Source organism: Nitrosomonas sp. (assembly GCF_019752415.1).
GTDB lineage: Bacteria > Pseudomonadota > Gammaproteobacteria > Burkholderiales > Nitrosomonadaceae > Nitrosomonas.
Window position 1 is genome coordinate 1 of sequence record NZ_JAIEME010000033.1, and the last position, 50,016, is coordinate 50,016.

Sequence of the window (50,016 nt, forward strand, 5' to 3'; positions counted from 1 at the left end):
GAAAAGGTTGCCCAGATTGTATGTTAGTAGGCAGGTACAATCGCAGTCATAGGACAAATGCGCCTTCTGAGCCGATAATGATCAATGAAAGTGATTGTTCGCGTGATTTCAGCATGGAAATGACTAAAAAATATCGCAATACTCACAAAAAAATCAGAAATTGTAACGAGTTTGATAATTCGTTGAATTTTGCAAAGGTCTCCCGCAATGTTTGCGGGTAGGTGAATATCGCAAGTTCTAGGTTGAAACTGTCCCTGAAAACAAATCCGGTAAAATAAATTTTCTCCACGTGCCCTGCACCTATACCTGTGGCAAGACCACGGGGAATCGCAAGTTCAATGCGTAGCCATTGTGCCACCAGACCGCCGGTCCACGACATAAACTCCATGAGTTGTGCGAACAGCGTTTTTCCAAAATTTATAGACCACCTCCAGAAGGCTCAACTTCTGGAGATTACTCGAACCTGAATTTGCGAAATATGATTTCAAATCGGCACCAAAAAGATTTCTCTGCAATCCTTGTCAATATTGAGATCTATCGTTTCAACAGCTAATTTAACCGAGCACTACTGAAAATTGAGTAAAGATTAAATCAATATATTTCTAAAATTTTCTTAATTAACCCTCTAACTCTCCGTAACACAGGCAACCCCATTAGCAGTAAAAAATATTAACCTAATCGTAAAGCTACATGCTTCATATTATTAAAATATTCTTAAGATTAAATCTAAACTTTCATGATCGACTGCCGTAAAAACAACGGCAAGATGAAAACTACACGAGCAATTTGCTTAATAAATCATAAATCAAAGCAATCCTAGTAATAGAAAAAATACAGTTTAAACGGAGAAAAGAATGGCTGACAAAAATATGAAATTCTTGGTAGTGGATGATTTCTCTACTATGCGTAGAATCGTACGCAATCTTCTAAAAGAACTTGGTTTTGTCAATGTTGATGAAGCTGAAGATGGCGCAGTTGCTCTTCGTAAGCTACAGGACGGTGATTTTGACTTTATTGTGTCGGATTGGAATATGCCCAACATGGACGGATTGACCATGCTTAAGAATGTACGCGCCAACGAGGCATTGAAAAAAATTCCCGTGCTCATGGTAACTGCCGAAGCAAAGAAAGAAAATATCGTAGCTGCAGCTCAAGCTGGAGCAAGCGGCTATATCGTAAAGCCTTTCACCGCAGCGACACTTGAAGAGAAATTAAATAAAATTTTCCAGAATATGGAAAGTAAAGCAGCTGTTTAAATGTACATTATCTCTTTTCATAACAAACTACCGAGTCCAAAATGAATACAAAACGTCTTATGAAAACAAAAGCTGATGATGCTTCTCCAGAAACAACCAATTCAAAATCTAAAAAATCTATTCAATTAGCTGATACGTCACCCACACCCGCTATGAAGGCGATTGATGAAAATGAATTAATAACAACTGATAAGAAAGTTATTGATCAGATTGGGCAGATGACCCGAAACTTACACGACAGTTTACGTGAACTCGGGTATGACAAACGCCTGGAATCGTTTGCAGCTGAAGCACCCGAAGCACAGGATAAGCTAGCCTATATTGCCACCAAAACTGAACAAGCGGCTGAGCGCACACTAAATGCTACCGAGATTGCAATGCCGATTCAAGAAAAACTCTCTGCAGGTGCAATTAATTTATCTGAACAATGGAAACAAGCTCTTGAGATGCATCAATCTAATCCGGATACAGAAAAATTCAAAACATTATTAATCGATACACTTCAGTACCTCGATAAGGTTCCTGAGCAAACTAATGCAACGAATACACAATTGCTAGAAATCATGATGGCACAAGACTTTCAAGATCTGACAGGTCAGGTAATCAAAAAGGTTACGCACATGGTACAGAGTCTGGAGAAGGACCTCCTTGATTTATTACTTGCAAACGTGCCCACCAAGAAAAACATTGCTGTAGATGAAGGACTTCTCAATGGACCAGTCACTAACCCAGAGAAAAGAACTGATGTTGTATGCGATCAAGACCAAGTTGATGACTTGCTTGCGAGCCTTGGATTTTAAGCCGTGCGCCACTTCAGATTAATTTCATTTAAAAGGCCGCTGGAAAACTCGATACATTATTGTCTTGACCGAGGAGTCCACTATAAATATACTGCAAATAACCAGAAGAAAAAGAATAAGGCTGATCAATAACTGTCAGAAAATTGCAGATTCGGCTCAGCTACCAAAGGGTCTATCAGGGAATATTCTGTTCAGATAGACTCTATTTGCCAAGATACTGAATTTGACTTGCAACTCGGTTATTCTGGAAGGAACACCAGTCCTGCCAGACATTACGGGCTTCTTCTATGTCACTGAATGTCCAGAGTACTACACCATCTTCGGTCATCAAAGTTGCCATTTTATTAGGCCATTCTTTAATTAAGCAATACATCACTTTCTCCTGTGTATTAATAGTATCAACAAGCTTAATCTATTAATGTAAATATTTGATGACTGAAGTATGAAGAATATATGACAATGTGTATTTTATGCAGTACTCAGCGTTCATTGATAGCATCTTGACATTTACTTGAAATACATTTCATCTATATTTAACATTTATTATCCCCTATTTTCTTTGCATGGAGCAATTACAATGAGAAAAATTATTAATAATCAGATAATTGCATTAATATGGCTCATATTAATCATGGGCTGTGCAGCCACCAGCGGTCCAAATAACCCCTTGAGTACTGTAGACCGCGGCTTGTCAACGATAGAAAGTACAGCGCAAAGTGGCAAGCAAGTTCTTGATGCAGGTACGGCAGCTACCAGTACAACGGGTATTAACCAAATTAGCCTAGTTGATATTCTGGTTCACCGGTTAAACATATCACCCCAACAAGCATTAGGGGGAGCTGGAGCGATTTTCCAGATGGCTCAGGGGAGTATGAATCCACAAGCGTTCGCTACATTATCTAAATCCGTTCCTGGAATGGATAGCATGCTGAATGCAGCTCCTGCTATGTCAAATTTATCAGGTGGCTTATCTTCTCTAATGGGAGAGAATAATAATTCGTTGGGCAACGTAACTGCACTCGCTGCATCATTCCAACAATTGAATCTTTCTCCTGACATGGTAAACCAATTTATTCCCATCATAACCAACTACGTTAGTAAAACAAGCGGGCAAGCAACGGCCAATCTGTTGCAATCCGCTTTAATTAATAGCAGGTAAACCCCCGGCTTTGCCGGGGGACTCCCAAAGGTTTGACCGTTACGGCAGTTGTCGTAACGTTCTCGTTTCAACCACGAGACGAGGAGTCAAAGATGAAGGAGTACCAAAGTTTTAGCCATACGCGCTGGGATTGTAAATATCATGTGGCATTTATTCCGAAGCGGCGAAAGAAACTGATATTTGGCAAGCTCAGGAAGCATATAGGGGAAGTGTTGCACGATCTGGCAAATCAGAAGGAAAGCGCGATTGTGGAAGGCCATTTGATGCTGGATCACATTCACCTGTATATAAGTCTTCCACCCAAGTACTCGGTGTCGCATGTAGTAGGTTTTATCAAAGGTAAAAGTGCGATAGCAATAGCGCGCCAATTGGGTAGAGGAAAGAATTTCACGGGAGAAAGTTTCTGGGCTCGTGGGTATTTTGTATCCACGGTTGGGCTGGACGAGGAGATGGTCAGAGCGTATATCCGAGATCAGGAAAAGGAAGATGAACGTTATGATCAGTTGAAATTGGGTATGTAGGTGCCGCTTTAGCGGCTCGCAAACAGCCCCTTTGAGTGTCTCCAGCGATAAGCCTCCGGCTCTGCCGGAGGTAATTTAACTGGATACCGAGCACAACCCTCAATTCTCTACAGCTTTCGATCTGAAGTACCGATCAGTTCTTTTCTTTCATAAACATCTCCAAAAAAAGTTTTGTCGGATTATTAAAAAACGGAAGTAGTTTCCACTAACTCAACAGAAGATCCTCAAGAAACAAAACGGGACTTAAACTTACTACGTCTATGACTGATTAATTGTTGGTTAAATAAGCGGGTATTCCTGATAGTGTAAGAATTTGACAGCACTTCCCAAAAACATAAATTTAAAACATGCATAAATATTGAATTTCAGCATGTTATGCGGTTGACCCTCCCGAATTGATTGTATCAAGACATAGCAAGCATCTTTTGACATATCATCAAATGCTTACTGATGTCGCAGCCCGTAATGCCCAATTTTCTGACAAACCGTATAAAAATAAGTGACAATGGTGGACTGTATTTGCTGGTAAGCAAAAGACTTTTGTTTTTTTGCGCTTCGGTGAACCACGCCATGCCGAATGGGCAGAAATTGACTTTGACAAGCCAGAATGGCATATACCTGGCCAAAAAATGAAAATGAAAATGAAAGAGCCTCATATCATCAAGCTCTCAGTCCATCCATTAACTGGCGATGGTCAATATATTTTCCCAGCATACGCCCGACGCGCCCGGCCAGTCTGAGAATACCATCAGTGCAGCCTTGCGGTGCATGGGATATGAAAAAGATGAAATAGCCGGACACGGTTTCCGCAGCATGGCTAGCACACTATTTCATGAACATGACTGGTCGCGTGGAAGCGATTAGCGGTAATTAGCCAACGCGAACGCAATAAGGTAGGTAGTGCACGTTAACTACATTGAATACTTACCCAAACGCAAAAAAATGATGCGCTGGTGGGCGGATTATCTGGATGAATTGGCGGCCGGTGCCAAAGTAGTCAGTTTTCAAAAGACTTGATTGAGTTTAACTGCGCCTAGTCCGACGAAGCGAACACCGGAAGCCTTGCTCGGGCTGGAGTGTTTTTCTTTTTTATGGAATTGTGCAACAGGGATACGATGACTAAAGAAATTGAATTAAGGAAACACTGATTAACTGCTTGCACGAGCGAATCGCTTCCTCGCCTATCTGATTGATATGTCTCGATTGCTGTGTTCCGTGCGCCTCGCACTTCATCACGTTCGTCGAATTAATCAGCATTTCCTTAAGACTGCAAGAACAATAAAACGAATTAATTAGTAAAGATTTGATATGTCATCCAGTGAAATTATCTTCATTAGCTAAGGTTTCAGAGTTAAGAAAATCCATAAAATAAACTTAATTCTTTGGTTAGAACAAGAAAGGGGATCTTACAAAGAGAATAATAATGGTTGTTTTGCAAACAACCAAAACAACTCATGAGACCGTGATGAATCATGGCACAAAAACGATAGAATTTCCAGAATCTCTGATTATTAACACAAATTTTCCATTTTCAGAAATGAGTTTTTAGGAAGGGTTATTTGATTCTTCATGTTGTTTGTGAGCGCCTACTATTGTCATGATATCCGCTGGTTGTAAGTGCAGGAGTTTGGCAATTCCTTCATAATCATCAGGTAAAGCTGCATCGTCCCATCCATTTGCGGAATGTCTAGCCAAATTGACAGCGAGGGTTACATTTCTTACGCGCTGTAGGTTTGAGCAATTATCATCCATTAAGGTAATTAGTAGTTTAGGTAACCTCCACTTAACCGCAAGCTCCAGTTGTAACTGATTAAGGGAGAAGCCAAAAATACTTTCTTGTGCTGTCACGCTACGAATTGTTTTGTCTGATTTTTGCAAGTGTTTGATCTTTAACATGTCATTTGGTGAAAAACACCACATGAGCATTTCAGCAATATCATGCAATAAAGCTGCGATACGGATTTCTTCAAAATGTAAATCATGTAAACGAACTGCCCAGTCAAAGGCATATGAAGAAGCAATATTTGCGCGATGAGCAGTTTTGAGTAAGTAAACGAGCGCGCTCATGTTGTCGCGTCCCAGAATTTCTTCAGCCAATGGTTTTGCTGATACCTTATTTAGCGTAGTTTCGAGGCCAAGTATCATGATCATTTGTTCTACTTCCACGACATCATGTTCTTGGCTACGATGTTTGTGCTGTTGTAGATAGCGTAGTAGCTTTACTGTCATTAACGGATCATACTTCACAACGTGAGCAATGCTGCGGGCACACATGTGTTGTTCATCTTGCTCCAGGGCTTGAAGATTACGAGCGGTTTGTTTTAGAACAGGAATTTCCGTTGTCGTGAGAAAATTTACCCACTCAGATAAACTTCTCTGTTTTGGTTGTGGCATATTGAACCCCAGGTTTGGAATAGTGTAGGTTTTTTTACGACAATTCCGGATAAATATTTAGGAAACAATAGGCTATCTGTATATAACTTATATGTTGATAATATTTTTTTGATTTAGGGAAGTTTTATTATAGAAAAATTAAATGTGAGATCAGAAGAACAATCGTTCTAATTCAATGCCTGGATCTTCAGCGCGCATGAAAGCTTCACCTACAAGAAATGCATTAACGCTATGACTGCGCATCAGTGCGACATCGGCAGAATTATGTATGCCGCTTTCTGTAACGATTATTTTGTTAGATGGAATTCGATTCAATAATTCCAGAGTGGTATTTAGAGATGTTTCAAAGGTTCGCAAGTTGCGATTATTGATCCCGATTAACGGTGTATTGAGCTGGAGTGCCATTTCTAGCTCATTTGCATCATGCACCTCAACCAGAACGGCCATTCCAAGCGAATTGGCGAGTTCTTCAAGCTTCAGCATTCGCACTATAGGTTCAATGTTTTCTAACAGAAAAACACTGACTATTAGCAAAATACAATCCGCATTCATAGCACGCGCTTCCACAACCTGATAATCCTCAAGAATGAAATCTTTGCGTAAAACTGGAAGCGGGCAGGCTGCTCGCGCCTCTTGCAAATATTCGGAGCTACCCATAAAGAATTGCTTATCAGTCAATACGGACAGACAGGCTGCACCGTGTTGCGCATAAGTATTGGCTATCTCAGCGGGCAGAAATTCAAACGATTGTGCACTAATGTCAGAGGAACGTCCGCGTAATATCCCTTTGCTGGGACTGGCTTGTTTGATTTCAGCAATAACAGCGGATTGTCCTGCAGTAATTTTGTTACGAATTGCTGCAACAAAATCACGCGGTGGGGATACGGATTGGGCCTCTAGGAGTAATAATGGGAAGGGCTTTAATGCCGTGGCAGCAATAATTTCTTGTTTTTTTACTGTAAGGATTTTCTTTAAAATATCGGACATTTTGCGATTAAACAGAATTTTTGTTCGTAAATTCCACTAGTTCATGAAGTTTTTTGAGTGCCGCGCCACTTTCTATTGCCCAATGCGCTGTTTTTATGCCCTGTTCGAGGGAATCCGCAATACCGGAAACATATATTGCAGCGCCAGCATTCATCAGAACAATATCACGTGCAGGACCGGCAACGTTCTCCAGAACTGAAAGCAACATTGTTTTTGCATGTTCACTATTCGTAACCCGGATAGTCTCGATGGCGTATGTTTTTAGACTAAAATCCTCTGGTCTGACGGCATATGCCGCTACTTTGCCATTTTTCAATTCGCCGACATTGGTTTCGCCCGTTATCGTAATTTCATCTAATCCATCTTTGCCGTGCACGATCAGCACATGCTCACTGCCCAGTAGCTGCAGCACATGCGCCAAGGTTGTAACCAGGTCTTCATTGAATACACCCAATACTTGTCTTTTGGCATTGGCAGGATTTGTCAGCGGTCCAAGAATGTTGAACAATGTTTTGATGCCTAATTCGCGCCGTACCGGAGCAGCATGTTTCATGGCGGCGTGGTAATTTGGAGCAAACATGAAGCCAACGCCAATGTCGCGGATGCTTTGAGAGACCTGTTGCGGCGTTTGATTTAAATTAACACCGAACCCTTCAAGTACATCAGCACTTCCCGACTTACTCGAAACCGATCTGCCGCCGTGCTTGGCGACGCGGGCTCCCGCAGCTGCCGCGACAAATGCTGATGCGGTTGAAATATTAAATGTATGTGCAGAATCTCCACCTGTGCCACAAGTATCTACCAAATGCGTGTTATCGGGGATATCAACTTTAGTTGCGAATTCACGCATCACTTGAGCTGCCGCAGCTATCTCTCCGATTGTTTCTTTTTTTACCCGGAGACCGGTAATAATCGCAGCGATTAGAACAGGTGAGATTTCTCCTTGCATGATTTGCCGCATCAATGAAACCATTTCATCATGTGCTATTTCTTGATGAGCAATAATGCGGTGTAACGCTTCTTGTGGGGTCATTAAATTACCTTTTTTCAACCTGGGCTAATTAGCGATTCAGAAAATTCTCGAGCATTTTATGTCCATGTTCGCTCAAAATAGACTCAGGATGAAATTGAATTCCTTCGATTGCGAGTGTTTTATGACGGATACCCATAATTTCATCATCTTCCGTCCACGCTGTGATTTCCAGGCAATCAGGAAGTGAGGAGCGCTCAACAACCAGGGAGTGGTAGCGTGTTGCAATAAACGGATTGGGCAAATCCCGGAAAACACCGATATTATGATGAAAAATGGGCGATGTTTTACCGTGCATGAGCTGTTTTGCATGAATAATGCGGCCGCCGAATGCTTGCCCGATGCTTTGATGCCCAAGACAAACCCCTAAAACTGGAATATTCTGACTGAACTGATTAATCACTGACAGCGATACACCTGCTTCATTAGGAGTGCAGGGTCCTGGGGAAATCACTATTCGTTCGGGGCTCAGTTGTGAGATTTTATCCAGAGCGATTTCATCATTCCGGTATACAACAACCTTTTCACCCAATTCGGAGAAATATTGCACCAAGTTATAGGTAAAAGAATCGTAGTTATCAATCATTAGCAACATATATTTTTACGCTTTGTTTGTGGGCGCTATTGTTTAAATACTTCTGTGAAAATTTTATCAAATGACAGGTTATTGAACAGAGCAAGCAAATTTTACCAGTTCAATGGACATGAGTGTTACTTCATCTTTTATTGTGAATTGGTTATTTTACGTGAGACATTGATCCGAAGCGTTGAAGCATCTGAATTTATCACTGCCAACTAATATCAATTAATTGAACATTATTTGATATTGCCTTATTAATTCAGTAAAATTAAATGTTTTTCAACCTTGTCTCACTATCCTAATTGATAGGAGGCTTTATCCATAAGGAATCTATGCGACATTACGAAATAGTTTTTATTGTTCATCCTGATCAGAGTGAGCAAGTACCTGCAATGATCGAACGTTATCGCGGCATTGTAACCGCAAAAAATGGCACAATTCATCGCGTGGAAGATTGGGGGCGCCGCCAGCTTGCCTATCTGATTCAGAAAGTTCATAAAGCGCATTATGTATTAATGAATATTGAGTGCGATCAAGAAACTCTGAATGACTTAGATCACGCGTTTAAATTCAGTGATGCTATCCTGCGGCACTTAACCATCAAGACCAAGGGACCGGTCACAGAGCAGTCACCAATGATGCGCCAAGAAGAAAGATCCGGTTCTGCGAGCTTGCATGTCCCAGATGCAGTTGCTGATGAAGTAGAGCCTGATGAGGTGGCTGAAGAATCGAGCACCCCCGCATAAACTTAGTAGCAATTGGATTGTAATCAAACAATTATTTGTGGAAGGATAGCTAAGCTAGGGGTTTTGCGCTACACACCTGCTGGTGTTGCTGTGATTGAGTTTACAATCAATCATGTATCGCGACAAAAGGAAGCGGGCGTAGCTCGACAAATAATATTTGATATTCTTGCAGTAGCATTGGGACAACTGGCTTTGACTGTTGCCGAGTTTAAGATTAACAATACGGTTAAACTCACCGGATTTATCAATAGAAGAAGCCATTTGAATCATCAATTAGTATTGCATACCGATCATATAGAACTTATTTAATCAGTTAATAGGAATTAAAATGGCACGTTTTACAAGACGTAAAGACAGTAAAGATAAAGAAAGAGAAAAAAAAGTTAATCGTCCTTTATTTAAGCGCAAAAAGTTTTGCCGTTTTACTGCGGAAGGCATAAAGAATGTTGATTATAAAGACATTGATATATTAAAAGACTTTGTGAATGAAAACGGGAAGATAATCCCGGCACGTATTACCGGTACGACATCTTTTTATCAGCGCCAACTGGGTACAGCGATAGAGCGAGCTCGTTTTTTAGCATTATTACCTTACACTGATCGTCATTAAGGAGTAATGATATGCAGATCATTCTGATGGAAAAGGTTGCCAATTTAGGTCAATTGGGTGACATTGTTAATGTTAAAAGCGGATTTGCGCGTAATTATCTGATCCCGCAAGGAAAGGCAAAACGTGCCACTGAACAGGCTATTGCGGAGTTTCAATCCAAACGTGCCGAACTTGAAAAAGTACAAGCAGCAGCTTTAGCGGCTGCTCAGGCAATGGCTGCGAAATTAGATGGATTATTAGTGCAAATTAGCCAGAAAGCCGGCAGCGATGGTAAATTGTTCGGTTCCGTGACTAATGCAAATATCGCTGAGGCACTCAGCGGGCAGGGTTTTGCAATTGAAAGAGCCATGATCCGTATGCCGAATGGTCAATTAAAACAAGTTGGCGATTATCCTTTGACAATTTCTCTGCACAGCGATGTTTCAGCCCATATTACTGTTTCGGTATTAGGCGAGGCAATGCTCTGATAGTGCAATTGTAAGCGCACTCGTTTTTAAAAAGGACTATTCCGGTAGTCCTTTTTCATTTGTTCTTCAGCAAGTGATAGAATCAAATATCACTGTTGTGCTTCTATACGGATACCCATGGCGTCAACTCTCAGCATCAATCAGGATCAGCCCATAGATTCCTATAAAACGCCCCCTCACTCTATTGAAAGTGAGCAGTCTGTTTTGGGTGGATTGATGCTGGATAATCATGCCTGGGAGAAAGTCGCTGATGTCATTACGGATAGCGATTTTTATCGGCAGGATCATCGTCTGATCTATCATCATATTTGTAAATTGATAGAACACAACAAACCCGCTGATGTCATCACGGTGGCAGAATCCCTGGAAATATCGGCTGAGCTTCAGAAAATCGGCGGACTTGCCTATATTGGCGCCATTGTACAAAACACCCCTTCTGCGGCAAATATAAAACGCTATGCGGAAATTGTCCGTGAACGTTCAATTATGCGTAATCTGGCACAGATCGGTGTCCAGATCACGGATTCTGCATATAGTCCGGCCGGACGCTCTGCAGCGGATTTGCTCGATGAAGCTGAAAAGAAAGTCTTTGAAATTGCCGAAGAAGGCGCTCGCGGTAAAGAAGGTTTTATGGATATTCAACCGCTTCTGAAACAAGTGGTTGAAAGGATAGAGTTACTCTACAGTCAGGATAATCCAAGCAATGTTACCGGCATTGCTTCGGGCTTTCACGACCTTGATCAAAAGACATCCGGATTTCAACCTGGAGATCTGATCATAGTGGCGGGTCGGCCATCCATGGGTAAAACGGCCTTCTCACTGAATATTGCCGAGCATGTTGCGCTGGAATTGCACAAACCGGTCGCCGTGTTCAGTATGGAAATGGGAGGGGCCCAACTTGCCATGCGTATGCTGGGATCGGTCGGAAAGCTGGATCAGCATAAGGTACGTACCGGCCGCCTGGAAGATGCGGATTGGCCCAAGTTGACGCATGCGTTAGGCAAACTGAACGAAGCGCCGATTTTCATTGATGAATCTGCGGCACTGAATGCTTTGGAACTCAGGGCACGCGCCAGGCGGCTCTACCGCCAGCATGGGGAACTGGGTCTGATTGTGGTGGACTATTTGCAGCTCATGTCTTCCAGCAGCCAAGGGGAGAATCGCGCCACGGAAATTTCAGAAATATCGCGCGCATTAAAAGGATTGGCCAAAGAATTGAAAGTGCCGGTCATCGCGTTATCTCAGCTTAATCGCAGTCTTGAGCAACGCCCCAACAAGCGTCCGGTTATGTCGGATTTGCGCGAATCTGGTGCGATCGAACAAGACGCCGATGTCATTCTTTTTATTTACCGGGATGAAGTGTATAACCCGGATTCTCCAGACAAAGGTATTGCAGAAATTATCATTGGTAAACAGCGTAATGGCCCGATCGGAAAAGTCGATTTAACTTTCCTGGGTGAATATACCCGTTTTGAAAGCCATGCCCGCCCAGAATATTATTAACTGGATCTTTTCGCGGTATTTGCTGCGATTGTTACCGTGCGTCTTGATCCTGGGTGTCCTTACCGGTTGTGTCTCACCGATGGCGCTGAATCGCGCCGTAATCGCTTATGATGATGCCGTCACTGACGCCATATCGCAACAGTTACTGATCAATATCGTGCGTGCGCATCACCGCCATCCGGTTCATTTCACCGGCGTTTCAAATATTGCAGCCACTTTCACCTTCCATGCGAATGCCGGTGCGACACCCGCATTGGGAGGGCTAGCCGGAGCGACCATGTTACCGATTTTTGGCGGTGGTGTTTCAGAAAGTCCCACCATCAGTATCGTTCCGATAGAAGGAGAAGATTTCACCAAGCGGTTGCTTACGCCGTTTCCACAAAGCAAATTGACGTTGCTGCTGCGTCAGCGCTTTGATGTCGACCTGTTATTACGGATGATGGCGCAGGAAGTGCGTTTGCTAAATGTTGCCGAGCAGCATAGCAGTTACCGCAATAGCCCGTCAGATAAAACCGGTTACGAGATGTTTCGTCGCGTGGTACTGCATCTTTCTGCGATTCAAGATAAAAATGAATTATATGTAGAACCCTTGCCGCTCATACAAACCTGGACCATCCCGGCTAACTCAATTGCAGCCGAAGGCTTCCAGGCGCTGCAAAAAGAATTTGTTGTACGCTACAACACGGAAGACAATACCTATACGCTGCGTAAACAAGTACCGGGGCCGACTTTAATCACCAACCACGATCCCAGCACGCTAACTGATGCAGAACGTGAGGCGTTGCATGATCTGGCGGGAGACTGGAATGTCAGCGATATTGCTTTTGATATCCGGCCCGACCACTACGGCGGGGAATGGCCTATCAGCGGTGTTTTCCGGCTAAGGAGTTTTCACTCAATTCTCGGTTTTCTCGGCAAAGCACTCGGTGAAGAGCCGGGATATCACGTCGAAAAAGATCCAAGAACACCGCCGATACTCTGGAACGAGAATCCTGACCGGACTATGGAGTTTGTGGTTTCAAACGCAACGCCTGCAGATGTCGATTTCTCAATCCGTTGGAATGATGGCCAGTATTATGCGGTGAATACCAAAGGCCCTTACGCCCGCTGGAACCGCGATGCCTTCCAGTTATTGTTCCTGTTGTTCCAAATGACCGTCACCGACATTCCGCGTGTCGGTGTGCCGAGTATTACGATCGCCAAGTAGTTTTTAGGGAAACCCTGAGTAATCTGTATTTGTCATTCCGAACGCAGTGAGGAATCTTCGGTAATCAACCCGATAGATTTCTCGCTATGCTCGAAATGGGGTTCTGTCGCATTAAGCGCAAAAACGCATATTTCGGATGAGCTGACATACCATCCCTTTAAACTAGGCGGATTTATTCTGCCAGCGCATAAAATTGCTCAGCAAAAGACATCTTGTCAGCTCCCTCCATCATCATCTGACCTTTGCGAATCATGTGCATTAGTTCGATACCAGCCAAGATGTTTTTAGCTGATTGAAAAGATTTGAATCCGAGCATTGGCTTCGTTATTCGCTTCACTGCTCGATGATCTTGTTCCACAATATTATTGAGATATTTGACCTGACGAACCACCATGGGCTTCTCTCTGTTGGCATTGATCTCATCAATCGCCGCTTTATTGGCGCCACTTTTATCCATCGTGACCTTTTCAGGAACGCCATTGGCTTGCATGGCTTTGTCAAAGAAGTGTTTAGCAGCGGCCTTATCGCGCTTGGTCGTTAATAGAAAGTCGATCGTTTTGCCATCCCTGTCTACAGCGCGATAGAGCTATTTCCAAACGCCTTTCACTTTAAGGAAACTCTGATTAAGTCCTTCGGCAGGCTTAGGACGAACGGTAATATATTGATTACGTTCGTGGTGAGCTTGTCGAACCATGAATGTAATCAACTTAATCAGAGATTCCTTAATGTAAGTCTCGTCCATCCGCCAGCTTCCACCAACCGGGCGCTTATACTTTCTGAAAATCTTTTCCAGTAATGATAGAAACCGGATCGCCCAACGGCTCACTGTAGAATGGTCAACCGTAACACCACGCTCCTCCATCATTTCTTCTAGGTGTCGGGAACTTAACGGATACGCCGCGTACCAACGGATGCAGACCAGAATCACCTCAATCGGAAATCGCATTCCATTTACAACCGGCATGTAACCTCACCATTTTTCGACGTCAACAGTCTACACGAATGTATCGATGACCTCGCTTAATGCGACAGAACCCTTGCTGGTAGGCGCGATCCAAATTCTTGCTGCGCGATCTCTGATTTCATTCCAAGCCAGTGCCATGCGTTCCTCAATGTTGTCTGTGACGATTTTGCCAGGCCCGATTCTACGTGATCCACCGGGAACGTTAAAGCATCGCTTGTGGTATGATTTTCGATCATCACTGGAGTATTGAAATGCGCGCTGTTTTTCTGGATTTTGGTTCCGTAACCCGCGGCGATATGGATTGCGCGGCATTGGAGCGGGCGATATCGCCATGGCAGTACTATCACGATTCTTCCGAGCAAGAAGTGTTGGAACGAATCCGCATGGCGGAGGTGATTGTCAGCAACAAGGTGTTTGTCAGCCGCACAACGATCGCTGCGGCGAAGCATCTGAAACTCATTTGCGTGGCGGCGACCGGGTACAACAATGTTGACCTCGTGGCCGCCGCCGAGCGCAACATTCCGGTATGCAACGTGCGCGGTTACGCCACGCCTTCGGTGGTGCAGCATGTGTTCATGCTGATGCTGAATCTGGCGCGCCATTTCGTCGACTATCAGGAACTGGTGCAACGCGGTGGCTGGCAAGAGAGCCGGTTTTTCTGTCCGCTGGATTTCGGCATTCAGGAGTTATCCGGAAAAACACTGGGGATCATCGGCTACGGCGAATTGGGTCATGCCGTGGCGCAAATCGCGCAAGCATTCGGCATGCAGGTGCTGATTGCGGAACACAAAGGTAAACCGCCGCGCTCCGGCAGAATGGCATTTGACGATGTGTTCCAGCAGGCGGATTTTATTACGCTGCATTGTCCTTTTTCGTCAGAAACCCATCATCTGATCAGCCGCCGGGAATTGGAGTTGATGAAACCTTCCGCGTATCTGATCAACACCGCGCGCGGCAAGCTGGTGCATGAAGCGGATTTGCTGCATTGCTTGTCCACAGGCCGGATTGCAGGTGCGGCCATCGATGTGATACAGGAAGAACCGCCGGGCAAGGATAACCCGATACTACAGCAACAACCGGAAAACCTGATTATCACGCCGCATGTCGCCTGGGCCAGCCGCGAATCCAGACAACGGCTATTAGATCAATTGGCAGGTAACATTAAAAACTTTTTTCAGCAGAAACCTTTTAATCAAATTACCGATGCGTTGGGTCAGTGACCTGTTACCGCAAAACACTGGAGTTATTACAATGCAGCACTGGATTTTTCTTTCTATCGCGATTGTCAGCGAAGTGATTGCGACTTCATGCCTGAAAGCGGCCGAGGGATTTACCCGCTTCTGGCCGTCGCTGGTGGTTGTGGTTGGCTATTTGCTGGCTTTTTATTTACTTTCCTTGACGCTTAAAACCATTCCGATCGGCGTAGCGTATGCGATCTGGTCCGGCATCGGAATAGTATTGATCGCGCTGAGCGGCTGGCTTTTTCTCGGACAATCGCTGGATACCCCCGCCGTGATCGGCCTAACCCTGATCGTTGCGGGGGTGATTGTTATTAATGTGTTTTCCCGTACCGTTGCGCACTGATTCAGCGGAAAAGCTAAGTGCAAGGTTTCTTCACATTATCGCAGAATATGCGCCTAATATGACAAGTTGTCTTGAATAGGTGGCTGAAGACCGCTATCTTAACGCCCTGTGTGTTTCTAATGAAGACCTATCAGTATGAGTAAAGCATTTACCAAGGAAAGCGAGGACGACGACGAGCTTGACGGAACGCCGAAATTACCGCAAGGCCTGAAGAACTATATTACCCCGGCTGGACATCAGCGATTGAAAGACGAGTTCGATCAGTTATGGAAAGTGGAACGCCCCGAGTTAGTTAAAACCATTACTTGGGCGGCTTCCAATGGTGATCGTTCGGAAAATGGCGATTATATTTATGGTAAAAGGCGCTTGCGTGAAATTGATCGCCGTCTGCGTTTCTTATCCAAACGTCTGGAAAATGCTGAAGTGGTCGACCCTGGCCAGCGCGGTGAATGCGATCAGGTGTTCTTCGGCGCCACCGTGACCGTCTGCAATGCGCAAGGGGATGAACATACCTACAGTATCGTCGGCCTGGACGAGGTAGATCCCGGTCGCGGCCGTATCAGTTGGATTTCCCCATTGGCTAAGGCGCTGCTCAAAGCGCGTGAGGGGGATACGGTGAGGCTGCACACACCGGGCGGCGTGGCAGAACTGGAAGTGGTGGAAATTTGTTACAAAGCGTTATGAGAATTAATTGTCACCACCATTGCGATTGACTCCTATTACTGACCTGACTGTTCAGTATTCATAAATCTCTGGGGATCTGGATTGATAAGATTCATCGCCTTTACATTCCTGTTGCTGCTGATCGCGGCCCCATTTGTGCTTGCCGGAATCCTTCATCTGGCGATGGCCGAGCAGCCCACGGTCAACCGTGCCGCAGAATTCACGCCGGTGCATATCGAGCGCGCCAAGCACATCATTAAAACGAATGATCCGCGCACGATGAAACCAGGTGTGCTGCGTACATTTACACTTTCGCAGGAAGAGGTTGACCTGACCATCAATTATCTTGCTAGCCACTATGCACGAGGCAGTTCTCGTATTATGCTACAGCCGGGCAAGGTGGAGTTCTACGCGAGCTTCGAACTTCCGCCCAATCCCTTTGGACGATTTCTGAACATCTCGGCAGTGCTGCATGAAACCGATGGGCTTCCAGTCTTTGATCAACTGCAGATCGGACAGTTATCGGTTCCGGGGTGGCTTGCAGATACGTTGCTCGAATACGCGCTAAAACTACTCAGCGTGCGTGAAGAGTACCAAATCGTGAGTGACACCATTAAGAAAATCAGTGTTGCGGATGGTCGATTCACCGTAACCTATGACTGGCAGGCAGACCTGCCGGATCGAATCAGAAGTATCCTGCTGCCGCACGAAGAACAGGCGCGATTGAAGGCTTATCAGGAGAGACTTGCCGAGAACGTCCGCAGCGGCTCCTCAGGTACGGCCGAGATGACGCTTGCAGATGTGATGGCGCCACTGTTCAGATTCGCCGCCGAACGCTCTGCAAATGGCGATGCCGTGGCGGAAAACCGTGCTGCAATCGTGGTGCTGGCGTTCTTTGTGAATGGTAAGGGGCTTAGGGTCATCGTGCCTGCTGCGCGAGACTGGCCACAACCACAATCACGCAGGGTGTTGTTGGACGGACGTGAGGATTTTTCTCAGCACTTTACGATATCCGCAGCGATCGCCGCCAATGCCGCCGCGCCGCTCTCGGATGCCATTGGGCTTTACAAAGAAATCGACGATTCACGCAGTGGCAGCGGGTTCAGCTTTAACGACGTTGCTGCCGACCGTGCTGGCACGCGCTTTGGCGAACTTGCAGTGAGCAACAAAGAATCTGCGCTGAAATTGCAGCGTCAGGTTGACGCAGGTATCCGCGATTCAGATATCCTGCCGAGAGTCGCGGATCTGCCGGAATTCATGCCGGAGACCGAGTTTAAGAAACGCTTTGGCGGCATCGACTCGCCCGCTTATAAACACATGATGGATGATATCGAAAGACGCATTGCCGCTTTGCCATTGTATTTCTGATTGGGAATGTATCCAGATAGAATGCGAGCATATCGCGTTGTTTCTTTCTATCTTGCAAAAATCATTATCGATATAAAACCACAGTCCATCTTTTCTTACAGAACGGCTGATTTGCCAATCCGAATGCGGCGCGGAAGAGTGCTGCGATGCCAAATTGCTAGCGGATAGTCTCCATGACTCAGTGTTTAGGCAGTGTAGCGAGAGTAAATTAAGTTTTTTGCCGTGGCGGCGGATCTCCCCTGATCCAGTTGGTGGTCGCAGCAGCAGCCGGTGTATTGATTGGCACTGCCGCAAGGGCGCCGCAGCGTTTTCAAATTTCAGCTTTAGTATCCATATACGATGTAGCTTATTCGAAACTCTCATCTACACGGCGATCACGCTTGTGTTCTTCAGCAATCTTTTTGGTTAATAAATCAGTCTGCCTTTTTGCCCATGCAACCACCAAAGAGTCATCGTGTATTTGTAGTTTTTCTACCAGAGCGAGATAAGGCGAAAGATTATCTGCAAGTGAGCCAGATTGAACGCCACTTGGGTGGAGCCGAGATGCATATATATCCAAAATTGCCGAGCGATCAGGCGCTAACTCAAGAATCTCCAGTGCCAACGGTGACCAAAGAAGGATGTCATGCTCGCCATTCTTGACGAACAAATGAATCTCTGCGGCTAACTTGGGTAAATGGACTTCAAGATTTTCCTTTGCCCATGACATGAGTATTTCCGGTAATGCTGCATTGACGGGACTCTCACGATCAAATCTAAAAAAATATGACAGTGGCTTATGTTGCTGGTTGTTCGTTTTTCCTACCAAATCTTCATTCAGGAAAACTGCAATAGCTGCCACTGGCTGAAGTCGAAATAAAATTCGAGCCAATTCACCGTATTGTCTAGCGCTTGATGAGTGGTAATCGAAGAGTGCATGAACCAGTTTCTTGCAGACCGTTACGGCATCCTGAAACGCAGCATCTCCAACCATACAGGTAGCGGCAATCTCATTGATGTGATAGGCGTGATTCGGGCTAGCATCTTGAAACTCATTCAGTTTCAACAATTCTCTTCCTATCGCGGAGATGTCACTATTGACTGACACTCTGCCGCTTTGCAAGAAAAATAGCCGCATCCCAAAAATATCAACTGCAACCTGATAACCATTGGGTAAGGATGCGACTCCAAGGAGTATTTCCCGGAAAAGTGGTAGCGGGATTGAATTGCATGCATTTCCATACTTTAGGTACAAGTACGTCTGCGATGGTGCATGACCACGGGAAATCGATAAAATCAGCCGTTTGGCTCCGGCCTCGTCAATGGAGTATGAAGATTGAAGTATTGGAAAAAGTGAGGAAAGCAGTGGATCGGTTAAGGCTTCATCCATAAGCTGATTGACCATAGCGGGATCATGAGTGTTGGCTACTTCGATAAAACTGCGTAATAAAGAAATATTGCGCTTACTTTCCGGTAATGTCGTCAGGGTAGTGAGAAATTGACGCCAATCCTGCTCTATATTCAATGCGCCTTTTGCAAGCCCACGACCGAATTGCCCTATCATGTTGCTATCGCTACTTAATAATTCCGGTAGCAAAGAGGCGAGAATATCCGGAATTAAAGCAACTTCTTCACCCAAATCCTCCACAATTTTGTTTGCACGATCCCAAGCCTGTGCATACGCGGTGTCACTATCACCATTCAGCTCAATATCAGTGATATCAAAATGTCTTTGCTTGTTTAACACATAGGCTCGTATCTTTTGTTCCAAATCGATTGGACGAAGCATAACTTCAAGTTCGCGTGTGCGTTCGGCAAATTCTGGAGTCATTTTCTGTAGATCAAAATGAATGGTTTGGCGAATTGCAAGCCATCCCTCCGGCCATCCGCCCTGCGCGGCTAAGGCTCTCGCTGTTTCTTCAAGCTCGGCGCAAATTCCGGCATTTACCCATAATCCACAAAAGTTTTGTGCAAGTAATAGTTTGATATCAAACTTATGTGGTGAATTCGAATTTACTTGAGTCATGGCAAATGCTATCACTGCTCTGAACCAAGCCGAAACATCAGCATTGGTTCTGGGTTCCCAACCAAAATCGCGATGCCTGCCTCCGAAGGTGAAGTCGTGGCTAGCATTAAAATGCAAATTTTCCAGCATCGCAGCTAAAGCTGCTAATCCACATGTGTTAGTAGCTTTATCTATGCTTCCAAGCAACCGTTGAACAACATCCAATCTTGCCTCTACCAAGGCATGCGTACCGGACAGATACAAATGGAATAATTCTTTGAACGAATCCTGAGCAGAATTGTGATTATGCGATTCGGTTTCTTCAGCAACAAACCTTGCAAGCAGTAGTGCGGCTCGATTGAAATATTGCGGCTCGTATGCAATCGAATGCAGCAAACTGTACCACCGCCAACGCTCACGATTGTCTGACGATAAAAAAAGTTTTTTCTCATCGCACGATGCAGCCGCCTCGATAGCTTTAAGTGCCGTACCCGGTGTGAGCGGTGCGACGTTTATAAACATATCGATGCCAAGTTCATTCAGGCAGGCTGGGTTTCCTAATTGTCCAGATGATCCTAGCCAATCTTCTGCCATCTGTTTGGCTTGTTCCGAGTCATGCAGGTAGCCAAGCCGTCGGCTGAATGATTTCAGTAGTCGTTCTTTTCCTGATTGGAAAAAGGTACTGGTGAGTGTGCTTGGATGTAATTTTTCTAATGCTTGATGTGCTAATCGATTAGCTATTGCATGCGGTAATACGGCACGCCATTTGCTTCTTCGCTGTACGAGATCACGAGAACGCAATTCCCCAATATGGCGATACAACTCATTGGGAGGAATTCCGGCTAAGCTCGCCAAAGTAGGTAACTCAGCCGTTACATCCTCAATAGTTTCCCCATCGAATGAATAAACAAGCGAGCATACTTCTGCGGCTCTCATCAAGGCTTCGCTATCACCTTGGCGCTGGTGAAAAAGCCGCTTGAATAGTTCGGCATCATTCAGTGTAGCCAGGCTGTCGCTTTGTTTGACAGTGCGTGCCAATACCAAAGCAATGCGTGCATTCCCGCCAGAGAATTCAGCGATGCGCGTACGATTTATTTGCGATACATTGGGTTTTAAACGTTGAAGAATTTCTTCTATGATTTTGTCAGAGGCCGGTTCAAGTCGGAAAACCTGTGTCTCTTCCGGTTCATCATCGGAAACATCATATTCAACGGTAATCAAACTGACTAGATTGCTTGATGTGCTAATTGTCTGAGCCAAGTCTCTGTGCAGCACCTGCTTGCAATTATCCACAACAACTATGGTGCGTAGCCCATCTACCGCGCACCGATGAATCATGTCTCGGGCTGAAGGTGTCGGGGGCTGATCACTTCCTTGGTCGACATAGATGACAGTGGAATGATCCAATGCGTCATTTCCAATCTTGGCATCAAATAACGCTTGAACCAAACGAGTCTTTCCTGTCCCGGATAGTCCAACCAATCGAACAATTCCGTGTGGATTCCTTAATACTGAGCGTATAGCCTGGATTCCCTGTTCGACAGTGAGTGGCGCATTGCCGCTTGCTTGCTGTGGAGCGATTATTCTGCATTTGTCGTCAAGTAAATATTCTGAATCAACTGAGTCACCGTATGCCCATTTGCCATACGGAAGCCAGCCGGCCAGTGGTTCGCCTATTCGTTCGCGTAACCATAGCGCAACCCCTGGATAACTTCTGATCCATCTAGCCAAACGATCTCGATCATAAAAATCAAGCGTCAGTGATGTGCCTGGTGGCAGATCCGAAACAGCATCTTACATCGCATTCTTGCGATTTTTAAGTGCACTATCTGCTGTTGACCCTAATCCACTGACAATTACATATGCACCACTTTTTGAACCTAATTCACAAATTGAGGGGCGGATTTTTCCATTAGGGCGCATTTCAGAATCAATTGCTTTGCGCGGCATATCCTGCTGTTTGACTTGAAAGCCGGTGTTGCTTTTTGGAATGAAATCCAAATCAGGAGATTCATTTGGTAACTCCACACGAACATCAAGACCCCCATCCGCCGCATTTTGATGTCCGCCTGCTGTAACCGCAGATAAGGGAAGATTTAAATGACGAAGCTCTGCTTCACATAGCCTTGCAACTAAAGTGCGAAGATCTTCGTCGCTAAGTTTATTGATGTGATCACCAGTGATATCTAGCATTTCAAAATTTTGGAATTGGGAAAACGGTACTGTACCATCCTAAGCAAAATAAAAGGAAATCAGGGGCATACCACAATTTTTATTTTCAAGCAGTTTTATGCATTGCCAGAAATTTATAACATGACATATTTTCTCTGCCAGTTCTTAGTTACTATTTTTCTCGTAACCTCATGGAATATCACCATCGACATAAAACCATGATTCGTCCTCGCGCACGAATCGGCTGATTTCATGCAATCGATGAGCACGCCCATTGATTTTGTAGCGTGCGACAAATTCAACAATCGCCAGATTCGGAGCGGATTGTTCGTGGTGTTTCACTGTAAGACCCAGCCATTGGTTACGCGGCTGATTTTCCAGTCCGAGTGCTGCGGGGCGCGTGCTGTGATGCCAGGTTGCCAGCAGATAGTCTTCACGATTTAGTGTATAGGCAGTGTAGCGCGAGCGCATTAAGTGTTCTGCAGTGGCGGCGGATTCACCCTGATCCAAGTAGCGGCCGCAGCAGCCGGTATATTGTTTGCGGCTGCCGCACGGGCAGTGCGGTGTTTTTAAATTGGCAGCTTTGGTCTTCATATACAATGCGGGGTGATTGATGGCGTAATTTATCACAGTCCGCAGGAATAACGTTTTGACCAATACAATAAATACTCCGCAACGTCGTATCGCGCATCTGGATATGGATGCTTTTTATGCCTCTGTGGAGTTGCTGCGCTATCCCGAGTTACGCGGTCTGCCGGTTGTGATTGGCGGTCGGGATGAGCATCAGCCGTTGATCCAGGCGGATGGCAGCAAGCATTTTTTTCGCTTGCGCGACTATGCCGGACGTGGCGTCATAACGACCGCCACTTATGAAGCGCGTGCAATGGGTGTTCATTCCGCCATGGGTGTCATGAAAGCAGCACAGCTTGCGCCGGAAGCGATACTTCTGCCGGTTGATTTTGCTATGTACCGTCATTATTCGCGTTTGTTTAAAGCTGCAGTTGCCGGCATCGCGTCGCGGATTGAGGATTCCGGCATTGATGAGATCTACATGGATCTTACTGATCTGCCGGATGATACTCTGGCGCTTGCGCAGCGTATTAAGCAAGCGGTGAAGGAGGCTACCGGACTTTCCTGTTCCATCGGCATCACGCCGAACAAGTTACTGTCAAAAATTTGTTCGGATCTGGAGAAACCGGATGGACTGACTATTCTTGGGGTGTCCGACATTCCTAATCGAATTTGGCCGCTGCCGGTAAATAAAATCAATGGTATCGGCCCGAAGGCTGCCAAGAAGCTTGCGTCACTGGGTATTATCACCATTGCCGAACTGGCGCAGGCTGAATTGAGTTTTCTCCGGATTCACTTTGGACGTAGCTATTCGATCTGGTTATATGAGGTGTCTCACGGAATCGATCAACGCCCGGTGATTACCGATGCTGAGCCGAAATCCATCAGCCGGGAAACCACTTTTGAAAGGGATCTGCACCCGCGTCAGGATCGCCATGATTTATCCGAAGCATTCACCGCATTGTGCCTGCAGGTGGCCGATGACCTGAAACACAAAGGTTATGTTGGGCGTACTATCAGCATCAAACTGCGTTTCGAGGATTTTCATACACTCACACGAGATTGCTCGCTGGCTACGCACACTGCCGATCCAGCTCTGATTCGCCGCGCAGCAGGAGAATGTTTACGACGGGTGCCGTTGCAGAAAAAAATTAGATTACTCGGCGTAAAAGTCAGTACACTTTCTCCGCTTGAATCCAAGCGGAGAAACGGAGCTCTTTGCCAGAGAGAGTTGCCGCTAGGAGTCTGTCGGACTTAAGGTATCGGAAGTGCCCATTGGCAAGTAATTTGCCCAAGGCCGGTTTGCAATTTTTTCATTATTTCTTCAATTTACGAACTTTTTAGCGCTTGCCGGAGCGCTATGAATAAGCGTAGTGTTCATTATGACAATAAACCATAATCAGAAGAAAAATTCAGAAGGGGTTTGTTATGTTTGATCGTGCTAATTTGTATCGTATTGCGCCTTTCGGCGCGTATGTCTTTTTTATGCTGCTGGAAGATATGCTGTTGAAGTTTGGCTGGGAGGCGAATGATTTGCGCCTGCTGTATGCGGTGAAAATTACGGTCGTGGCCGGTTTGCTGTGGACGATGAGAAGTGCTTATAGTGAATTGCGCTGGCCAGTTGGCACAAGCTTCCGTACCTGGGCTGTTGCGATAGTTGCCGGTATCGTTGTTTTCGTGGCGTGGATTAACTTGACAGCAGACTGGATGGTGATGGGAGAATCCGTTGGTTTTGATCCGCGTGATCAGGATGAAATTGACTGGTTTCTTGTGGTGGTGCGGTTGGTGGGTGCGGCGCTGGTAGTTCCGGTGATGGAGGAACTTTTCTGGCGCTCATTTCTGATGCGTTGGATTGATCACCCAAACTTTCTTTCTGTTAATCCGGCGCACATCGGATTGAAAGCATTCTGCATCACGGCGGTGCTTTTTGCTGTTGCGCACAGTTTATGGTTAGCCGGCTTATTTGCCGGTATCGTCTATAATTTGTTATATATGCGGAGTGGAACGCTATGGTCACCGATTCTTGCCCATGCAATCACCAACGCGATATTGGGTATCTGGATCGTATCGACAGGTAGTTGGGGTTTCTGGTAAGCGGATTTGCCGGTGAGATTTTGTAATTAAACTACATTCTCAGGATTCTCGACGATTTCTTGATAAATCAGGTGATGTATTGTACGCATATGTTCTGATTTTATGTCGATAAATTCAACGCCAGTGGCGATTGTTTTGTGTCCGTTCTTATTGATTGGTTTGGCAGATCTGATAGCACTTTTAACGGTTACAGGTATTTCGTTGTCAAGAATTGTGATGGTAAAAGATAAGGTAACTATTGTACCTAGCGGTCCCAAAGGGATGCTTGAACTAATCCCTGCACCGCATACACTGAGATCTATCAGGGATAGCGGGATATGTTTTTCAATGACAGATCCTGGAAGACTGCAACGGATCCTTCGTGATTTTCGAATGCTTTGACCTTGAATTTCCTTGGGGAAGGATAAGTGCAAATACTTAAATGGTACTTTAATAACCTTGTCGACAAAGACTGTAAAATTAAATACTGAATTTCCGCTGAATAAACTTACCTGAACTTGATCCCCTTCAACGAAGGGCTCTCCAATTAACTGATCAGTCGCGGGCATGGCGGTGATGACCGTGTTGTCTTGTACGTAACCAATCAAGGATGTTACGTAGGAGGTATATTTTATCTCGACTGGGCCTTTTGATCGTGAGGATAGTTTAAGCTGTAGCTTATGTCCCACTTTGAGATGCATATCATCAAATCTAAACTTATCGCCGCTTGACTCAATCTGCTCCGGTTCGGGCTTTTGCATGCGGAATATCGATGATCCTTTTAATTGCTTTAATTCATCCTCTGTTTTAAAGACATAACCGCGTTTTTGTATCGGCTGATGCGCTTGATCGAATAAATCCCATGGCAATGGCTGGCCTATTGTCAGTTCGGTAGTTTGTATCGGTATCAAATTCATAATCAATTATTTTTATAGTGAACAATGAATATCTAGTTAACGAATCGGTCAGTAGCGCTGATAGGATGCAAGCCAATATTTGGCAATTAGCACCGGACTGTCTTTTTAACGGTTTGAGCGATTTAAAACTTTAGTCGTGTAAGTGAAAGCATTCAGGGATGAATACACCGATAGGAGGTGGGTTAGCATCGCTTTTTTAGCTGGTATTGACAATTTCTATCGCAGATATTTGTTTGTACCGTTTACTCGCATAATTTAATCAAGTTACGGCGGTGTGATTGCAAATCAAGAACTTGCTTATCCTGGCAAGAAGTACTGTCGTGTGTTTAACCAGAATTTCTTGGACAGAGACCGGATATGAAGATTATTGAATAACATATTTACGCTATTGTTCGAGAACGAAATGGACGTAGTGGCAATAAAACCACTATTTGTGTTGTATTTTTTAATGATGAGTCGATTAACTCGCTTGTTCGCGTTGACCCCTTAAGCGATTCAGTGTTAGAGTTCTTTCCACGTAGTAGCTAGGGTCTTTTTTGGTTTTTGTATCTTTTCCATTGTGTTATTTATATCTAGAGAGGGGAGAGTAATGGAATATCAATCGCGATACAAGAAACAGATGTTTCACGCTGTGGCCGGTGGGTTGTTGTTGTTCGGCATGAGTTCGTCGAGTGTTTATGCACAAGCTGTCACGAATAACAAAGATAGTGGCGGCAACAGTTTTATGAATTTGCTTAAAAACAGCGGCATTAAGTTTGGCGGCTGGGTGAATGGTGGCGCGACTTTCAATCCGAGTCAGACTGATGGTTTTAACGGCCCGGTTACTTTTGCTGATCAAGCGAATAGAGTTCAAATGAATCAATTGAACATATTTATGGAGCGCGCTGTGAAGACGGAAGGCAAAGGCTGGGATGTCGGTTTTCGTGCTGATTTTATGTTCGGTACTGATGCTATCTTTACCCAAGCCTATGGCAACCCGGCGTTTGATCCCAATACTGGCAGGGCTTTGCCTGACCGGGGTAACTGGGATCTTGGGATATGCTGTAATTCTCTTCGCACATACGGCATCGCTATTCCACAAGCTTTTGCAGAAGTTTATGTGCCGGTTGGCAATGGGCTCAATGTGAAAGCGGGTCATTTTTATACGCCGATTGGCTATGAAACGGTTCCTGCGCCTAATAATTTCTTCTATACCCATGCTTACACGATGCAATACGGTGAGCCTTTTACCCATACCGGTGTATTGAGTAATTATACGGTGAATAGGAATTTCACCGCGATGGCTGGTGCAATCGGTGGTAGTGGAACCGGTGGCTGGGATGGTAATTTTGATAGGCAAATGGGAAATTGGGGCGGGATTGGCGGTGTTACCTGGACCAGTGATGATAAACAAAGCTCACTGAATATTGCAGGTACCGGTAGTACAGCTTCCACACGCAGCAATAATTTCTGGGGTATGTATAGCATCGTGGCGAAACATAAGTTTACAGAAAAGACCCATTTTATCTTGCAACATGACCATGGCTTCGCTGATGGTGTGTTGACAGCTAACGGGGTGACGAATGCTACGTGGTATGGTATTAACTCACATACATATTATGATCTGACACCGGATCTGTCGGTCGGTGTCCGCGCTGAGTGGTTTCGCGATACCGATGGCTTCCGTGTTTTCTCGCCAGGGCGGGTAAGCGCGGCAACGAATCATCTTGGAAACAGCTATGCGCTGGGTGGTGCAAGCTCACTGGCCACTAGTACTCCTGCAGATTATTATGCAGTAACCTTAGGTGCAAATTGGAAGGCAGCTAGAACATTAAAACTTGGCTGGCAGGGGTTAAGAAATTTGAATATTCGCCCCAATATTCGCTATGACAGAGCCGATGCACTTCATGCCGCTGCATATCGGCCATTTGGCGGTAATAAGGATCAAATTTTATTCTCACTGGATGCGATACTGCCTTTCTAAGTTTTTTACCAGTCTATGAGTTTGCTTGTGAAACATGAAAAAATGCGCCTGCGGGCGCATTTTTTTATTCCGTAATCTCTGATCTGCTGTGTTGCTGCAATAGCTGCAACAAATTATTCAGGTCTTCTGGCGCATCGGCTTCCCATTCGAGGATTTGTTCCGTTTGCGGGTGAGCCAATGCCAGTTTTTGAGCATGTAGGGCTTGCCTGGGAAAGCTAATCAATAACTGTCCGATTATTTGCCCTGTTTTTCCGGGTTTTCCGCCATAAACAGGATCACCGGCCAATGAATGTCCAATAGAACTCAAATGCACCCGAATTTGATGTGTACGCCCTGTTTCAAGGCTACATTGCAGTAATGTGCAGCCCGTAAAGTTTTCAATAACCTGATAGTGCGTGCGTGCTGACTTGCCGTGTGTTGTAACGGCCATTTTCGTGCGGTGTATTGGATGACGGCCTATTGGCGCATCGACACTGCCAGCTTTTGTAACCTCTCCCAGAACCAACGCCAGATAGTCGCGTTTTACAGTATGTTGCTGTAATTGGCGTACAAGGTTCGTTTGTGCTTCTAGTGTTTTTGCAACGACCAGTAAACCGCTGGTGTTTTTGTCCAAGCGATGAACTATGCCGGCACGGGGTACGCTCTCCAGTTGCGGCGCGTGATGCAGTAGGGCATTTAACAAAGTGCCCCGCCAGTTGCCATTCCCCGGGTGGGTGACCAAACCGGCCGGTTTATTGATAACAATGATTGCTTCATCTTCATGAATGATGTTCAGATCGATATCTTCAGCCGCATGCGTTGATTCAGCCAGTATATTTTGAGGAGAGACCTGAACATGCTCATTTCCCCATACCTTCTGCTTTATTGTGGTGACCTGACCATCCAGCATGACTCGATTCTCAGTGATCCAAGTTTGCAAGCGGCTGCGTGACCAGTTGGGTAAAAGCTTCGCCAAAGCTTGATCGAGGCGAAGTCCTGCATAATCCGCAGGAATCGTTAAGTCAATGATGCTGTACGCCGTTTCGTTGCGTACTAGCGGAAGTGGCTTTACGCTATAATCGCCAGATGTATCTTTGTTTTTTATGGAATTCGTCATGTTACGTAGTTTAGCTTTATTTCTGGTGTTATGGTTATCAGCGTGCGGTTTGTTACCGGATCGCACAGAAGATCAACAGGACTGGTCTGCCAATAAGTTCTACAGTGAAGCAAAAGATAAATTGAATGATGGTAATTATGCTGCGGCCATCAAACTGTATGAATCACTGGAAGCGCGCTATCCTTATGGCCGGATAGCCCAGCAGGCGCAGCTTGAAATTGCCTATGCGCATTATAAAAATGAAGAACCGGCTTCTGCAATCGCAGCGACAGATCGGTTTATTAAATTGCATCCGAATCATGTGAATGTTGATTATGCTTATTATATCAAGGGATTATCAAGTTTTAACGACAATTGGGGAATGATGGGTTTCTTGATGAAAGGCCCGCTCAAACAGGATATGAGCGAGCGTGATTCAAAAGCATCGCGTGAGTCATTTGAAGATTTTAAAGAATTGGTGACACGATTCCCCGAGAGCAAATATGCGGTCGATGCAAGACAACGCATGGCCTATCTGCTCAACGCGGTTGCTATGAGTGAGATTCATATTGCGCGCTATTATATGAAGCGAAAAGCCTATGTTGCCGCAGCGAACCGGGCGCAAAATGCAGTCAAGGAGTACCCGCGCACACCTGCTACCGAGGAGGCATTATATATTATGATTAAGGCCTATGAAGCACTGGAAATGTATGATTTGCGGGATGATGCGGAACGCGTGATGCGAATCAATTTTCCTGACAGCCAATTCCTTGCGGAATTGCCAGAGGTAGGTGCTAAGGCTTGGTGGCAGTTCTGGAGATGATCTGATCACCTCGGTTTATTCTTGATGGTCTCTCAGGTGAATAGCCAGTACATCACATTCTGCATGATATAAAACGCCTTTGGCCGTTGAACCCATCAGTACGGCAAGTCCATGACGCCCATGTGAACCCACAACAATCAGATCTATTTGTTCTTGTGCAGCAAGCTGGGTGATTTCCTGTTGCGGCTCACCCCAGATCATCCAGCGGCATTCTGGTGGAATATCCAGTTGCTTGCTGATTTTTATTAATTTATTTTTTTCTGCTTCCAGTAGATCATACGATGAATCTTCATTCAATGGAATCACCAAGCCATATGGTGTGTCAGGCATAGGAATATTATCCAGGACATGGATGATATGGAGACGTGCATTAAATTGATTTGCCAGAGATTTTGCTCTTTGCGCCACAAAATGGCCATAATCGGAGAAATCGATAGCGAGTAGAATATTCTGGTAGTTATTCATATTGGGTTCCTTCTTGCACAAGCAGAGATATGGATTTTAAGATAGGCCAAACAATAAGAGTGACTTTATCACATCCGCATTCCAGTGGCTGGGCAATGATTCCTGACCGATATGTTGAGCGCTATCAGTTAACATTTTGGCGCAGATACTGCGATAAGAAATCGCCAATACGGTGTTCGTATTCTCTACCGGCATAAGTATGCATGTTGAAATGTCTCGCACCAGGAACAATCCATAGCTCCTTTGGGACGCTGGCGGCAGCATAGAGCCGTTCGGTTTCCAGTTGCGTTGTGTGCGCATCTTCTGTCCCGGAGATAATCAATAGTGGTGCGTTAAGATTATTGATGCGAGTGATAGGACTTAATGCTTCAGTAGAAGTCTCCAGGTAAAAAGTTAGTTGCGATAGCATGAGCGGTAAAAGTACCGATCCATAGCTTCCAAAATGAAGCTTCAAGCGATTATCAACTGCTTCTTCAATAGTGGGATGTAATGATTCTAAGATGACGGCATTCAGTTTTAAATTGTGTTTGGCAAGTACAATGGCCGCAGCGCCCAGAGAAACACCGATTGCGCCTATCCGCTCCGTAGGGAAGGTGTTTCTCAGAAAAGCGATTGCTGCCTCAATATTTTCAGATTCCCTCAAACCAAAAGTAATTTTCTCTCCGGCAGTTTCGCCATGCGCCTGTAAATCAATCAATAGAACACTATAGCCCTGATCTCTCAGGAATCTTGCCCGGCTCAGCATCTCGAGTCGATTACTGCGCATCGAATGGGCTAGCAATACAGCGCCGTCACCGGGTTGTCCATGAACTAGCCAGCCATGTACGGGGGATTCATTGGGAGCGGGAATCTGCACTGATTGAACCGGAAAATCTGCAGAGAGTGTTCCTACTGCCGTGGGTGCCGGTGCGGTCAAGAGTGCGCCGATGGCAAAGATGCCGAGCGTGATTGCGATGATGAAAGCCAGAATCTGGACAGCTATTTTATATAACATGCCTACTGATGAATAATTTAAAAGGTAAAATGATTAAGTAACCGGGTTTTAGGTGTTAGATCGATGGATTGAGTTCCAGCTCCTTTAATTAGAATGAACGGGTAATTGTACTGATTGTATCCAGTTCGTCGAACAGATAAAGTTTATTGCTGTTTGGGCTGGTAGTGAAGATCCAGGGTGGTAGAATACTTCGCATCTTATATTGGCGGATGTCATGATGTCAGATAGGATGGTATAACAACACGGATCACTTATGGAAAATTCCACAGGCTGATGAGATGTTCCTGTTATATTGATGATTGCCTGGGTGCAATTGAATTGAGTTACGCATACCATGAATCTGGATACATTGACTGTTTTCTCAGAACCATTTGATCCTATGCAGCAAATCACTGAAATAAAACAACATTTGGCGCCATATTATGGAAAATAGAGTACACAACGAATTTCAAGAAAAAATGTGCTTGCTGGTTACCTCGTTTGCAGAGGAATTGCCTGACAGAATTAATGAAATAGAAGTGATATGGAATAGACTGCGGATTGGATGGGATGCAAGTGTTTTACAGGAGCTTCATCGCGCAGTTCACAATTTGGTTGGCACTGGGAAGACATTTGGATTTCCACAACTGAGTGTTGAAGCGCATGCGCTGGAACAAATCCTCAAGAATTTAATGCAGAAATCGGCTTCAGCGGATGACCTGCAGTTAAACCGAATTTTGCAGCAGATTCTTGAACTGAAGAAGATTTCGGCTGAGAAGGAATCCAGCACTGTAAGCGATATTTCTCAGACAATAGTGGATGAGGATTCATTTTTCTCAGACCCGAATCCATCCAATTTGATTTTTGTGGTGGACGATGATGCTGAAGCGGCGCAGGAGCTTGCCTTGCAATTGCGCTATTACGGCTATGAAGTGGAAGTGTTTAATCATTTAGATAAATTTCGGATTGCCATAAAAGATAAACCCAGTGCCATAATTCTCATGGAAACGGAGTTCCCTGAAGACGAAATGGGGGGTATTCATGTTATGGAAGAGATTCAACGGGAATTGACACAACCCGCACAAGTCATTTTTATTTCAGCACATGATAATATGGATTACCGGTTGGGGGCGGTTCGGGCTGGCAGTGTTGCGTATTTCACAAAGCCATTCAATCCTGTTGAGTTGATTGGTCAGCTTGATTTGATAACAGCGTCACAGATTCAGGATTCTTTTCGCATATTGATGGTAGATGACAGTCCGGCGGTACTTTCTTACCATGCCGCGATACTTGAACAAGCTGGAATGGTTGTGAAGGCAGTGACGGAATCCATGAACCTGATGGCGGTGTTGAGTGATTTTAATCCAGACCTGATCCTGATGGATCTGTATATGCCGGGCTGTAATGGTATTGAATTGGCAAAAGTTGTCCGGCAGATGGATGGTTTTGTGAGCACCCCAATTGTTTACCTTTCTTCTGAGAACGATTTCAACACGCAATTTGAAGCGCTGAGTCTGAGCGGTGACGATTTCCTAGTTAGACCCATTGATCCCAGACACCTGGTTTCGGCGATCACATCGCGCGTAATGCGTGCACGTTCTTTACGCTCTTTGATGGTACATGACGGTTTAACAAGCTTACTCAATCATACGGCGCTTAAGGAAGAGTTGGTGCGTGAGGCAGTGCGTTCCATTCGATTGGATACACCGATGTCATTTGCTTTGGTGGATATCGATTCCTTCACAAAAATCAATAATAAGTATGGACATGCTGCGGGTGATCGTGTGATTAAAAGCCTGTCTAGACTGTTAAAGCAACGGTTGCGTGGAACAGATATTATCGGGCGATACGGTGGCGAAGAATTCGCTGTCATTATGAATGATACCGATGCAGCATCGGCTGCAAAAGTGATTGATGAGATCCGCAATGTGTTTTCGCGCTTATTACATCTGAGTCAGGATGAGGAATTCTCAGTCAGTTTTAGTTGCGGTATAGCGGATCTTGCTCATTTTCCGGATGCTGCGAGTCTGAGCGAGGGCGCAGATAAAGCACTGTTTCAAGCCAAACAGAGAGGGCGCAATAAAGTTATTGTTAATACAAATGACTAAATGTGCTTATCCAGTCTGTTGAAGTTTGTTTGGATCGTTTACGGTTTGGGATCGTCGCTTCGGGTATATAGCAGAGGAGGTGGGTGAGCGCCTGTATTTGTTGCAAATTGTTGCTTGCTGAAAGCAGCGCGTGATTGCGGATCAGGATCGATCGCTTTGAGTGCCTCGATGATGGCAACACGCGGTGCCAGACCAGCAGCGTTGGCCACTTGAATGGAAAGCCCCGGGCGTGCATTGAGCTCAATAATCATGGGACCTTGGTCTCTGTCCAGCACAATATCCGCACCCAGGTATCCCAGGCCAGTCATTTCATAGCAAGCGGCAGCCAATTGTAAGAGTTTGTCCCAATGGGGAATGACTAATTCTGAAAAAGTCTTACGTGTATCCGGGTGGTGTAAGACCGGCTTACCATGCTGCACAGCATGTAACGCATGACCTGTACCCATATCGATTCCAACCCCCACCGCGCCTTGATGTAGATTGGCTTTGCCATCAGAAGCATGAGTTGTGAGCCGTAGCATGGCCATAATGGGATAACCGCAGAGTACAATAATGCGCAGATCAGGAATACCTTCATAACTATAGTCAGAAAAAATCGGATCAAGTTGTATTAGTGATTCGATCATGACGTTATCGGGCTTGCCACCCAAGCTATGGAGGCCGCTCAGAATATTCGATACATGCCGCTCGATATCTACCAGTTGTATCGCATCCCCGCTAGGTTTAAAGTAATGATTGTGATCATGTTGATTAATCACCAAGATGCCTTTCCCGCCACTGCCTTTCACTGGTTTTATGACGAACTGGGCATGCGGATGGAGTATTTCTTTCAGCAGTTTGACATCATGCTGGTATTCCACGGTGCCAAGTAATTTGGGCACTGTTATACCAGCTTTTTGTGCCAGCAGTTTGGTTTTTAGTTTGTCGTCAACAAGCGGGTATAAATGGCGCGGGTTGTAGCGGGAAATCAAACCAAAATTTCTCTGATTCATTCCGATGATGCCAAAACTCCTGAGTTTCCTAGCGCTTGCCAGTAACATCGCGTCTTTCCAGAGCATGAAAACGATATAGCTCGGATAACCGGTAGCCGGTATATTGTCCAAGAATCAGGATGAGCGCCAGATTGACCAGCATCAGCTCAGGGAAGTTAAAAGTTAGATATTCAATCGTCCGGTTCGTCATAAACAAATAAGCAATCACCGCTGTTAACAGGCTACCGCCACCTTGGATAAAGACTTCTCTAGGACCGTCCTCTTCCCACAGGACTGACATGCGTTCAATGGTCCATGACAAGATGATCATCGGGAAGAAAGTTACCGTCATGGCCTGATCAATTCCAAGTTTATTACTGATGATACTGATACTCGCCATAATTGCGATCACCACAATGATCACCGCCGAGATACGTGCTACAAACAGCAAGTTTAAGCGTGATAAGTAAGATCGGATCAGTAGTCCTGTGCCAACGACAGTCAGAAAGATGATGATGCCGGTTAGCAGGGTGGTTTGAATCAACGCCAATGCGATCAGAATCGGCATGAAGGTGCCGGAAGTCCGTATGCCGATCAACAAGCGCATAATGACAACAATCAATGCGCCGATCGGTAATAATAAAATCATTTTGAATGCATTTTGTTGTTCGATCGGTAAGCTGTAAATAGAGAAATCGATCAGCCCGGCTTGCTTACTGATACTGTCACGTACAGCGAGATTTCTGGTTGATTGGGTGCTTTTTATGATGGAGAAGGAAGTTTTTGAATTCTTCCCTCCAATGACATCCAATAGAGACTGATCGCCGCGTTGCCAAACCAAGAAATTCTTGGGTTTCCCGCTTTCTCCGGTATTCTGGTTAAACAAAAGCCATCGACCGCCTATGTAAACTTCCACAAAGTTGGCAAGCGATAGCCTTTTCCGGCCCTCATTCAGATAGAGTCCGCGAACAATATGCGCACTAATACCTTCTGATGCCAGTAGGTTAATGATTAAGTGGGTTTTATAATCTTCGCTGGATTGGTCATTAAGGAGTAAGCGTTGATTCTGATCAGGGGTATTGGAGTTTAAAGTTCTGATCAACTCTCGGGTAAAGATTTCAGTATTAGCGGATTTGCTGCGAACCTGGTCCAATAATGTGATGGCTGCGGTCTTAAGTACCCCATCGAACTCGGGTTTTTCCGGTTCTGCTGGAAGATCTGCTGCAATGGGTGGTTGAATGAACTGATCCGTTTCATACATGCTCAGGCGGTAATAAGTTGTTTGAGGACCTGATGCCGTTCTTTTGCTCCATTGCGCGCGCCGCCCTGCGGGAGAAGTTAATTCACTAAACCCATAACCGGGTGAAGCAAAATCTTCTTCCATAAAGACAACATTGGGTGTTTGCGGGGGGAGTGCGAACGAGACGATAACGGGATCACCGCGTGCGATGAAATCGATTTTGGCTTCAATGGTCCAAACTGATTTCTTGTCATCGGGCGATAATGGGAATCCCAGAGCAAAGTGCTTATATAAAATTAGACCTATGCCGAGCCCCATAATCAGAAAAACTAAAATATAAAGCCTAAGTTTGGGAGACATTACCTGAGATCAACCTGTTTTACTTTTTCATTCCTGACAGTCGTATATTTCTTGCTAACATCCACGATTGCGAGATCACGTAAAAAATTTCGTCCTATCAGGACTTGATGTTTGAGATTACTGCGATTCACCAGCGTAAAATTTATTTGTTCATCAATGTCGGCGATCACGACGCGCATTCTGACCACTGGGCGATTCTGTGATTCTTTGTTATTTAATTCCTTAACACGCGCATAGCGACGCAGGCGTCTTGTGATTTCAGTCTTTTCTCCGGTTTTTGGATTGATGACATTAAATCGCACGTGCGGTTTGCCATCCCGCTCGAATTCAACAATATCAATCGCATTCAGTGATGATGTTTGAGCACCGGTGTCAATCCGCGCGTTGAATTCCATACCGGGAGGATCCATATATACTTTCTCAATACGGCCTAATAATGTTCTGGAATCGGGGGCAAGATGAATTTTCTCAACACCGCCGGATACTGTCCGGGTATATTTCGCGGTTGACTTGTCTTTTTGGGTAATTGCAGTCGAGGTCAGATCGCCGGTCGAATCGCATAAACATTCGGCGGTTTTGGAAGGAGAAGCATTTTCTTCTTTGTTGGCTGTTTGATTATTTTCCAATGCTTTTTTTTGTTCCACCAACTCGGCAAATAATGTTACGAGTTCGGATTCTCTGGCGTTGATCGCAGCCTCGCGCTCTGAGAGGTCATTCGTTTTTGCATTGCAAGCTGATAGCAAGAAGAATGCGAGAACAAGAATGAAGCAGTTGCGAAATTTTTTTTTGATAGGAAGTTGTTCCATAAATATTCTTTTTTGTGCATGGAAGCATTAATAGGATTTGAAATACTGCCAACTGTAGCTCACTTATTTATCTTGTGTGAAATATCTCTACGGGTTATTTTAATTCCAAAGACAGTGTTTGATTTTTGTAGGTGCAAGCATACCGGTGAATTTCCAGGCAGTGTGAAGTAATCGTAATTTGATAAGTGCCAGGCACTTCATTTTTGCTATCAAACTTAAATTCAAAATGACCTTCCGCATTACTTGGATAGGATTGATCAACAGCCATCGTGCCATCGGGGCGGATCAGTTTGAAATTAAGCAAAACATCGGGGGCCGGCTGCGCATTGTAGTCTACCCGTCCATGCAGAATAACCATGTCTCCGACTTTAAATTGTGTTGGAGGATCGATCAGAACAGGTTCTGAGATATGCGTTGCAAATGAATTTTGTATCACACCACATAAAATAAATAGTAATGCGAAAGAAATACCGTAAGTTTTTTTTGTGGTTATCATGAAATTAATAAAAGTTGATTGTCATTGTTTTGTTTTCGGGAATCAGAAATCGGGAGGGTATTTTTCTGAATTTTCAGAGATATTCACGTCGCCTATTTCTTTGGTATATAAAGATCGGTGATAGTTCCTTCCGCCATTTCTGCGGCGAACAATATGGTTTCCGAGAGCGTGGGATGCGGGTGAATGGTCAGACTGATGTCTTGCATATCCGCACCCATTTCCAGCGCTAAAACCGTTTCCGCGATCAACTCGCCGGCATTGATGCCCACTATGCCGGCACCCAGTATGCGACGGGTATTTTTATCCCACAGCAGTTGCGTTAATCCTTCTTCGCGCGCCATGGATATGGCACGGCCGCTGGCAGCCCAGGGGAAGCTGGTTTTCTCATAATCGATACCCTGTTTGATGGCTTCTTTCTCAGTCAGTCCCATCCAGGCAATCTCAGGGTCGGTGTAAGCGACGGAAGGAATGGTGCGGGCATCAAAAATGGCTTTATGCCCGACAATAATCTCTGCAGCCAATTTGCCCTCATAAGTGGCTTTGTGCGCCAGCATCGGTTCACCTACGATATCGCCAATTGCAAAAATGTGTGGCAAGTTAGTGCGCATTTGCTGATCCACCGGGATAAAACCGCGTTCGTTGACTTGAATGCCGATTTCCGCGGCACTGATCGCACGCCCATTCGGATGGCGTCCGACGGCCATTAGAATACGGTCATAGGTTTGCTGTTCCGGCGCATTTTCTCCCTCAAAGGTCACGGTCAGCCCGGATTCACCGGCTACAATCTGAGTTACCCTGGTTTTTAGATAAATCGCCTCGTAGCGTTTCTTGATACGGCGATGCAGCGGTTTGATCAGATCGGGATCAGCGCCCGGGATCAATTGATCCATCCATTCCACCACAGTGATTTTGCTTCCCAATGCGGAATAGACTGTGGCCATTTCCAGGCCGATGATGCCGCCACCGATAACCAGCATGTGCTTCGGCACGTCTTTTAGTTCAAGTGCTCCGGTGGAATCGATCAAGCGCGGATCATCGTAAGGAAAACCAGGGATACGCGCGACGCTGGAACCGGCTGCGATGATGCAGTGCTCGAAAGAAACCGTTTTCTGTCCATCCGTAGTTTCAACTTGAATCAGATGTGGCGTAGTGAACTTCCCGGAGCCGTGGATGATTTCCACCTTGCGCTGTTTCGCTAGTGCTTTCAGGCCCTTGGTCAGTTTGCCGATCACCGATTCTTTCCACGTACGCAGCTTAGCGATATCAATTTTGGGTTTGCCAAAAACAATACCTTGCGCTTCGACATCCTCTGCTTCCGTGATTACTTTGGCCACATGCAGTAAAGCCTTGGAAGGGATGCAGCCAACATTCAGGCACACGCCACCGAGCGAGGCGTAGCGCTCGATTAAAACCACCTTTTTACCCAGATCGGCAGCGCGAAAAGCCGCGGTGTAACCACCGGGACCGGCGCCAAGCACTACCACGTCGGCGTGAATGTCTCCCGGTGGAATGGATTGCGGTGATGTTGGCGCAGGGGCTGGGGTAACAATGGGAGCAGCAATTGCTTTCTCGCTGGTTCCGGTTATGGTTTCTGAGCGCGTTGCGGTTGCGGATTGCTCAGTCACTGCCAAAGTCATAATAACCGAACCTTCTGACACTTTGTCGCCCACTTTGATTTTGATTTCTTGCACGACACCGGCGTATGGGGAAGGTACTTCCATTGAAGCTTTGTCCGTTTCCAGTGTGATCAGCGAAGTTTCCTTCTCAATCGTATCGCCGAGGGAGACGAATAGCTCAATGACTGTAGCATCCTTGAAATCACCGATATCGGGAATCTTTATTTCGACAACTTGTGTCATAACAACCTTTGAGGTGGATTGAGTGCTGGGCACTCGTTCTGTATGAATATGTTTAAAAGCAGGTTACTGTCTTAACTGGCCGTCGCCCAGCACGACAAATTTTTGACTGGTCAATCCTTCCAAGCCGACCGGACCGCGCGCGTGGATTTTGTCGGTCGAAATGCCGATCTCAGCACCCAAGCCATATTCAAATCCATCGGCAAAACGCGTCGTGGTATTGACCATCACCGAACTGGAATCCACTTCACGCAGAAAGCGGCGTGCATGTGTGTAATTTTCCGTGACAATCGCATCGGTATGCTGCGAGCCATAGCGCGTAATGTGATCAATCGCCTGATCCAATCCAGTGACAATGCGAATGCTCAAAATCGGTGCCAGATATTCTTCGTACCAATCCTGTTCAGTGGCCGCATGCATTTGTGGAATGATGCCACATGCGGTTGCATCACCGCGTAATTCAACACCTTTGTCAAAATATATTTTGCTCAGCGCAGGCAGTATTTTCTGTGCAATGCCTTCATGGATCAGCAATGTTTCCATCGTGTTACAGGTGCCATACCGCTGCGTTTTGGCATTGTCGGCAATGGTGATGGCTTTTTCAAAATCCGCCTGATCGTCAATGTACACATGGCATACGCCGTCCAGGTGCTTGATCACCGGGATACGTGCTTCATTGGAAACCCGCTCGATCAATCCCTTGCCGCCGCGCGGCACAATCACATCGACAAAATCTTTCATCGTGATCAATTCGCCCACTGCCGCGCGATCGGTGGTCTCAATTACTTGCACCGCCGATTCCGGTAAACCGGCCAGACGCAATCCTTCTTTGACGCACGCGGCAATCGCCTGATTGCTATGAATCGCCTCCGACCCGCCGCGCAAAATCGCTGCATTCCCCGCTTTCAGGCACAAACCTGCGGCATCAGCCGTCACATTCGGGCGTGCTTCATAAATAATGCCGATCACGCCCAAAGGCACGCGCATTTTCCCCACCTGTATGCCGGAAGGGCGGTAATTTAATCCACTGATTTCGCCTATCGGATCAGCCAGTGCCGCAATCTGCAACAGACCTTCCGCCATTGTCGCCACGCCTTTGGCCGACAAAGTCAAACGGTCGATCATAGAAGCTTCCAGGCCTTTGGTACGTGCATTGTCCAGATCTTTGGCATTGGCTGCTAATAATAGCTTTTCATCCCGGCGAATGGCATCCGCCATCGCAGTCAGTGCACGATTCTTCGCCGCCGTGTCCGCTTTTGCGACCAAGCGCGAAGCCATGCGTGCTTCCTGGCCGACGGATTGCATGTAACTTTTGATGTCAGTGGTATCCATAGATTAATTTTAATAGGGAATCGATATCAAACGGTAAGTAGTTCGGAATTATAGTACAAGATGATAGTTATATTGTTGGTGCCGAGTTTAAATTGACTAGGCATTATCGCGACATAGCGTACTACACCACTGTGGATAAGTCGATCAGACTGAAATGATTGTTCCTCTATTAATTCTGTTCAGATATAGATGAGTGGCAACAGCGAAGCACCCTCCAGTGTTAGGAGTGTGCTGAAGGATGAAATGAGAGAATAGATCTACTTTGGCCGCGGGCGTGACAGCTTCGCCTGCACCGCATGGAGCCGTCCGGCACGTAACTCAACGACGGCTTTCGCTACGGCAAGCGCGACATTGCGTGTTTCTACCTGCACTGCGGTATCCTTGTCCAGGACATCGTGACTGGTCGCATAGGGTTCGAAGTATCCGATGTAGCGATCCAGGCGTGCCTGAGCTCCGGCATCAATAAAACCCATCCAGTCGAGCCAGTCGGACAAAGAACGGCGCGAACCTTCAATACCGGCCACATCACCGTGGACAATCACTCCGTAGGCGCGTCCAGCCAGGTGCTGCGGGTAATCCCATCCGGTCATCTCAAGTTCTTTCGCTCTGCCCGCATTCTTGCCCGATGTCGATGTAGGATCAGGGTTGCCGCCATCGGCACAGACCATGCGGTCTATCATCAATTTCAAAGGGCTTGGGCTCTGGTACCAATATACTGGGGTTACGATGATCACGGCATGGGCAGCCGTCCAGCGCTCATAGATTTCGGCCATCCAATCATTGTTTTGATTGAGAGAGTGATTGGGGTAACAACTACACGGCCAGTGACACAAAGGCATTGCTGTCGACACACATCCCTTGCATGGGTGGATGTTGCGACCATATTCCGAGGTAATCAGACTCAGATCGAGTACATCAACCTGGATATCAGCCTGTTCCAATGTTTCGCGAACAATCTTCAACAGCCGGAAGGATTTGGACATCTCGCCTGGACAGGTTCCATCATTGCGTGCCGAGCCGCAGATCAGCAATACCCGAGATGGCGTTGAAGGGTCACTCCAGCGCCGTTGAGCTTCTTCTATACGCTGCTTTGTAGACAGCCATTCGACTGATAATTCGTAATCCGGATCAACATATCCCGGACCTGCTTTCTGTGTAAAGGGTGCCTTGCGGCCATTGGTGTAAGCTTGCCAAGCGACTTCTTCAAGCCGTGCGATGGATTCATCTTCGCATCGGAACGCGGGATCAATGAATGTGGCACGGAATCGAACGCTAAATTCAGCACGATCAAGCCGACCTGACGTCTGGCCCTTGCGAATCTCGATCACCTTTGATGTCACTGCTGAATTGTCCGGATAGGTGTTGTTGCCGGGATGGTTTTCCATAAATTACTCCTTTATGCATGAGAAGCGATGACAGATAGTTGGCAATGTGTATTGCCAACAAGATTTATCGAATGCAGAGTAATGGTCTGGTGAGTTTGCCGTCTGTGCGCTAACTAACTCAGAGCGAGTTTATGGCCGTTACCGAACAGCATGTGGCTTCCTAATCCTGTTAATCGGTGTGCGGAAGTTACCAGAAAATATTGCCGGGATTTATCTGTGATGGAAACGGCTTTGCCCAAGGGCGAAGCCGTTTATTTTTTGATGATTACTTTATTAAGGCCATTCTTTTTTATTGCCACGCTCATCGACCACCAGATGTTTAGTGCCTTCAGGCAGGATCTGGAGAGTTTTCAGGAATTCAATGACTGAATTCTGATTTGCCTCACTGAGAGCTGTCCACTTGACATAGGTGCCATAGGCTTCGCCGCGATGTGCTTCGATAGCTTGACGCATAGTGGTATATTGCCCATGATGAAAATACGGCGGCTCATTAGCCGTGCCCCAGAGTTTTCGCGTCATAAAACGAGAGTTTCCTGCAAAAAATTCGGCGGATCCTTCAGGTGCATTCTGATCAATGGGTTCTCGATTGGGATCGCCTGGCCCACTGGTAATATCATGTAGTTTTAGATCGGTAAAAGCGGGCACCCAAACTACTTCTTTTTCAACTTTCAATCTTGGTTGATCAAGTTTTTCTTCTGTCAAATCAATCCTATATTCCTGCGTATTGCCTTTTTGTAAGTTGCCCTTGGGATTAAAAGGATTCGGTTCACTATAGATCCATCCTTTTTTATCTAAGGGTAGTTTAGGCACATGGCAACCCGAACACCCAATGTTTTGGAAAATCTGCTCACCAACACGAACAGCCGCCTCAATTTCAGGATCATTAGGAATCACCCGGCCAGGTACTGCAAGTTGCGCTTGAAATAAAGTGACTGCAGTGATGTCCGCACGAGTAATTTCGTTAACGAACTCATCTCCATCCGCATCCAAATTGATACCGAACCGTTCAGTCGACTGGATGCCATGATGCTGATTAAATGCATTATTAGTAAATTGGCGCAATGATACTACGCCACCCGCCTGATGAAATGGCTTAATAATCAGGCTTGGCGGATTATCGGCGCCATCACTAACCAAGCTTGATGCAAGCAATCCGTTAACATCGCTGGTATTCCAACTGCCATTTTGATTCCTCGCTAAAGTTCCGAATGAAACCCCCTTGCTAATCAGTTCTGCATTCCTGCCGGAGGTAATGGAATCCCGGATTTTTTGCAAATCTGTTGTCATCTGACGGCTCAACATCTCGATATAACCAGAACCGAACAGACCCAGTGTATTACGGGAATTGGCAATGGTTTGCTGTTGTACAAATTTGCCTTCCTCATCTAGTGCGCCCCGCGTTGGCGTCGTGTCATTATGGTCAAAGGTTGCAAAATCAAAACGTTGCCCGGTAATAAATGCATTGGTAACAATTTCTCCTCCGCCACCGATACGGGGTTTGTTATGGCAGCCTGAACAGGAGTTCGTATCCGGTGCTGAAATACGATTAAAGTTACGTGGAAAAACTAATGGCGAGGATGAATCTGTCAGCGGAGAGCCGGTCCCCTTGGTTAATGGACGTCCACCGCCTTCTTGATTGGTCCAATTCGCACCGAATAATAGCTTGCCGTGACCAATAAGCTTTCGCACTTTCATGTTGAATTCATCGCCGTCCTTCAAATGGTTTTGCACAGAAACTTCCTTGCCAAGTTCTGTTGCAAATGCATGGGATCCTCCCATTGTAAGTAAGCCGATAACAAAGATTGGAATGACTGCTAATCGATATTGATTATTCATAAATTTCTCCTGTAACTAAATATTTTTAGCCTGAATGTTTTAATAACTGCTATGAGGCATAGCTTTGTATTAATTGTTGGCGTCGCGTGAAAATTGGCAAGGTATTATGGCTGTGTAGCGGTACTACACAATGATAGGTGAGACGACCAATCCGGGAGTTGTCCGGAAATTTAAAACAATGTATTTCAGCGCTTATTTTTATCATTACACGCTAGGCTGATGTACTCAGTTCGGTAACGTACATAAAATCAGGATAAAGTAGCTGTCGATCTACTTGTTGTTGATGCGGGAATTTGCGTTAGCGTTGCTAAAATAAAAAACAGCCCTCCGAGGAGGGCTGGCCGAAAAATAACACGAACACTGGCAAGAGGGCGGGCTAAAACTCTCGCAGTAAGAAGCGGAACGCATCAGTAATGATTACTCATGCAGTATCACAACGGAATCCATACCAATCCACCACCGGGAATTATTCTACTATTATTGATTAGCAGCCTGACTGTCCCCGAGAAGGATGTTCAGTCACGATAAAATATTAAACTTTGAGAGACAATCTATTTTCCTATTTTTATATCTTTAATAGTTATCGTTTCCAGAGCATCGAATTTTTTCGGATCCATCATTTCTTCCAATAATTTCTTTATGTCTGCAATACTGGTTTTATATAAATTGATGTCTAATTCAACCGTCACTTCAACTTTCATAAGTTGCGCTCTTTTATTTGCATTTGATAAATAGATTACGGGTGATTATTGAACCCGAAGATGTCAAATATCCGACTGATGCTGATGGTGTGTTTGCGCCAAACTCACGGATCGCTTGAGAGAAAGGAACAACCTCACCTTGCTGATTCAATAGGTGATACCCACTTGTACCACAGATTTCCCCCGCTTTCTCAAGACAGTTGCTATAGTTCATTCCGGAGCCACTGCAGTTGATGTTATGCCCTTTGGTCCCGTCAGCCAGAAACACTTCTCTGGATGAAGCACAACCTTGAAGCGTTATGACAAAGATGATAAGAATAAAAAGTGATTGAGACATATTGGTTCCTTATAATATTTGGCCACAATACTGCTATGTGGAGGTAGGGCATTTCTCAATTCGATTTTATACTACATTACAATAACGCTGTTAAGTTCGGATGCTATGCCAAATTGCCACATTCCAAAATATAACTTATTTAATAATTACATCTCATAAACAGGCGATCCCAACTAATTATTCCGCAACACAAATCAATTCATCCCAGTTTGTCGTGTAATTCGGGCTTCTATTGACTTGTTTCATTCGCCATGATTGCTTAAAACCTTCGGATGCCAGCCTAATCGTGCCTCTCCCCATGCGGGCATTGACTTGATCAATCGCATTCATCAGTTTGTTCGATCTACTATCACTGTCTATTGATGCCAGGCCAAATAGATCACCCTGCCGGTTTTTCCTGAATACCAGATCAGACAACATTACCCCCGCTTTTTGATAACGATACCCGCTTCGATAAATTTTCCGTAATCCCCACAAGGCGGCCTTGGTCAGAAGCACGGTATTGTCCGTTTGCATTGGAAGCTTGATCGTTAAACCGTTTTCATAGGATGGCTGCTTGTCTTTGAACGGACTGGTGCGGATAGTGACATAAACCGCTCCGGCATAAGATTGTTGTCGGCGTAGCTTTTCTGCAGCTCTGCTAATATAAAATGAAACCGCTTCCTCAAGACTGGCCAAATCAGTTACCTTAATCCCAAATGAACGTGAACTAATGATCTGCTTTTTCGGTGGAGTAATTTCTTCCAGTTCAATGCAAGATGTACCATTCAGTTCATGAACAGTCTTTTCCATTACCACTGAGAAGTAATCTCGCATGACAGACGGTGAAGATCGCTTTAAATCCAGGACAGATTTTATTTTCATTGCATTGAGCTTGGGCGCCAGTCGTCTCCCAATTCCCCACACTTCTCCTACTTCGATCTGACTCAACCAATCATCTTGTTGTTGAGGCATGGCATTCAGATCACACACGCCAGCGAACTCTGGATTCTTTTTTGCAATATGGTTAGCCAGTTTTGAAAGTGTTTTGGATGCACCAATTCCAACGCAAACCGGAAGCCCGGTCCATTGTTTAATACGTTGCCTGATATCCTGACCATAACTTGTCAGATTCGAGAAACCTGTAAGATCAAGAAAGCATTCATCAATGGAATAAACTTCTTGTTTCGGGCTGTATGCTGACAATATACGCATTACCCGATTGCTCATATCGGCGTACAGGGTGTAATTTGATGAATAAGCCACTATCCCATGCTTGCGTGCCAGATCCTTTAACAGGAACCATGGTTGACCCATTTTGACACCCAGCGCTTTTACTTCATTGCTTCTGGCTACCGCACAACCATCATTGTTGGATAGGACCACAACCGGCACACCCTCAAGCTTAGGATTAAATACCCGCTCGCAGCTGACATAGAAATTGTTAACATCAATGAGGGCGATGCTACGCATGACTATTTGAAGCGCCTGAATGATCCTGTTACTACACCAAAAATCTCAAACTGCATATCTGGACGAATGTAAATGGGTTTGTAAGCACCTGATGAGTTGGCTGGCATAAGCCTCGGCATTTTGTTTGCCCCGTAATCAAAAATTTTAATAGTGAATTCACGGTCAACCACTGCAAGCACAATGTCGCCGATGCCTGGTGTCTTTGATCTATCTACCACAACTTTATCGTCTGGCAGTAAACCGACATCCATCATCGAATCTCCCTTAATCGTAACGAAGAACGTCGATGCCGCATGATCGATCAGAAATTCACTGACATCAAGGCTTTTTTCGATATGATCATCCGCCGGACTGGGGAAACCTGCCGCCACTTTGGTGGAAAAAAGCGGTAACAAGGTCGGCTGATCGCTAATGGCGGGAATAAGAAACTCATCCACATTGGATTCTTCTTCACCGGAGCCTGTTCTTTTACGCTGGTATGCGTCAAGAAAATTTTTGATGGTAGCTCCCTGACTTTCCGGTATGCGTATTGAAACAGTCGGTTCGCCAAATTTTCCCTGGCCGCGCGGCCTTCCCGCATTTTCTCTTTTCCCGCCACGATTTGACATGTTCGAATGACTCCATAATTGATATTTGAACAGTATTCAAACATGCAATGTATCGCAATGTCAACTCTGTCTTTCACCCCTCATGTAGGCAATCAAAAGACTGGCCACCCTTCTCTACATATTCCATTCACAAGTTGTTGTTGTGGTGCAGCAAAAACAATATCTTGTTCAGTTTCTTCATTCAGTCCTGATTCAGATTGACCACTGTACAGTAATCCCATCAGGAACCCTCTCGGAATGAATAACTGAAAGGAGAAGCAAAATGGGCGCCCCAAAAAATAGACCATGCTTCTGCAAGATATGGAATATTTGTTCGAGATGCTACCAATGGCTCATGCTTTCTTCTTTTAATTCGCCTGGCAATAAAGGCTTCGTTTTCATCACCGCGCCAAAACTCCAGTGCAAGTAACATCGATTTGATGTCAGGAGATTACTTTGAATAGCTTTAAACATTCACTACTGATAGTACTGCTGTGGCTTACTTCGAGCACAGTTTCAGCGGCACGATTCGATCATGCCATTTGGGATGATTTGTTACGTCAACATGTTTATATGGTGAATCAAGGAAAAGCCAGTGTTGTGGATTACTTTAATTTTTCTGCACATCGCGGTCAGTTAAGCAGCTATTTGTCCCAGTTATCGCAAGTCAAAGAAAGCGAATTTTCAGATTGGGATAAATCCGAGCAGCTTGCTTTCTTAATTAATGCCTACAACGCGTTTACGATAGACATGATTCTGAGGACTCAATCAACATTACCCCAGGATCGATACTATAAGCCACGTAATCTTCGTGAGAAATTACAGCTCATTTCCATGATAAAGAATCAGCAAAAAATTAACTTTATTCCCCTATTGGGTAAAATTCTTTCATTAAGCGAGCTTGAAGTTGATTTTATTCGTAGGCCTGGAAATTACGATGAACCACGTATTCATTTCGCACTCAATCGCGCTTCCATCGATTACCCGGCATTACGCAATCGAGCGTATAGCGGCATCGACTTAGAACAGCAATTAGAATCAGCAACACGCGCTTTCTTGTCAGATCGATCACGCAATCGATTGGACGAAGTGACTGGGAAACTCGAAGTTTCTGAAATTTTTGATTGGTACGAGAGAGATTTTGAGCGCGGTTCGCAAGGCTGGCCTAACCTGTCGCAATTCTTTACCCAATATCGCGATAGCCTTGCTGATACCGTACACACAAAAGAATTGCTTGCTACAGACAATTTTTATATTCGGTTTCTTGAGTTTAATTGGATTCTCAATGAAAAGCTTAGAACCCGATAAATCCATAATCTGACCTTGAACATAATCAATTGAGTCAGAAATTGCTTAACAACCTATCCGGTTTTGTCAGATACCCACTGCCTTGTAATAGCGCAGAAAAAACAGCACCATAATCACGCCTCGCTTCATTCAGTCCTGATTCAGATTGATCGCTGTACAGTGATCCCATCAGCAACCCACCCGGAACTCATTACTGAAAGGAGAAGCAAAATGGACACCACAAAAACCAAGCTATTCTTCTGCGAGATAAGGGATATTTGTTCGAGATGCGATCAATGGTTCATGCTTTCTTCTTTTAATTTGTCTGGCAATAAAGGGCTGCTACTTTTTATAGCCATTTTGCTACTGGCGGGTTGTAAAACAGTGCCCATTCAGGATAGGAATTTTGCTGAAAGGGACGGTTTTTTGGAACAAAGTGAAAATACAGGTTTTCGTGTTCATCACAACGCCGGTACTGACAATGCTGTTATCGGTTCCATGTACGCATCGGGCAAAAGCGCTTTACTCAATGGCGCGCAAGTAAAGATTTCTGCGAAGGTAAAGAATCATTCGTTTGTGAGCACGGGTCCTCAAAGCAGCGCACGCGTTGAATTCAAAGCATTGGATTCATCCTGCGTGATACGCGTCGATCGGTTTAATGTGGGTAATGCTTACGCGGATACATCGGATTGCCAGCAAAACATTGAAACCCTGCATGCAAGGATACAAGCCAAGGACGCTATCCTGCATATCAGTGTGTCGCAGCATCAGACGGAAGTCACGGTACTCAGTGGCGTGATCAAGGTCATATTGCTGGAAGATGCCACGCAATCCATTGACGTCAGAGCGGATCACGGAATTATTATTACCCATGAGGTTATCAACCGTCCTTATCCGGTTACTCCGGACGAAGTCTGGCAGCGCATACGCTGGAGAGGGGATTTCCAGCTCTATAAAACAGTCATTGACTGGAGTAAAGTCATCGCAGTCGCTGTCACTGTTGCCATCGTCGCGGCTGCCATAGTACTCAGTAGAGGTCATGGGGGTGGCGGTCATGGTGGCGGGTTTCCTAGACATCATAGATAGCGATATCTGTCTCATGTTACCTATTCATTTTCTTTGTTCGCGACCTGCCGCTGGCGCTCCACTTGAGTGAGGGGTTAGGCATCACGGTGCGCTAGTCTTTGCTCGAGAAGTTTTGCGAGTGTCGTTCGTTCAGTAGGCGATAGTTCTTTGGATGAAATCTGTATCTTGAGATCGTCAGTGATTGGTTCTCCACGACCTACTAGCGCGCCCACCACGCTTGAGATTGGCCCGGCGATCATCACACCCGCGCCAATGACTGCACCAGTAGGCGAAGGCAACGGTCTATTAGGGACTGGCGAAACGGAGACGACATTGCGGAAGTCCAGCCATTGGTACTCAGCCAGAGAACTTGGCAGTGGTGTTCCATCAAGTAGCACCGGTGCTATATCGACCTTGTGCGACATCGCGTCTTGATACTCGTCGCGTACCGCCGCGGATATTGCAGCGTTTGCTGACCAGAATAGGAGCACGCAGTCTGCTCGCTGTAGATTATCGGCAAGCACAGCACGCCACTTCTTGCCTGGTCGGATGGCATCTTCGTCGCGGAACACTTCTGTACCGCTTATCCGTAGTAGTGCGCAGAGTTGCTTCACGATCTCTCTGTCATGTCGGCTGTAGGAAGCAAATAGAAGTCGGCGCTTCATGAGACGGGCGTTTGTGATGTCTAACGTGAAGTTGATGGATGGCGCGCTTTTGCGCCGTACTGCTCGAACATAGGGTTAGGCGAGCTCACTTTTTGCTTCTGGGCGATCCAACTCCTCTAGTGCCTTTTTGAGGATATTGACTAACAAGTTTCGCTCATACTCGCTTGAGTACCAGAATTTTATCCCTGGTGTGTCATCGTCTTTGCCGTCTGCGTTGTTAGAGTGAATCACTCTATTTCCAAGGAGAATTTGTACAGCAGCGTGTTTAAATCCTTGGACTACCGGCTCTCTAATAAGAGTTACACGGTCTCCGTATTCATCCGTGATTTCTCTCAGTTCTTCAGCGTAAACATTGACTCGCATTTGTGGACTCCGAAAATTTAGTTGGTGGGGATGCGCATATGGCGCCTAACTAAAATTAGACGTCCGAAATGACGTAATATATTACGTCAAAAATGAAATCTGTTGTGGTAAGTTGCATGCTATCCCCTTTTGTATTATGGAAATGGACCAATTTAGGGAAACACTGATTTATTCGATCACATCGACTTTGGTCAAAAAGGTTTGATAAACTGCATCATACTGATAAATATGGAATAGGGCGATGCAATCAAGCTTTTCTGACCTGGAATATGCGGCAAAGAAGAAACAAACACGACGGGATCGCTTTTTGTCCGA

50 protein-coding genes and 2 pseudogenes are annotated in these 50,016 nt (G+C 45.4%); 23 read left to right on the forward strand and 29 right to left on the reverse strand.

Going from position 1 to position 50,016, the window contains the following annotated elements; translation table 11 throughout:
• Nucleotides 1–142: 142 nt before the first annotated feature.
• Nucleotides 143–388, reverse strand: a complete 246-nt coding sequence (locus K2P83_RS06005) for a hypothetical protein (protein ID WP_292927279.1) — start codon at nt 386–388, stop codon at nt 143–145.
• Nucleotides 389–854: 466 nt separating this feature from the next.
• On the opposite strand from K2P83_RS06005, the gene cheY reads away from it, so the two are divergent.
• Together cheY and cheZ are read left to right on the forward strand one after the other, a co-directional pair.
• Complete coding sequence (gene cheY / locus K2P83_RS06010) at nt 855–1,256, forward strand: chemotaxis response regulator CheY (protein WP_292927281.1); 402 nt, start codon at nt 855–857, stop codon at nt 1,254–1,256.
• Between the two features lie 41 nt (nt 1,257–1,297).
• Nucleotides 1,298–2,056, forward strand: a complete 759-nt coding sequence (cheZ, locus tag K2P83_RS06015) for a protein phosphatase CheZ (RefSeq protein WP_292927283.1) — start codon at nt 1,298–1,300, stop codon at nt 2,054–2,056.
• A gap of 202 nt (nt 2,057–2,258) precedes the next feature.
• On the opposite strand, the gene K2P83_RS06020 is transcribed toward cheZ, so the two are convergent.
• Nucleotides 2,259–2,429, reverse strand: coding sequence for a hypothetical protein (locus tag K2P83_RS06020; RefSeq protein ID WP_292927285.1), 171 nt, complete (start codon nt 2,427–2,429; stop codon nt 2,259–2,261).
• Nucleotides 2,430–2,633: 204 nt separating this feature from the next.
• Between K2P83_RS06020 and K2P83_RS06025 the strand changes: the two genes are divergently transcribed.
• The 3 genes from K2P83_RS06025 to K2P83_RS06035 all read left to right on the forward strand — a co-directional run bounded on the left by K2P83_RS06025 (nt 2,634) and on the right by K2P83_RS06035 (nt 4,600).
• Complete coding sequence (locus K2P83_RS06025) at nt 2,634–3,215, forward strand: DUF2780 domain-containing protein (RefSeq protein WP_292927287.1); 582 nt, start codon at nt 2,634–2,636, stop codon at nt 3,213–3,215.
• Nucleotides 3,216–3,307: 92 nt separating this feature from the next.
• On the forward strand, nt 3,308–3,736 hold the full coding sequence (gene tnpA / locus K2P83_RS06030) for an IS200/IS605 family transposase (protein ID WP_292927289.1): 429 nt from the start codon (nt 3,308–3,310) through the stop codon (nt 3,734–3,736).
• 690 nt (nt 3,737–4,426) lie between these two features.
• Complete coding sequence (locus K2P83_RS06035; RefSeq protein ID WP_292927291.1) at nt 4,427–4,600, forward strand: hypothetical protein; 174 nt, start codon at nt 4,427–4,429, stop codon at nt 4,598–4,600.
• A gap of 681 nt (nt 4,601–5,281) precedes the next feature.
• Here the strand turns inward: K2P83_RS06035 and K2P83_RS06040 are convergent.
• From K2P83_RS06040 to K2P83_RS06055, 4 genes are all read right to left on the reverse strand, one after another.
• On the reverse strand, nt 5,282–6,130 hold the full coding sequence (locus tag K2P83_RS06040) for an HDOD domain-containing protein (protein ID WP_292927293.1): 849 nt from the start codon (nt 6,128–6,130) through the stop codon (nt 5,282–5,284).
• 150 nt (nt 6,131–6,280) lie between these two features.
• Complete coding sequence (gene trpC, locus K2P83_RS06045; RefSeq protein ID WP_292927295.1) at nt 6,281–7,117, reverse strand: indole-3-glycerol phosphate synthase TrpC; 837 nt, start codon at nt 7,115–7,117, stop codon at nt 6,281–6,283.
• Nucleotides 7,118–7,124: 7 nt separating this feature from the next.
• Entirely contained in the window at nt 7,125–8,150 is a 1,026-nt protein-coding gene (gene trpD, locus K2P83_RS06050; RefSeq protein ID WP_292927297.1) for an anthranilate phosphoribosyltransferase, read from the reverse strand.
• A 28-nt stretch (nt 8,151–8,178) separates the two neighbouring features.
• On the reverse strand, nt 8,179–8,742 hold the full coding sequence (locus K2P83_RS06055; RefSeq protein WP_292927299.1) for an aminodeoxychorismate/anthranilate synthase component II: 564 nt from the start codon (nt 8,740–8,742) through the stop codon (nt 8,179–8,181).
• A gap of 317 nt (nt 8,743–9,059) precedes the next feature.
• On the opposite strand from K2P83_RS06055, the gene rpsF reads away from it, so the two are divergent.
• The 6 genes from rpsF (at nt 9,060) to K2P83_RS06085 (ending at nt 13,260) form a co-directional block, all read left to right on the forward strand.
• Nucleotides 9,060–9,473, forward strand: a complete 414-nt coding sequence (rpsF, locus tag K2P83_RS06060) for a 30S ribosomal protein S6 (RefSeq protein ID WP_292927301.1) — start codon at nt 9,060–9,062, stop codon at nt 9,471–9,473.
• A gap of 12 nt (nt 9,474–9,485) precedes the next feature.
• Nucleotides 9,486–9,782: a primosomal replication protein N gene (gene priB, locus K2P83_RS06065; protein ID WP_292927303.1), complete on the forward strand. Its 297-nt coding sequence runs from the start codon at nt 9,486–9,488 to the stop codon at nt 9,780–9,782.
• Between the two features lie 19 nt (nt 9,783–9,801).
• Nucleotides 9,802–10,083, forward strand: a complete 282-nt coding sequence (gene rpsR / locus K2P83_RS06070; RefSeq protein WP_292927305.1) for a 30S ribosomal protein S18 — start codon at nt 9,802–9,804, stop codon at nt 10,081–10,083.
• Nucleotides 10,084–10,094: 11 nt separating this feature from the next.
• Nucleotides 10,095–10,550, forward strand: coding sequence for a 50S ribosomal protein L9 (gene rplI, locus K2P83_RS06075; RefSeq protein WP_292927307.1), 456 nt, complete (start codon nt 10,095–10,097; stop codon nt 10,548–10,550).
• A gap of 117 nt (nt 10,551–10,667) precedes the next feature.
• Entirely contained in the window at nt 10,668–12,053 is a 1,386-nt protein-coding gene (gene dnaB, locus K2P83_RS06080) for a replicative DNA helicase (RefSeq protein WP_292927309.1), read from the forward strand.
• Nucleotides 12,031–13,260 carry a hypothetical protein gene (locus K2P83_RS06085; protein WP_292927311.1) on the forward strand — a complete coding sequence of 410 codons (1,230 nt, stop codon included), beginning with the start codon at nt 12,031–12,033 and terminating at the stop codon, nt 13,258–13,260. The genes dnaB and K2P83_RS06085 overlap by 23 nt, the downstream gene beginning before the upstream one ends.
• A 172-nt stretch (nt 13,261–13,432) precedes the next feature.
• Here K2P83_RS06085 and K2P83_RS06090 read toward each other — a convergent pair.
• Together K2P83_RS06090 and K2P83_RS06095 are read right to left on the reverse strand one after the other, a co-directional pair.
• Nucleotides 13,433–13,888, reverse strand: a pseudogene (locus K2P83_RS06090) (IS6 family transposase); the annotation flags it as partial.
• A 93-nt stretch (nt 13,889–13,981) separates the two neighbouring features.
• A pseudogene (locus tag K2P83_RS06095) lies at nt 13,982–14,224 on the reverse strand (IS6 family transposase); the annotation flags it as partial.
• A 46-nt stretch (nt 14,225–14,270) separates the two neighbouring features.
• On the opposite strand from K2P83_RS06095, the gene K2P83_RS06100 reads away from it, so the two are divergent.
• From K2P83_RS06100 to K2P83_RS06120, 5 genes are all read left to right on the forward strand, one after another.
• On the forward strand, nt 14,271–14,474 hold the full coding sequence (locus K2P83_RS06100) for a hypothetical protein (protein ID WP_292927313.1): 204 nt from the start codon (nt 14,271–14,273) through the stop codon (nt 14,472–14,474).
• A 1-nt stretch (nt 14,475) separates the two neighbouring features.
• Nucleotides 14,476–15,444 carry a 2-hydroxyacid dehydrogenase gene (locus K2P83_RS06105; protein WP_292927315.1) on the forward strand — a complete coding sequence of 323 codons (969 nt, stop codon included), beginning with the start codon at nt 14,476–14,478 and terminating at the stop codon, nt 15,442–15,444.
• Nucleotides 15,445–15,475: 31 nt separating this feature from the next.
• Nucleotides 15,476–15,808, forward strand: coding sequence for an SMR family transporter (locus tag K2P83_RS06110; protein WP_292927317.1), 333 nt, complete (start codon nt 15,476–15,478; stop codon nt 15,806–15,808).
• Nucleotides 15,809–15,943: 135 nt separating this feature from the next.
• Nucleotides 15,944–16,492, forward strand: a complete 549-nt coding sequence (gene greB / locus K2P83_RS06115) for a transcription elongation factor GreB (RefSeq protein WP_292927319.1) — start codon at nt 15,944–15,946, stop codon at nt 16,490–16,492.
• A gap of 81 nt (nt 16,493–16,573) precedes the next feature.
• The gene (locus tag K2P83_RS06120) at nt 16,574–17,839 is read left to right on the forward strand and encodes a hypothetical protein (RefSeq protein WP_292927321.1); all 1,266 of its coding nucleotides are present in this window, start codon (nt 16,574–16,576) and stop codon (nt 17,837–17,839) included.
• 346 nt (nt 17,840–18,185) lie between these two features.
• Here the strand turns inward: K2P83_RS06120 and K2P83_RS06125 are convergent, their stop codons facing one another.
• The 3 genes from K2P83_RS06125 to K2P83_RS06135 all read right to left on the reverse strand — a co-directional run bounded on the left by K2P83_RS06125 (nt 18,186) and on the right by K2P83_RS06135 (nt 22,589).
• The gene (locus K2P83_RS06125) at nt 18,186–21,554 is read right to left on the reverse strand and encodes a hypothetical protein (protein WP_292927323.1); all 3,369 of its coding nucleotides are present in this window, start codon (nt 21,552–21,554) and stop codon (nt 18,186–18,188) included.
• Between the two features lie 63 nt (nt 21,555–21,617).
• A complete protein-coding gene (locus K2P83_RS06130) occupies nt 21,618–22,016 on the reverse strand; it encodes a hypothetical protein (RefSeq protein ID WP_292927325.1) in 399 nt (132 codons plus the stop codon).
• A gap of 168 nt (nt 22,017–22,184) precedes the next feature.
• Nucleotides 22,185–22,589 (reverse strand): YchJ family metal-binding protein, encoded by a 405-nt coding sequence (locus K2P83_RS06135; protein WP_292927327.1) that lies wholly within the window; start codon nt 22,587–22,589, stop codon nt 22,185–22,187.
• 55 nt (nt 22,590–22,644) lie between these two features.
• On the opposite strand from K2P83_RS06135, the gene dinB reads away from it, so the two are divergent.
• Both dinB and K2P83_RS06145 read left to right on the forward strand, forming a co-directional pair.
• Complete coding sequence (gene dinB, locus K2P83_RS06140) at nt 22,645–23,823, forward strand: DNA polymerase IV (RefSeq protein ID WP_292927329.1); 1,179 nt, start codon at nt 22,645–22,647, stop codon at nt 23,821–23,823.
• 170 nt (nt 23,824–23,993) lie between these two features.
• A complete protein-coding gene (locus tag K2P83_RS06145; RefSeq protein WP_292927331.1) occupies nt 23,994–24,659 on the forward strand; it encodes a CAAX prenyl protease-related protein in 666 nt (221 codons plus the stop codon).
• 26 nt (nt 24,660–24,685) lie between these two features.
• Here K2P83_RS06145 and K2P83_RS06150 read toward each other — a convergent pair whose 3' ends face one another.
• A complete protein-coding gene (locus K2P83_RS06150; protein WP_292927333.1) occupies nt 24,686–25,507 on the reverse strand; it encodes a flagellar brake protein in 822 nt (273 codons plus the stop codon).
• A 637-nt stretch (nt 25,508–26,144) separates the two neighbouring features.
• On the opposite strand from K2P83_RS06150, the gene K2P83_RS06155 reads away from it, so the two are divergent.
• On the forward strand, nt 26,145–27,518 hold the full coding sequence (locus K2P83_RS06155) for a porin (RefSeq protein WP_292927335.1): 1,374 nt from the start codon (nt 26,145–26,147) through the stop codon (nt 27,516–27,518).
• 64 nt (nt 27,519–27,582) lie between these two features.
• Here K2P83_RS06155 and rluD read toward each other — a convergent pair whose 3' ends face one another.
• Nucleotides 27,583–28,614, reverse strand: a complete 1,032-nt coding sequence (gene rluD / locus K2P83_RS06160) for a 23S rRNA pseudouridine(1911/1915/1917) synthase RluD (protein ID WP_292927337.1) — start codon at nt 28,612–28,614, stop codon at nt 27,583–27,585.
• Between rluD and K2P83_RS06165 the strand changes: the two genes are divergently transcribed.
• Nucleotides 28,613–29,416 carry an outer membrane protein assembly factor BamD gene (locus K2P83_RS06165; RefSeq protein ID WP_292927339.1) on the forward strand — a complete coding sequence of 268 codons (804 nt, stop codon included), beginning with the start codon at nt 28,613–28,615 and terminating at the stop codon, nt 29,414–29,416. The genes rluD and K2P83_RS06165 overlap by 2 nt on opposite strands.
• A gap of 15 nt (nt 29,417–29,431) precedes the next feature.
• Here K2P83_RS06165 and K2P83_RS06170 read toward each other — a convergent pair whose 3' ends face one another.
• Both K2P83_RS06170 and K2P83_RS06175 read right to left on the reverse strand, forming a co-directional pair.
• A complete protein-coding gene (locus tag K2P83_RS06170) occupies nt 29,432–29,881 on the reverse strand; it encodes a universal stress protein (RefSeq protein WP_292927341.1) in 450 nt (149 codons plus the stop codon).
• Nucleotides 29,882–30,005: 124 nt separating this feature from the next.
• Nucleotides 30,006–30,875, reverse strand: coding sequence for an alpha/beta fold hydrolase (locus tag K2P83_RS06175; protein ID WP_292927343.1), 870 nt, complete (start codon nt 30,873–30,875; stop codon nt 30,006–30,008).
• A 422-nt stretch (nt 30,876–31,297) separates the two neighbouring features.
• On the opposite strand from K2P83_RS06175, the gene K2P83_RS06180 reads away from it, so the two are divergent.
• Nucleotides 31,298–32,962 (forward strand): diguanylate cyclase, encoded by a 1,665-nt coding sequence (locus tag K2P83_RS06180; protein ID WP_292927345.1) that lies wholly within the window; start codon nt 31,298–31,300, stop codon nt 32,960–32,962.
• Between the two features lie 38 nt (nt 32,963–33,000).
• On the opposite strand, the gene K2P83_RS06185 is transcribed toward K2P83_RS06180, so the two are convergent.
• From K2P83_RS06185 to umuD, 12 genes are all read right to left on the reverse strand, one after another.
• Entirely contained in the window at nt 33,001–34,020 is a 1,020-nt protein-coding gene (locus tag K2P83_RS06185) for an alpha-L-glutamate ligase-like protein (protein WP_292927347.1), read from the reverse strand.
• Nucleotides 33,983–35,533 carry an inactive transglutaminase family protein gene (locus K2P83_RS06190; protein ID WP_292927349.1) on the reverse strand — a complete coding sequence of 517 codons (1,551 nt, stop codon included), beginning with the start codon at nt 35,531–35,533 and terminating at the stop codon, nt 33,983–33,985. Before K2P83_RS06190 ends, K2P83_RS06185 begins: the two co-directional genes overlap by 38 nt.
• Nucleotides 35,533–36,339, reverse strand: a complete 807-nt coding sequence (locus K2P83_RS06195) for a RimK/LysX family protein (RefSeq protein WP_292927351.1) — start codon at nt 36,337–36,339, stop codon at nt 35,533–35,535. Before K2P83_RS06195 ends, K2P83_RS06190 begins: the two co-directional genes overlap by 1 nt.
• A gap of 94 nt (nt 36,340–36,433) precedes the next feature.
• Complete coding sequence (locus tag K2P83_RS06200; protein ID WP_292927353.1) at nt 36,434–36,835, reverse strand: hypothetical protein; 402 nt, start codon at nt 36,833–36,835, stop codon at nt 36,434–36,436.
• A 92-nt stretch (nt 36,836–36,927) separates the two neighbouring features.
• Nucleotides 36,928–38,694, reverse strand: a complete 1,767-nt coding sequence (gene lpdA / locus K2P83_RS06205) for a dihydrolipoyl dehydrogenase (protein WP_292927355.1) — start codon at nt 38,692–38,694, stop codon at nt 36,928–36,930.
• Nucleotides 38,695–38,757: 63 nt separating this feature from the next.
• Nucleotides 38,758–40,023, reverse strand: a complete 1,266-nt coding sequence (locus tag K2P83_RS06210; protein WP_292927357.1) for a glutamate-5-semialdehyde dehydrogenase — start codon at nt 40,021–40,023, stop codon at nt 38,758–38,760.
• A 257-nt stretch (nt 40,024–40,280) separates the two neighbouring features.
• The gene (locus K2P83_RS06215; protein WP_292927359.1) at nt 40,281–41,408 is read right to left on the reverse strand and encodes an NAD(P)H-dependent oxidoreductase; all 1,128 of its coding nucleotides are present in this window, start codon (nt 41,406–41,408) and stop codon (nt 40,281–40,283) included.
• Between the two features lie 273 nt (nt 41,409–41,681).
• On the reverse strand, nt 41,682–43,244 hold the full coding sequence (locus K2P83_RS06220; RefSeq protein ID WP_292927361.1) for a di-heme oxidoredictase family protein: 1,563 nt from the start codon (nt 43,242–43,244) through the stop codon (nt 41,682–41,684).
• Between the two features lie 551 nt (nt 43,245–43,795).
• Nucleotides 43,796–43,945 carry a hypothetical protein gene (locus K2P83_RS06225; RefSeq protein WP_013967014.1) on the reverse strand — a complete coding sequence of 50 codons (150 nt, stop codon included), beginning with the start codon at nt 43,943–43,945 and terminating at the stop codon, nt 43,796–43,798.
• Between the two features lie 13 nt (nt 43,946–43,958).
• Nucleotides 43,959–44,282: a hypothetical protein gene (locus K2P83_RS06230; protein WP_292927364.1), complete on the reverse strand. Its 324-nt coding sequence runs from the start codon at nt 44,280–44,282 to the stop codon at nt 43,959–43,961.
• 177 nt (nt 44,283–44,459) lie between these two features.
• The gene (locus K2P83_RS06235) at nt 44,460–45,734 is read right to left on the reverse strand and encodes a Y-family DNA polymerase (protein WP_292927366.1); all 1,275 of its coding nucleotides are present in this window, start codon (nt 45,732–45,734) and stop codon (nt 44,460–44,462) included.
• Nucleotides 45,735–45,736: 2 nt separating this feature from the next.
• Nucleotides 45,737–46,342: a translesion error-prone DNA polymerase V autoproteolytic subunit gene (gene umuD, locus K2P83_RS06240; RefSeq protein WP_292927368.1), complete on the reverse strand. Its 606-nt coding sequence runs from the start codon at nt 46,340–46,342 to the stop codon at nt 45,737–45,739.
• A 435-nt stretch (nt 46,343–46,777) separates the two neighbouring features.
• Between umuD and K2P83_RS06245 the strand changes: the two genes are divergently transcribed.
• On the forward strand, nt 46,778–47,629 hold the full coding sequence (locus K2P83_RS06245; RefSeq protein ID WP_292927370.1) for a DUF547 domain-containing protein: 852 nt from the start codon (nt 46,778–46,780) through the stop codon (nt 47,627–47,629).
• Between the two features lie 210 nt (nt 47,630–47,839).
• Nucleotides 47,840–48,694: a hypothetical protein gene (locus K2P83_RS06250; protein WP_292927372.1), complete on the forward strand. Its 855-nt coding sequence runs from the start codon at nt 47,840–47,842 to the stop codon at nt 48,692–48,694.
• A gap of 74 nt (nt 48,695–48,768) precedes the next feature.
• Here K2P83_RS06250 and K2P83_RS06255 read toward each other — a convergent pair whose 3' ends face one another.
• Together K2P83_RS06255 and K2P83_RS06260 are read right to left on the reverse strand one after the other, a co-directional pair.
• A complete protein-coding gene (locus K2P83_RS06255) occupies nt 48,769–49,338 on the reverse strand; it encodes a toll/interleukin-1 receptor domain-containing protein (RefSeq protein ID WP_292927374.1) in 570 nt (189 codons plus the stop codon).
• Nucleotides 49,339–49,413: 75 nt separating this feature from the next.
• Nucleotides 49,414–49,701 carry a hypothetical protein gene (locus K2P83_RS06260; protein ID WP_292927376.1) on the reverse strand — a complete coding sequence of 96 codons (288 nt, stop codon included), beginning with the start codon at nt 49,699–49,701 and terminating at the stop codon, nt 49,414–49,416.
• Nucleotides 49,702–50,016: the final 315 nt, after the last annotated feature.

Excerpts from the sequence above, each read along its gene's own strand:
- K2P83_RS06005 (WP_292927279.1), bottom strand. The coding sequence starts at position 388 with ATGGAGTTTATGTCGTGGACCGGCGGTCTGGTGGCACAATGGCTACGC.
- cheY (WP_292927281.1), top strand. The coding sequence starts at position 855 with ATGGCTGACAAAAATATGAAATTCTTGGTAGTGGATGATTTCTCTACT.
- cheZ (WP_292927283.1), top strand. The coding sequence starts at position 1,298 with ATGAATACAAAACGTCTTATGAAAACAAAAGCTGATGATGCTTCTCCA.
- K2P83_RS06020 (WP_292927285.1), bottom strand. The coding sequence starts at position 2,429 with ATGTATTGCTTAATTAAAGAATGGCCTAATAAAATGGCAACTTTGATG.
- K2P83_RS06025 (WP_292927287.1), top strand. The coding sequence starts at position 2,634 with ATGAGAAAAATTATTAATAATCAGATAATTGCATTAATATGGCTCATA.
- tnpA (WP_292927289.1), top strand. The coding sequence starts at position 3,308 with ATGAAGGAGTACCAAAGTTTTAGCCATACGCGCTGGGATTGTAAATAT.
- K2P83_RS06035 (WP_292927291.1), top strand. The coding sequence starts at position 4,427 with ATGGTCAATATATTTTCCCAGCATACGCCCGACGCGCCCGGCCAGTCT.
- K2P83_RS06040 (WP_292927293.1), bottom strand. The coding sequence starts at position 6,130 with ATGCCACAACCAAAACAGAGAAGTTTATCTGAGTGGGTAAATTTTCTC.
- trpC (WP_292927295.1), bottom strand. The coding sequence starts at position 7,117 with ATGTCCGATATTTTAAAGAAAATCCTTACAGTAAAAAAACAAGAAATT.
- trpD (WP_292927297.1), bottom strand. The coding sequence starts at position 8,150 with ATGACCCCACAAGAAGCGTTACACCGCATTATTGCTCATCAAGAAATA.
- K2P83_RS06055 (WP_292927299.1), bottom strand. The coding sequence starts at position 8,742 with ATGTTGCTAATGATTGATAACTACGATTCTTTTACCTATAACTTGGTG.
- rpsF (WP_292927301.1), top strand. The coding sequence starts at position 9,060 with ATGCGACATTACGAAATAGTTTTTATTGTTCATCCTGATCAGAGTGAG.
- rpsR (WP_292927305.1), top strand. The coding sequence starts at position 9,802 with ATGGCACGTTTTACAAGACGTAAAGACAGTAAAGATAAAGAAAGAGAA.
- rplI (WP_292927307.1), top strand. The coding sequence starts at position 10,095 with ATGCAGATCATTCTGATGGAAAAGGTTGCCAATTTAGGTCAATTGGGT.
- dnaB (WP_292927309.1), top strand. The coding sequence starts at position 10,668 with ATGGCGTCAACTCTCAGCATCAATCAGGATCAGCCCATAGATTCCTAT.
- K2P83_RS06085 (WP_292927311.1), top strand. The coding sequence starts at position 12,031 with ATGCCCGCCCAGAATATTATTAACTGGATCTTTTCGCGGTATTTGCTG.
- K2P83_RS06100 (WP_292927313.1), top strand. The coding sequence starts at position 14,271 with ATGACCTCGCTTAATGCGACAGAACCCTTGCTGGTAGGCGCGATCCAA.
- K2P83_RS06105 (WP_292927315.1), top strand. The coding sequence starts at position 14,476 with ATGCGCGCTGTTTTTCTGGATTTTGGTTCCGTAACCCGCGGCGATATG.
- K2P83_RS06110 (WP_292927317.1), top strand. The coding sequence starts at position 15,476 with ATGCAGCACTGGATTTTTCTTTCTATCGCGATTGTCAGCGAAGTGATT.
- greB (WP_292927319.1), top strand. The coding sequence starts at position 15,944 with ATGAGTAAAGCATTTACCAAGGAAAGCGAGGACGACGACGAGCTTGAC.
- K2P83_RS06130 (WP_292927325.1), bottom strand. The coding sequence starts at position 22,016 with ATGCTAGATATCACTGGTGATCACATCAATAAACTTAGCGACGAAGAT.
- K2P83_RS06135 (WP_292927327.1), bottom strand. The coding sequence starts at position 22,589 with ATGAAGACCAAAGCTGCCAATTTAAAAACACCGCACTGCCCGTGCGGC.
- K2P83_RS06145 (WP_292927331.1), top strand. The coding sequence starts at position 23,994 with ATGTTTGATCGTGCTAATTTGTATCGTATTGCGCCTTTCGGCGCGTAT.
- K2P83_RS06155 (WP_292927335.1), top strand. The coding sequence starts at position 26,145 with ATGGAATATCAATCGCGATACAAGAAACAGATGTTTCACGCTGTGGCC.
- K2P83_RS06165 (WP_292927339.1), top strand. The coding sequence starts at position 28,613 with ATGTTACGTAGTTTAGCTTTATTTCTGGTGTTATGGTTATCAGCGTGC.
- rluD (WP_292927337.1), bottom strand. The coding sequence starts at position 28,614 with ATGACGAATTCCATAAAAAACAAAGATACATCTGGCGATTATAGCGTA.
- K2P83_RS06170 (WP_292927341.1), bottom strand. The coding sequence starts at position 29,881 with ATGAATAACTACCAGAATATTCTACTCGCTATCGATTTCTCCGATTAT.
- K2P83_RS06175 (WP_292927343.1), bottom strand. The coding sequence starts at position 30,875 with ATGTTATATAAAATAGCTGTCCAGATTCTGGCTTTCATCATCGCAATC.
- K2P83_RS06180 (WP_292927345.1), top strand. The coding sequence starts at position 31,298 with ATGGAAAATAGAGTACACAACGAATTTCAAGAAAAAATGTGCTTGCTG.
- K2P83_RS06185 (WP_292927347.1), bottom strand. The coding sequence starts at position 34,020 with ATGCTCTGGAAAGACGCGATGTTACTGGCAAGCGCTAGGAAACTCAGG.
- K2P83_RS06190 (WP_292927349.1), bottom strand. The coding sequence starts at position 35,533 with ATGTCTCCCAAACTTAGGCTTTATATTTTAGTTTTTCTGATTATGGGG.
- K2P83_RS06195 (WP_292927351.1), bottom strand. The coding sequence starts at position 36,339 with ATGGAACAACTTCCTATCAAAAAAAAATTTCGCAACTGCTTCATTCTT.
- K2P83_RS06200 (WP_292927353.1), bottom strand. The coding sequence starts at position 36,835 with ATGATAACCACAAAAAAAACTTACGGTATTTCTTTCGCATTACTATTT.
- lpdA (WP_292927355.1), bottom strand. The coding sequence starts at position 38,694 with ATGACACAAGTTGTCGAAATAAAGATTCCCGATATCGGTGATTTCAAG.
- K2P83_RS06210 (WP_292927357.1), bottom strand. The coding sequence starts at position 40,023 with ATGGATACCACTGACATCAAAAGTTACATGCAATCCGTCGGCCAGGAA.
- K2P83_RS06215 (WP_292927359.1), bottom strand. The coding sequence starts at position 41,408 with ATGGAAAACCATCCCGGCAACAACACCTATCCGGACAATTCAGCAGTG.
- K2P83_RS06220 (WP_292927361.1), bottom strand. The coding sequence starts at position 43,244 with ATGAATAATCAATATCGATTAGCAGTCATTCCAATCTTTGTTATCGGC.
- K2P83_RS06225 (WP_013967014.1), bottom strand. The coding sequence starts at position 43,945 with ATGAAAGTTGAAGTGACGGTTGAATTAGACATCAATTTATATAAAACC.
- K2P83_RS06230 (WP_292927364.1), bottom strand. The coding sequence starts at position 44,282 with ATGTCTCAATCACTTTTTATTCTTATCATCTTTGTCATAACGCTTCAA.
- K2P83_RS06235 (WP_292927366.1), bottom strand. The coding sequence starts at position 45,734 with ATGCGTAGCATCGCCCTCATTGATGTTAACAATTTCTATGTCAGCTGC.
- umuD (WP_292927368.1), bottom strand. The coding sequence starts at position 46,342 with ATGTCAAATCGTGGCGGGAAAAGAGAAAATGCGGGAAGGCCGCGCGGC.
- K2P83_RS06250 (WP_292927372.1), top strand. The coding sequence starts at position 47,840 with ATGGACACCACAAAAACCAAGCTATTCTTCTGCGAGATAAGGGATATT.
- K2P83_RS06255 (WP_292927374.1), bottom strand. The coding sequence starts at position 49,338 with ATGAAGCGCCGACTTCTATTTGCTTCCTACAGCCGACATGACAGAGAG.
- K2P83_RS06260 (WP_292927376.1), bottom strand. The coding sequence starts at position 49,701 with ATGCGAGTCAATGTTTACGCTGAAGAACTGAGAGAAATCACGGATGAA.